The 57671-nt window shown below is 31.3% G+C and carries 57 protein-coding genes (1 of these 57 running past the window's edge); 27 read left to right on the forward strand and 30 right to left on the reverse strand.

Features of this window, described 5'->3' with window-relative positions:
• The 3 genes from ACN0WY_RS10765 to ACN0WY_RS10775 form a co-directional block, all read right to left on the reverse strand.
• Positions 1-3021: hypothetical protein (locus tag ACN0WY_RS10765; protein ID WP_417800355.1), on the reverse strand; the 3021-nt coding region annotated here is incomplete at its 3' end.
• A 376-nt stretch (positions 3022-3397) separates the two neighbouring features.
• Positions 3398-4531: a cysteine desulfurase family protein gene (locus ACN0WY_RS10770; RefSeq protein ID WP_330487131.1), complete on the reverse strand. Its 1134-nt coding sequence runs from the start codon at positions 4529-4531 to the stop codon at positions 3398-3400.
• Positions 4532-4590: 59 nt separating this feature from the next.
• On the reverse strand, positions 4591-5136 hold the full coding sequence (locus tag ACN0WY_RS10775) for a Smr/MutS family protein (protein ID WP_330487132.1): 546 nt from the start codon (positions 5134-5136) through the stop codon (positions 4591-4593).
• Between the two features lie 83 nt (positions 5137-5219).
• Here ACN0WY_RS10775 and ACN0WY_RS10780 point away from each other — a divergent pair, with 83 nt between their 5' ends.
• On the forward strand, positions 5220-5855 hold the full coding sequence (locus tag ACN0WY_RS10780) for a hypothetical protein (RefSeq protein ID WP_330487133.1): 636 nt from the start codon (positions 5220-5222) through the stop codon (positions 5853-5855).
• On the opposite strand, the gene ppk2 (ACN0WY_RS10785) is transcribed toward ACN0WY_RS10780, so the two are convergent.
• Both ppk2 (ACN0WY_RS10785) and ppk2 (ACN0WY_RS10790) read right to left on the reverse strand, forming a co-directional pair.
• Positions 5856-6635, reverse strand: a complete 780-nt coding sequence (gene ppk2 / locus ACN0WY_RS10785) for a polyphosphate kinase 2 (protein WP_330487134.1) — start codon at positions 6633-6635, stop codon at positions 5856-5858. It lies immediately after the preceding gene.
• A gap of 2 nt (positions 6636-6637) precedes the next feature.
• The gene (gene ppk2 / locus ACN0WY_RS10790) at positions 6638-7495 is read right to left on the reverse strand and encodes a polyphosphate kinase 2 (protein WP_330487135.1); all 858 of its coding nucleotides are present in this window, start codon (positions 7493-7495) and stop codon (positions 6638-6640) included.
• Positions 7496-7563: 68 nt separating this feature from the next.
• On the opposite strand from ppk2 (ACN0WY_RS10790), the gene ACN0WY_RS10795 reads away from it, so the two are divergent.
• The 10 genes from ACN0WY_RS10795 to ACN0WY_RS10840 all read left to right on the forward strand — a co-directional run bounded on the left by ACN0WY_RS10795 (position 7564) and on the right by ACN0WY_RS10840 (position 16260).
• Positions 7564-8508, forward strand: coding sequence for a lipid A deacylase LpxR family protein (locus tag ACN0WY_RS10795; RefSeq protein WP_417800356.1), 945 nt, complete (start codon positions 7564-7566; stop codon positions 8506-8508).
• Between the two features lie 86 nt (positions 8509-8594).
• Positions 8595-9713 carry a DNA polymerase III subunit beta gene (gene dnaN / locus ACN0WY_RS10800; RefSeq protein WP_125067899.1) on the forward strand — a complete coding sequence of 373 codons (1119 nt, stop codon included), beginning with the start codon at positions 8595-8597 and terminating at the stop codon, positions 9711-9713.
• 136 nt (positions 9714-9849) lie between these two features.
• The gene (locus ACN0WY_RS10805; protein ID WP_330487137.1) at positions 9850-10614 is read left to right on the forward strand and encodes an AAA family ATPase; all 765 of its coding nucleotides are present in this window, start codon (positions 9850-9852) and stop codon (positions 10612-10614) included.
• A 9-nt stretch (positions 10615-10623) separates the two neighbouring features.
• Positions 10624-11511: a ParB/RepB/Spo0J family partition protein gene (locus ACN0WY_RS10810; RefSeq protein ID WP_417800357.1), complete on the forward strand. Its 888-nt coding sequence runs from the start codon at positions 10624-10626 to the stop codon at positions 11509-11511.
• Positions 11512-12090, forward strand: a complete 579-nt coding sequence (locus ACN0WY_RS10815; RefSeq protein ID WP_330487139.1) for a DUF5683 domain-containing protein — start codon at positions 11512-11514, stop codon at positions 12088-12090.
• Between the two features lies 1 nt (position 12091).
• Positions 12092-12793: a 4-hydroxy-tetrahydrodipicolinate reductase gene (dapB, locus tag ACN0WY_RS10820; RefSeq protein ID WP_417800358.1), complete on the forward strand. Its 702-nt coding sequence runs from the start codon at positions 12092-12094 to the stop codon at positions 12791-12793.
• A gap of 79 nt (positions 12794-12872) precedes the next feature.
• Positions 12873-14459, forward strand: a complete 1587-nt coding sequence (gene lepB, locus ACN0WY_RS10825) for a signal peptidase I (RefSeq protein WP_417800359.1) — start codon at positions 12873-12875, stop codon at positions 14457-14459.
• Entirely contained in the window at positions 14459-15079 is a 621-nt protein-coding gene (locus ACN0WY_RS10830) for a WbqC family protein (RefSeq protein ID WP_417800360.1), read from the forward strand. The genes lepB and ACN0WY_RS10830 overlap by 1 nt, the downstream gene beginning before the upstream one ends.
• A gap of 36 nt (positions 15080-15115) precedes the next feature.
• Positions 15116-15688: a Crp/Fnr family transcriptional regulator gene (locus tag ACN0WY_RS10835; protein WP_330487143.1), complete on the forward strand. Its 573-nt coding sequence runs from the start codon at positions 15116-15118 to the stop codon at positions 15686-15688.
• Positions 15689-15876: 188 nt separating this feature from the next.
• Positions 15877-16260 (forward strand): Crp/Fnr family transcriptional regulator, encoded by a 384-nt coding sequence (locus tag ACN0WY_RS10840; RefSeq protein WP_417800361.1) that lies wholly within the window; start codon positions 15877-15879, stop codon positions 16258-16260.
• A 320-nt stretch (positions 16261-16580) separates the two neighbouring features.
• Here the strand turns inward: ACN0WY_RS10840 and ACN0WY_RS10845 are convergent, their stop codons facing one another.
• The 4 genes from ACN0WY_RS10845 to ACN0WY_RS10860 form a co-directional block, all read right to left on the reverse strand.
• Entirely contained in the window at positions 16581-18086 is a 1506-nt protein-coding gene (locus ACN0WY_RS10845) for a lipopolysaccharide biosynthesis protein (protein ID WP_417800362.1), read from the reverse strand.
• A gap of 205 nt (positions 18087-18291) precedes the next feature.
• Positions 18292-19548, reverse strand: a complete 1257-nt coding sequence (locus ACN0WY_RS10850) for a glycosyltransferase (RefSeq protein ID WP_417800363.1) — start codon at positions 19546-19548, stop codon at positions 18292-18294.
• Positions 19545-20732, reverse strand: coding sequence for a glycosyltransferase family 4 protein (locus ACN0WY_RS10855; RefSeq protein ID WP_417800364.1), 1188 nt, complete (start codon positions 20730-20732; stop codon positions 19545-19547). The genes ACN0WY_RS10850 and ACN0WY_RS10855 overlap by 4 nt, the downstream gene beginning before the upstream one ends.
• Positions 20729-21256, reverse strand: coding sequence for a methyltransferase (locus ACN0WY_RS10860; protein WP_417800365.1), 528 nt, complete (start codon positions 21254-21256; stop codon positions 20729-20731). The genes ACN0WY_RS10855 and ACN0WY_RS10860 overlap by 4 nt, the downstream gene beginning before the upstream one ends.
• Before the next feature lie 311 nt (positions 21257-21567).
• Between ACN0WY_RS10860 and ACN0WY_RS10865 the strand changes: the two genes are divergently transcribed.
• A complete protein-coding gene (locus tag ACN0WY_RS10865) occupies positions 21568-23256 on the forward strand; it encodes a helix-turn-helix domain-containing protein (RefSeq protein ID WP_417800366.1) in 1689 nt (562 codons plus the stop codon).
• On the opposite strand, the gene ACN0WY_RS10870 is transcribed toward ACN0WY_RS10865, so the two are convergent.
• A complete protein-coding gene (locus ACN0WY_RS10870) occupies positions 23253-25646 on the reverse strand; it encodes a YfhO family protein (RefSeq protein WP_417800367.1) in 2394 nt (797 codons plus the stop codon). The two genes, ACN0WY_RS10865 and ACN0WY_RS10870, sit on opposite strands and share 4 nt — an antisense overlap.
• A gap of 2 nt (positions 25647-25648) precedes the next feature.
• Positions 25649-25930, reverse strand: a complete 282-nt coding sequence (locus ACN0WY_RS10875; RefSeq protein WP_330487151.1) for a DUF4834 family protein — start codon at positions 25928-25930, stop codon at positions 25649-25651.
• Between the two features lie 139 nt (positions 25931-26069).
• On the opposite strand from ACN0WY_RS10875, the gene ACN0WY_RS10880 reads away from it, so the two are divergent.
• From ACN0WY_RS10880 to ACN0WY_RS10910, 7 genes are all read left to right on the forward strand, one after another.
• Positions 26070-27401, forward strand: a complete 1332-nt coding sequence (locus ACN0WY_RS10880) for a transporter (protein ID WP_417800368.1) — start codon at positions 26070-26072, stop codon at positions 27399-27401.
• An 18-nt stretch (positions 27402-27419) separates the two neighbouring features.
• Positions 27420-28538 (forward strand): GTP cyclohydrolase, encoded by a 1119-nt coding sequence (locus ACN0WY_RS10885; RefSeq protein WP_330487153.1) that lies wholly within the window; start codon positions 27420-27422, stop codon positions 28536-28538.
• The gene (locus tag ACN0WY_RS10890; RefSeq protein ID WP_417800369.1) at positions 28538-29248 is read left to right on the forward strand and encodes a 16S rRNA (uracil(1498)-N(3))-methyltransferase; all 711 of its coding nucleotides are present in this window, start codon (positions 28538-28540) and stop codon (positions 29246-29248) included. The genes ACN0WY_RS10885 and ACN0WY_RS10890 overlap by 1 nt, the downstream gene beginning before the upstream one ends.
• 41 nt (positions 29249-29289) lie before the next feature.
• Complete coding sequence (locus ACN0WY_RS10895) at positions 29290-30459, forward strand: AraC family transcriptional regulator (RefSeq protein ID WP_330487155.1); 1170 nt, start codon at positions 29290-29292, stop codon at positions 30457-30459.
• A 522-nt stretch (positions 30460-30981) separates the two neighbouring features.
• On the forward strand, positions 30982-31623 hold the full coding sequence (locus ACN0WY_RS10900) for a DUF4159 domain-containing protein (RefSeq protein ID WP_417800370.1): 642 nt from the start codon (positions 30982-30984) through the stop codon (positions 31621-31623).
• Entirely contained in the window at positions 31607-32518 is a 912-nt protein-coding gene (locus ACN0WY_RS10905) for a bile acid:sodium symporter family protein (protein ID WP_330487157.1), read from the forward strand. The genes ACN0WY_RS10900 and ACN0WY_RS10905 overlap by 17 nt, the downstream gene beginning before the upstream one ends.
• 3 nt (positions 32519-32521) lie before the next feature.
• Positions 32522-33568: a lysophospholipid acyltransferase family protein gene (locus ACN0WY_RS10910; protein WP_417800371.1), complete on the forward strand. Its 1047-nt coding sequence runs from the start codon at positions 32522-32524 to the stop codon at positions 33566-33568.
• Here ACN0WY_RS10910 and ACN0WY_RS10915 read toward each other — a convergent pair.
• The 4 genes from ACN0WY_RS10915 to ACN0WY_RS10930 all read right to left on the reverse strand — a co-directional run bounded on the left by ACN0WY_RS10915 (position 33549) and on the right by ACN0WY_RS10930 (position 38869).
• Positions 33549-36479: a glycoside hydrolase family 3 N-terminal domain-containing protein gene (locus ACN0WY_RS10915; protein WP_417800372.1), complete on the reverse strand. Its 2931-nt coding sequence runs from the start codon at positions 36477-36479 to the stop codon at positions 33549-33551. The genes ACN0WY_RS10910 and ACN0WY_RS10915 overlap by 20 nt on opposite strands.
• A gap of 71 nt (positions 36480-36550) precedes the next feature.
• On the reverse strand, positions 36551-37036 hold the full coding sequence (locus tag ACN0WY_RS10920) for an ABC transporter ATPase (RefSeq protein WP_417800373.1): 486 nt from the start codon (positions 37034-37036) through the stop codon (positions 36551-36553).
• Between the two features lie 76 nt (positions 37037-37112).
• The gene (locus tag ACN0WY_RS10925) at positions 37113-37940 is read right to left on the reverse strand and encodes an exonuclease domain-containing protein (protein WP_330487161.1); all 828 of its coding nucleotides are present in this window, start codon (positions 37938-37940) and stop codon (positions 37113-37115) included.
• 74 nt (positions 37941-38014) lie between these two features.
• On the reverse strand, positions 38015-38869 hold the full coding sequence (locus tag ACN0WY_RS10930) for a PPK2 family polyphosphate kinase (protein WP_417800374.1): 855 nt from the start codon (positions 38867-38869) through the stop codon (positions 38015-38017).
• 139 nt (positions 38870-39008) lie between these two features.
• Here ACN0WY_RS10930 and ACN0WY_RS10935 point away from each other — a divergent pair, with 139 nt between their 5' ends.
• The 3 genes from ACN0WY_RS10935 (at position 39009) to ACN0WY_RS10945 (ending at position 40705) form a co-directional block, all read left to right on the forward strand.
• Complete coding sequence (locus tag ACN0WY_RS10935; RefSeq protein ID WP_417800375.1) at positions 39009-39551, forward strand: flavodoxin family protein; 543 nt, start codon at positions 39009-39011, stop codon at positions 39549-39551.
• Positions 39552-39629: 78 nt separating this feature from the next.
• A complete protein-coding gene (locus ACN0WY_RS10940) occupies positions 39630-39908 on the forward strand; it encodes a putative quinol monooxygenase (RefSeq protein ID WP_417800376.1) in 279 nt (92 codons plus the stop codon).
• 5 nt (positions 39909-39913) lie between these two features.
• Positions 39914-40705: an AraC family transcriptional regulator gene (locus tag ACN0WY_RS10945; protein ID WP_330487165.1), complete on the forward strand. Its 792-nt coding sequence runs from the start codon at positions 39914-39916 to the stop codon at positions 40703-40705.
• Here the strand turns inward: ACN0WY_RS10945 and ACN0WY_RS10950 are convergent.
• The 7 genes from ACN0WY_RS10950 to ACN0WY_RS10980 are packed head-to-tail and all read right to left on the reverse strand — an operon-like array spanning position 40702 to position 44505.
• Positions 40702-41457: a LytR/AlgR family response regulator transcription factor gene (locus ACN0WY_RS10950; protein ID WP_417800377.1), complete on the reverse strand. Its 756-nt coding sequence runs from the start codon at positions 41455-41457 to the stop codon at positions 40702-40704. The two genes, ACN0WY_RS10945 and ACN0WY_RS10950, sit on opposite strands and share 4 nt — an antisense overlap.
• Before the next feature lie 21 nt (positions 41458-41478).
• Positions 41479-41787 (reverse strand): 2TM domain-containing protein, encoded by a 309-nt coding sequence (locus ACN0WY_RS10955; protein ID WP_330487167.1) that lies wholly within the window; start codon positions 41785-41787, stop codon positions 41479-41481.
• The gene (locus ACN0WY_RS10960; protein WP_330487168.1) at positions 41771-42112 is read right to left on the reverse strand and encodes a 2TM domain-containing protein; all 342 of its coding nucleotides are present in this window, start codon (positions 42110-42112) and stop codon (positions 41771-41773) included. The genes ACN0WY_RS10955 and ACN0WY_RS10960 overlap by 17 nt, the downstream gene beginning before the upstream one ends.
• A gap of 1 nt (position 42113) precedes the next feature.
• Entirely contained in the window at positions 42114-42401 is a 288-nt protein-coding gene (locus ACN0WY_RS10965) for a 2TM domain-containing protein (protein ID WP_124590864.1), read from the reverse strand.
• Positions 42391-42687, reverse strand: a complete 297-nt coding sequence (locus ACN0WY_RS10970) for a 2TM domain-containing protein (protein ID WP_330487169.1) — start codon at positions 42685-42687, stop codon at positions 42391-42393. The genes ACN0WY_RS10965 and ACN0WY_RS10970 overlap by 11 nt, the downstream gene beginning before the upstream one ends.
• Before the next feature lies 1 nt (position 42688).
• A complete protein-coding gene (locus tag ACN0WY_RS10975; RefSeq protein WP_417800378.1) occupies positions 42689-44044 on the reverse strand; it encodes a 2TM domain-containing protein in 1356 nt (451 codons plus the stop codon).
• 44 nt (positions 44045-44088) lie between these two features.
• Positions 44089-44505: a DUF2141 domain-containing protein gene (locus ACN0WY_RS10980; protein WP_330487171.1), complete on the reverse strand. Its 417-nt coding sequence runs from the start codon at positions 44503-44505 to the stop codon at positions 44089-44091.
• Positions 44506-44656: 151 nt separating this feature from the next.
• Between ACN0WY_RS10980 and ACN0WY_RS10985 the strand changes: the two genes are divergently transcribed.
• On the forward strand, positions 44657-45151 hold the full coding sequence (locus ACN0WY_RS10985; RefSeq protein ID WP_330487172.1) for an RNA polymerase sigma factor: 495 nt from the start codon (positions 44657-44659) through the stop codon (positions 45149-45151).
• Between the two features lie 6 nt (positions 45152-45157).
• Positions 45158-45814 (forward strand): hypothetical protein, encoded by a 657-nt coding sequence (locus ACN0WY_RS10990; RefSeq protein WP_330487173.1) that lies wholly within the window; start codon positions 45158-45160, stop codon positions 45812-45814.
• Positions 45815-45850: 36 nt separating this feature from the next.
• On the opposite strand, the gene ACN0WY_RS10995 is transcribed toward ACN0WY_RS10990, so the two are convergent.
• The gene (locus tag ACN0WY_RS10995; RefSeq protein WP_417800379.1) at positions 45851-46870 is read right to left on the reverse strand and encodes a threonine aldolase family protein; all 1020 of its coding nucleotides are present in this window, start codon (positions 46868-46870) and stop codon (positions 45851-45853) included.
• Positions 46871-46906: 36 nt separating this feature from the next.
• On the opposite strand from ACN0WY_RS10995, the gene prfB reads away from it, so the two are divergent.
• The 3 genes from prfB to ACN0WY_RS11010 all read left to right on the forward strand — a co-directional run bounded on the left by prfB (position 46907) and on the right by ACN0WY_RS11010 (position 51465).
• Positions 46907-48001, forward strand: coding sequence for a peptide chain release factor 2 (gene prfB / locus ACN0WY_RS11000; RefSeq protein ID WP_417800380.1), 1095 nt, complete (start codon positions 46907-46909; stop codon positions 47999-48001).
• A 175-nt stretch (positions 48002-48176) separates the two neighbouring features.
• Positions 48177-48518, forward strand: coding sequence for an arsenate reductase (glutaredoxin) (gene arsC, locus ACN0WY_RS11005; protein ID WP_330487176.1), 342 nt, complete (start codon positions 48177-48179; stop codon positions 48516-48518).
• A 118-nt stretch (positions 48519-48636) separates the two neighbouring features.
• Entirely contained in the window at positions 48637-51465 is a 2829-nt protein-coding gene (locus ACN0WY_RS11010; protein WP_417800381.1) for a M16 family metallopeptidase, read from the forward strand.
• A 49-nt stretch (positions 51466-51514) separates the two neighbouring features.
• Here ACN0WY_RS11010 and ACN0WY_RS11015 read toward each other — a convergent pair whose 3' ends face one another.
• The 7 genes from ACN0WY_RS11015 to coaBC all read right to left on the reverse strand — a co-directional run.
• Positions 51515-52468, reverse strand: coding sequence for a glycosyltransferase (locus tag ACN0WY_RS11015; RefSeq protein ID WP_417800382.1), 954 nt, complete (start codon positions 52466-52468; stop codon positions 51515-51517).
• A gap of 6 nt (positions 52469-52474) precedes the next feature.
• Entirely contained in the window at positions 52475-53248 is a 774-nt protein-coding gene (locus ACN0WY_RS11020) for a DUF3050 domain-containing protein (RefSeq protein WP_417800383.1), read from the reverse strand.
• A gap of 71 nt (positions 53249-53319) precedes the next feature.
• A complete protein-coding gene (locus tag ACN0WY_RS11025) occupies positions 53320-54132 on the reverse strand; it encodes an enoyl-ACP reductase FabI (protein ID WP_099216418.1) in 813 nt (270 codons plus the stop codon).
• Between the two features lie 58 nt (positions 54133-54190).
• Positions 54191-54415, reverse strand: a complete 225-nt coding sequence (locus ACN0WY_RS11030; RefSeq protein ID WP_417800384.1) for a hypothetical protein — start codon at positions 54413-54415, stop codon at positions 54191-54193.
• A gap of 15 nt (positions 54416-54430) precedes the next feature.
• The gene (gene recN / locus ACN0WY_RS11035) at positions 54431-56086 is read right to left on the reverse strand and encodes a DNA repair protein RecN (RefSeq protein ID WP_417800385.1); all 1656 of its coding nucleotides are present in this window, start codon (positions 56084-56086) and stop codon (positions 54431-54433) included.
• A 127-nt stretch (positions 56087-56213) separates the two neighbouring features.
• Entirely contained in the window at positions 56214-57104 is an 891-nt protein-coding gene (locus ACN0WY_RS11040) for a DUF4835 family protein (RefSeq protein ID WP_417800386.1), read from the reverse strand.
• On the reverse strand, positions 57097-57671 hold the final stretch of the coding sequence (coaBC, locus tag ACN0WY_RS11045; RefSeq protein ID WP_330487182.1) for a bifunctional phosphopantothenoylcysteine decarboxylase/phosphopantothenate--cysteine ligase CoaBC. 637 nt of this gene lie beyond the right edge of the window; 575 of the gene's 1212 nt are visible here — the last part of the coding sequence; its start codon lies off the right edge, out of view; its stop codon occupies positions 57097-57099. Before coaBC ends, ACN0WY_RS11040 begins: the two co-directional genes overlap by 8 nt.

Genomic DNA, 57671 nt, shown 5'->3' on the forward strand with positions numbered 1-57671 from the left:
CGCTTGGTAAGCGCCTCCAATACTGTATTCTACTCCTGCTTGAGTGTCAAATACTATCGTTCCGCTTGGTACTGCACAGGTAGGTTGAGTAGTACTGGCTACCGTTGGTACACTTGGAGAAGTAGTTGTCGTTACTACAACTGGTTCTATCTCATAACAACCGCTAACTGAAGTTAATTTTATATAATAAGTTCCACTAGTAGCTATTGAGTTAGGAGACGCTAAGGTATTAGTCGCAGCTGCATCTGTCCAATAGGTTAATGTGCCCGCAGAACTACTTCCGTTGACACCGTCTGTTACTGTGCTTGCCGTTAAATCAACAGTTGACGGGCTACATACTGATGCTGGATTCGTTATTATTAAAGTTGGTACAGCATCTGCGTTTGCTGTAGCACTTGTACCTACACCTTGCCCTTGTGTATTATTAGTTCCGTCAGCAGAACCACCAGAATTAACTATATTAGGAACACCATCACTATCTACTCCTCCTGTTATTCTACCGCTTGATAAGTCTGATATATCCACATCTTCATTCCCTTCTATAGCATCAAAACAACCATCTCCATCTGAATCGGTATCTAAATAATCTGGAATATTATCATTATCCGTATCAACACAAGATGAATACACTTTTACTGCTCCACCAATTCTATCTGGCCCTGAACCATCTTGATTTATGACATTGAAATTATTTATTCCTGCTAAAAAAGAAATAGTATTAAAAGAAGAACCATCTCTGGGTTGCATTAACTCTAAAGATGTAGAACTCGTTGATCGAGAACCATATACTGTAATATTTCCAGAAAAATCAATTTCGACCTTTAATCTTGGTATACCGTTAGTGTTTGCTAACCATGGTGAACTCATTAAAGAATTATCCGAAGTAAATTCCATAATTACTTCTCCTGAATTGACAATATTCTCTAATTGTAATACATTATTTGTATTTAATCCTCCGCCATTTATTTCTATCGCTACAGAGTTATCTACATAATAAAAATCAAATACCGCTGAAGAAACTGCTGATTGTGAAAAACTAGTGGTACTTCCTCCATCACCTCCAAAAACAGCAAAATAATTAGTTGTACAGGCTCCTTCCGAAGAATCAAGAATACCATCGTTATCATCATCTAAGTCACAAACATCATTTATACCATCTGAATCTGCATCATTTGTATCAACTATTACTGTCACCACCGCTGTTGGAGAACTCTCACATGCCACTCCATTTTGCGTAGATATTGTAATCCTCCTAAACTGTGTTGTAACTGTTAAAGCAGCTGGATCATAAATCGATGATGTTTCTCCAGAAATAGTACTCCAATTAGTTCCATCTTCACTCATTTCCCATCGGTAACTTATTGTACCACTTCCACTACCATCTACATCGCTTGTAAATGCTACAGGGTTTCCTCCACTGCAAATTACTTGATCTCCTGCAATGGTTCCTTCGGTAACTTCATCTTGAATTGTTACTACAACTGGCTCTATTTCATAACAACCACTAGCTGATGTTAATTTTATATAATAAGTTCCACTGGTAGCAACCGCTGCAGGAGTTGCCAATGTATTAGTAGCCGCAGCATCTGTCCAATATGTTAATGTCCCTACTGTACTACTTCCATTAGTCCCGTTAGTTATATTACTTGCAGTTAAGTCTACCGTGTTTGAGAAGCACACCGTAGGTGGTGGTGTAATGATTAAGTTTGGACTTGCATCAGCACTAAACACTAATTTTGAACCAACTCCTTGTCCTTCATCTCCTCCAGCATCTGCTGCTCCACCAGAATTTACCAAGTTTGGCACACCGAAATTAGTAATCCCCCCCGTTGAAGAGTAATCTATTCTATCATTTCCATCTAAATTAGAAGGTAAAACACTTTCATCTCCTTCCACTGCATCTGGACAACCATCAGCATCAGAATCATTATCTAATCTATCAACAATTGTATCTCCATCTGTATCAATATCAATACATTCTGTAGAACTAAAAGCTGGGTAAGAAAAAGAATCTACGTATATTCGCCTGCTTGAATTTGTCTGAAAGTTTGTTCCTCTAACTCTAATATACCTTGCAGCTGTACTTAAAACATATGCGATATTCTTATATGAATTGCTAGCTGAGTATGTATCTGTTAATGTATTTTCAAATGCAGAACCGTTTATAGATTGATCAATTAAAACACTTACACGATTATGAGCATTAGTCTGTGTTCTAATAGTAATGGTAGTGCCTTGTGGAACGACTTGACCTAAATCTACCGTTAAGAATTCTCCTGGATAATCTATATAAGCATCAACATTATCACTTACACCTAACGCCTCGTTTCTATTATGCCCATTACTTGAAAAAACAGCTGAGGCATTTCCAGCAGGTGTATTAGTTGTTGTACAATTTTGTTCATCAGTATCTAAAATACCATCATTATCATCATCTAAGTCGTATACGTCAGCTACATTATCTCCATCTGTATCGGTAGCACAATCTGTTGTTGCTGTACTGCCTCCATCTGCCAAAGTGATATTTGTTGCTTGACCTGAGTAATTCGTAACTAACAAAGCATAATATTTACCAGAAATTACTGTTGGTATATTAAAAGTAAAAAATGACTCGGGTTCATAATCGCAATCTAGTGGTGTTGAAAAAGAACCACATTGCCCTATCATATCTGAGATAGAATTAAATGGCCCCCATATAGCCCCATCTACATCTACAGATGTTGTACCATTGGTATTAGTCTGATTAATTATTAAGCTTCCCCCTGTACTTACTTGAAAGAAAAACCATTTAGAATTTGGAGTTGACCCTAAACAACCATAATCATTACCAGGATTTATAGTTTCTGCTGAGCCACCAGATGTTTCTGCTGCATACACCTGAGTAGTACCTATACAAACAGGGGTGTAATCCTCAATAACACTACAATCTTGTCCATAAGATCTAACTGAAAATAAGAGAATTAATACTAAAAAGAAAATCTTTTTATATGTACCGATTTTAGCAATGTAGTTTTCCCCCATAATAATACATTTTTATATATACAATGTTATGCCTCATTTTTTTAAGGCTCTTATTTTTTCAATAAACAATACGGTGAGATATAAAAAACCCCACACAAAAAAATGTTAAGTTGCTCTTTTACAACTTATTTCTTGTGGGGGGCTCCTAAAATTTTGAGTATGCAAAAGTAAACATTTTTTACTTTCACTAAAATATTAGATGTAAAATTAACAGTTTAAGTCACATTATAGTTAAAAAAAATAAGTTTTATTTACCAAATCAATAAAAACTATACAAAACAATCTTTTAAAACTACTTTTAAAGAATTTAATCTTCTAACTTAAACACATATACAAATAACTAAAAAAAATGCTTTAAAACAAATAAAACAGCCTATTATTTTTTTAACACTCTTTTTAACTGCATCAATACATAGTTGACCTCTTCAATTGTATTTAGCTTACTAAAGGAAAACCGTACAGATGTTTTCTTTTCATCTTCTCCTCTCAAAAACTCCTGTAACACATGAGATCCTTTACTACTTCCACTTTGACAGGCACTTCCACCAGAAACTACTACTCCTATCAAATCTAAATTAAACAGCAGCATCTTATCTTCAATTGGAAATCGTAAATTCAATATCGTATAACTTGTTTTTTCTATCAATTCTCCATTAACCTCTATCTTCGGGATTAGCTCTTGTATTTTTTTTGCAAAATATTTTTTTAGTCCTCTGATATACTCTTTATCTTTTTCTAAGTTTTCACAAGCAATGACCAGCGCTTTTTCCATACCAACAATAGAATGTACATTTTCAGTACCAGACCTTATTCCCTTTTCTTGCTCACCTCCGTGCAACATCGGTAGTATTCCTATCCCTTTTTTAAAGTAAGCAAATCCTACCCCTTTAGGTCCATGAAATTTATGTGCACTAGCAGCAATAAAATCTATTGGTGTTTTTTGTAAATCTATAGCATAATGTCCTATAGCTTGTACGGTATCTGAATGCAAATACGCATTATACTCTTTACATAATGCAATAACCTCTTCAATAGGCAATAGGTTACCAATTTCGTTATTCACATACATCAAACTCACCAAAGTTTTTTTCTTTGATTTATTTAGCAAGTCCCCCAGACTCTCCACTGAAACAGTTCCAGTTTCATTTACCCTAACGTAGTCTACAGTTATTTTATACTTTTTTTCTAAAAATTGTACCGTATTTAAAACTGCATGGTGTTCAATTTTTGAGGTAATAATTCTTTCTACTCCTAAATTTAAAACCGCATTGAATAAAATTAGGTTATCTGCCTCTGTTCCACCAGCCGTGAATATAATTTCACTTGAAGACACATTAAGTTGTTTAGCTATATTTTTCCTAGCTGTTTCAACCGCTGCTTTGGCTTTTCTACCATATTGATGTGTAGAAGAAGGATTCCCAAAATTAGTTTGCATTGACTGCCAAACAGCCTCAATAACTTCAGGCAACATAGGTGTTGTTGCTGCATTGTCTAAATAAACAGAATTCATAACACAAAAATAAGGTTTTCTAATAGACCGATGCATCTATTAGCTTTTCAAATAGTAAATTATTGATTTTGATAAATATACACTTCTGTCGCTCCTTGTCCGTATTTTTGATAAGAAGCATCGTAATATTTAACAGCATAGTTGTTTAATAAATATTGCAACTCTGTTTTTAAAACTCCATCTCCTACTCCATGAATAAAAACCAGCTTAGAAATTTTTTTTGACATGCAGTATTCTAACTTGTGCTTTGCTGTATTAATTTGTAATGATAAAATATCGAAATTATCCATTCCTCTTGTAGATTTTACCAATTTTTCAACATGTAAATCCACCTCCATTACTACTTCTTTTTTATCCTTTACAAAAGAGGTTTTCTTCTTTTTTTCTTTCGATTGAATTTTAGCTTTCAACATCGGGTTATTGATATCAGAATACTTACTTAACTCACTTTGATCTAATTCTATTCTTACGAGCTCTTTCTTAGCAAAACAGTACTCCATACCATCCGAATCTAATATAAAAACATCGTTTCCAATTAATTTGACAACCACCCCATTAATATTGGCATCTATAACAGCTACTTTATTTCCTATTTCTAAACACATCCTTAACCTTTATTTAATTAACTAAAAGAGTATTAGCTTGTATTTTTGCAAATAATTTTACGCTGCAAAAGAACTGCAAATAAATGATAAACACTAAGAATATCGATACAAAAATTTTCTTTGAAGAAGCAAGAAAAGAGTTAATTCTTTCTGAAGATCGAAAAGAATTGTTACTTGAAATTGCCGATACCATTTTTGATGAATTTAAAGATAGAGAAAAAATAAATTTAAACTTTATTTGCACTCATAATTCTCGCAGGAGTCAGTTTGCACAGGTATGGAGTTTTTTTGCTATTGAATATTTCAATTTAAAAAACATATTCACTTATTCAGGAGGTACTGAAACAACTTCTTTCCACAGGAATACAGTTAAATGTTTACAAAAAACTGGTTTTATCTTTAGTGTCGTTGATTTTTCTCATCAAAATCCCAGATATTTAGTTTCTTTTAATGACACTAAAAAATCTATTTTAGGGTTTTCAAAACTATACGATCATCCTCAAAATAGTTATCCTTTTATTGCTATTACTACTTGTGACAATGCGGATCAAAACTGCCCATACATTCCCGATGCTATTGAACGTTTTCACTTACCGTATAGCGACCCAAAAGAATCAGACAATACAGAGCTTACCGAAGAAACATACCTAAAAACAAGCAAACAAATAGCTGGAGAATTCTTTTTTATTTTCAACGAAATTAAACAACAGTTATCTTAGTTACACTTCTATACTTTTATCGTAAGGAATGCTTTTTAATATGTGATTAATTACACTTATTCTCGCCATTGTTTTTCTATTAGCCCTAATAACTTTCCAAGGAGATGTTTCTGTGTTGGTTTTTGAAAACATTGCTTTTTTATACTCTGTATAGTCATCCCAAAGCTCTTGCGCCTTTTCATCTACAGGTGTCATCTTCCATTGTTTTAATGGATTATTTTTTATGTCGTTAAAGCGTTTCGCTTGTTCTTTCTTATTAATAGACATGTAAATTTTCACCAAACGAATACCCGATTCTAAGATCATGCGTTCAAAATCATTTACTTGATTCATGAAGATTTCATACTCTTCTTGCGTACAAAAGCCATTAACGGGTTCCACCACAGCTCGATTATACCAACTTCTATCAAAAAAAACGATTTCTCCTGCTTTAGGAAACTGCTCTACATATCGTTGAAAATACCATTGTGTTTTTTGATCTTCATTCGGCTTCGGAAGTGCTACAATTCTCATATGACGAGGATTGATACGCTCTGTAATTCTACGTATTGCTCCTCCTTTTCCCGCTGCATCTCTACCTTCAAAAATTACAATTATTCGTTCATTCTCCTTAATTGCCCATGCTTGCAAACGAATTATTTCAACTTGTAATTTTTTTAACTTTCTTTCATAATCAACATATCGAACTGCTCTTTCTAAATTAAAAGATTTCGACAATAAAGCTTTTAAGCCTCTAGTTGTATTTAATTTATTTACATCTCTTTGAGTTAAATTCCCCATACTTAATCTAAATGTTTTACTGAACGATAATAGCGCATTACTATATTTGGATCTGGTGTTAGAACTGTTTGAGCCTCTTCTCTTCCCTCATAATCAAACTGCGATAATACATGACGCATGCATTCTACCCTAGCCTCCTTTTTGTTATTTGTCTTTACAACTATCCATGGACTATAAGCTGTATGAGTTTTACTAAACATCTCGTTCTTGTAATAACTATATTTATCCCATAACTCTTGTCCTCTTTTATCTACAGGACTAAACTTCCAACGCTTTAAAGGATTGTTATTTCGAGAATTAAAACGACGTAATTGTTCATCTTTAGATATTGATAACCAAAATTTTATAACCACCACGCCATCTTCGTATAACATATGCTCAAATTCTGGTACCTGAACCAAAAAATTATTATACTGGTCATCTGTACAAAACCCCATTACGGGTTCTACCACAGCTCGATTATACCAACTACGATCAAAAAACACGATTTCTCCAGGGTTCGGCAATTCTTTAATATATCGCTGAAAATACCACTGCCCTTTTTCTACTTCTGTAGGCTTATTTAAAGCTACCAAACGAGTGGAACGCGGATTCATATGTTCCATAAAGCGTCGAATACTTCCACCTTTACCAGCGGCATCCCTTCCTTCAAAAATAACAGCCACCCGTTTTTTATTTTTTGCTATCCATTGTTGAAGTTTCACTAATTCTATTTGCAACTTCCTTAACTCTTCTTCATAATTTAGCTTCACCTGAACCTTCGTGATAGATATTCCTTTTTCTTTAATAATAGCCAACAATTCTTCATTTGTTGATACACTTTCAAAATCTTCAATTGTTAATACAGGTTCTTCTTTCATAAGTATATTAATTATTCTTGTTGATAATTTAATCAAGGTTGTGCTAAAATAATACGATATTTACAGCTATGAAAAAAAATGTACTACTTTTATTTACCTTACTTTCTCTTCCTTCTTTCTCTCAACACAAATATGCAAAAGAGTTTAGTTTTATAAATGATAATGACTTATATATATCTACCCACCAAGATCGATATTATACCAATGGAGCTTTTTTAACATACCGTTTCTTAAGTAAGAATCAAAATAAAAATGTTGATAAAAAAATATATGAGATTCAATTAGGACACCATATGTATACACCTTACAAAGCTATTGTAGAAACGGTTGAAGAACACGACCGTCCGTTTGCTGGTTATCTGTTTGGTAGTTTTGGTGTTAATAAGTTTTATACAAACGAGTCTATTTTAAAAACAGCTATACAAATAGGCGCTATAGGCTCATCATCATTTGGTGAAGAACTACAGGGCATTATACATAAAATATATGGTTTTAAAGAAGCTACAGGTTGGAACTATCAAATAAAAGATGCAGTTACTCTTAATTTAAAAGCCGATTACATAAAAAAGATAACTAGAGACAATCTCTTCGATCTTACTTGGGTTAGTTCTGCCAGACTAGGTACTGTATATACTGATTTTTCAACTGGTTTATACTCTCGTATTGGGTTCAAACCTTTAGAAAACATTATTAATTCTATCGCTTTCCATGGAAACTTGAACAATCAAAATACCAATTTTAATAATAAAGCCGAGGTGTTTCTATACCTAAAACCAATGCTACATTATATTGCCTATGATGCCACTATAGAAGGTAGCTTTTTAAACAATGGAAGTCCAGTTACATTTGATATAAAACCTTTTACGTTTACTACAGAGATCGGAATTCGTTTTACCAGTAATCGTTTTAATTTTGGATATGTTGTAAATTACCACACAAAAAAACTCAAAAGTTCACGTGTTCCCAAAGGAAATTTTTACGGTTCAATACAGTTAAATTATCAGTTTAATTAAGCTTCTTGCATACTTACAAAAAAATAATTTTTAAAATCATCAAATTAAGATATATTTGTAAGTCTAATAAATAGAAAAATTACTAAATGAAATTTATCGTATCTAGCTCACAATTATTAAAACAACTACAAGTTTTAGGTGGGGTTATAAATAGCAATAACACGTTACCAATTTTAGATAACTTTTTATTTGAACTATCTGAAAACGAATTAAAAATATCAGCTTCCGACCTTGAAACGACAATGTCGTCTGTTATTGAAGTTGAAAGTACTGATACCGGAGCTATTGCTATAAATGCTCGTTTATTATTAGATACTTTAAAAACATTTCCTGAACAACCACTTACTTTTAAAGTTGAAGGAGACAACACTATTGAAATTATTTCTGAGCAAGGAAAGTATGATATGGCATACTTTAGTGGCGATGAGTTCCCTAAAGCAGTAGAATTACCTTCTCCTAGCAGTACAGAAATTCCATCTCATATTTTGGCTACGGCAATATCTAAAACCATTTTTGCGGCTGGTAATGATGATTTACGTCCAGTTATGAGTGGTGTATTTTTCCAGTTCAATTCAAAAGAATTAACTTTTGTAGCTACCGACGCTCACAAATTAGTAAAATACACTCGTACTGATATTACTGCTGATAAATCAGCTGAATTTATTATGCCTAAAAAACCTTTAAACTTATTGAAAGGAATTTTAGGGGGTTCAGAAAACAACGTTACGATTGAATACAACGACACTAATGCTAAATTCACTTTTGACAATGTGGTATTAATTTGTCGTTTAATTGACGGAAAATACCCCAATTACGAAGCTGTTATTCCAAAAGAGAATCCAAACAAATTAACTGTTGATCGAGCTTCTTTCTTAAACTCTGTTCGTCGTGTATCTATTTTCTCTAGCAAAACAACACATCAAATTCGCTTGAAGATGGCAGGTACTGAGTTAAATATTTCTGCTGAAGATTTAGATTACTCAAACAAAGCCGACGAACGATTAAACTGTGATTATCAAGGAGATGATATGCAAATAGGGTTTAACTCTCGTTTTTTAAGCGAAATGTTAAACAATTTAAACTCTAACGATGTTTTAATTGAAATGAGTTTACCAAATAGAGCTGGAATTTTAACTCCAATTGACGGAACTGAAGAAGGAGAATTAGTAACGATGTTAGTAATGCCTGTGATGTTAAACGGATAATAAAATCCTTTATACATAAAAATTACAAAAGCCACAGAATCAAAACTCTGTGGCTTTTGTAATTTTATTAACGTCTTTCTCTTTCAAAAATGATAAATAATTGTAAATTTACCTCTTTCAAACTTTATAAATTATAATGGGTAGAATTATTGCAATTGCAAATCAAAAAGGTGGCGTAGGTAAGACTACTACATCTGTAAACTTAGCTGCGGCTTTAGGTGTTTTAGAAAAAAAAGTATTGTTAATTGATGCCGATCCCCAAGCAAATGCTACTTCTGGTTTAGGTTTAGACGTTGAAAGTGTAGAAATTGGAACATATCAGGTTTTAGAACATACAATTCCTGCAAAGGACACTGTTTTAAAAACAGACTCTCCTAACGTTGACTTAATCCCTGCTCATATTGATTTAGTAGCTATTGAAATTGAATTGGTAGACAAACAACAACGCGAGTACATGTTAAAAAAAGCGTTAGAAGAGATTAAAGATGATTACGATTTTATTTTAATTGATTGTGCTCCATCTTTAGGTTTAATAACCTTAAACTCTCTAGTAGCAGCTGATTCTGTTGTTATTCCGATTCAATGTGAATACTTTGCTTTAGAAGGTTTAGGAAAATTATTAAACACCATTAAGAGTGTTCAGAAAATACACAATCAAGAATTAGAAATTGAAGGTTTGTTATTAACTATGTTCGATTCTCGTTTACGTTTATCAAATCAAGTTGTAGATGAAGTACGCAAACACTTCAGTTCTATGGTTTTTGAAACAATAGTGCATAGAAATATCCGTTTAAGTGAAGCACCAAGTTATGGCGAAAGTATAATTTCATACGATGCAACGAGTAAAGGTGCTGTAAATTACTTAAATTTGGCAAACGAAATTTTAACTAAAAACGCATAATTACTGTAAATGGCAAAAGCAACAAAAAAACAAGCTTTAGGTAGAGGTTTATCAGCATTATTAAAAGAAACTGCAGAAGTAAATTCGGCAGAAGACAAAAATGCCGATAAGTTAGTGGGAAACATTATTGAGATTGATATTAATTCGATTGATGTAAATCCGTACCAACCTAGAACTTATTTTGATGAAGAAGCGTTGCGCGAATTGGCTAGTTCTATCAAAGAGTTAGGTGTTATTCAGCCTATTACTGTACGCAAACTATCTAGTAATAAGTTTCAATTAGTTTCTGGTGAGCGTCGTTTTAGAGCCTCTAAACTTATTGGTAACAAAACAGTTCCTGCTTACATTCGTTTGGCAAACGATCAGGAAATGTTGGAAATGGCATTGGTAGAGAATATTCAACGTAAAAACTTAGATCCAATTGAAGTTGCCCTTTCTTACCAACGCTTAATTGATGAAATTCAACTTACACAAGAAGAGTTAAGTACTCGTGTAGGTAAAAAACGCTCTACGGTTACCAACTATTTACGCTTACTTAAGCTAGATCCTATTATTCAAACAGGAATGCGTGATGGCTTTATTTCAATGGGTCACGGTCGTGCATTGATTAATGTTGATAGTAACTCTGATCAATTAAATATTTATGAGAAAATTGTTCGTGATAAACTATCAGTACGTCAAACTGAAGAGCTCGTAAAAAACTTAAAAGCGGGTAAGGTTGCTAAAACAACCAAAAAGAAGGTTTTACCAAATTATATTTCTGATAGTGTAAAAGATATTAGTGATTATTTTGGGCATAAGATTGATGTGACTGTTAATAATCGTGGAAAGGGTAAAATTTCTATTCCTTTTCATTCGGAAGAAGACTTTAACCGTATTAAAAACTTACTAAAGTAATTGAACGTACGTGTAATCATATTCGCTTTTTGTAGTCTTTTTTTGTTTCAAAATACTTTTGCTCAAAAAGATTCTATTGCTGTTAGGGCTAAACAACTTCAGTTAACAAGCGACAAATACAATCCTTTGTCGCCTTCTAAAGCAGCCTTTTATTCGGCTATTTTTCCTGGAGGCGGACAAATTTATAATGGAAAATACTGGAAAGCTCCTATAGTATGGGCAGCAATGGGTGCCAGTGCTTATTTTTATATTGATAATAGCGATCAGTACGATCGCTACCGAACTGCCTTTAAACTTCGTAAACAAGGATTAAAAGACGAATTTACTAGAGATGATGGAACCGTTCTTATTTCTACAACGGGCTTAGAAAGCGCCCAAAAAACCTTACGTAAAAATAGAGATTTATCTTTGTTAACAGGGGTGCTTTTATATGTTTTACAAATTGTTGAAGCCAGTGTTAATGCACATTTGTTACAATTTGACACAGATGATAGCTTATCTGTAAAACCAGTAATCACTCCAGATCCTTTATTTATCGAAGCACCGAAAGTTGGTTTAACACTAAAATATTCTTTTTAAGATGAAAATAGCCTTACTTGGTTATGGTAGAATGGGTAAAGAAATTGAAAAAATTGCTTTACAAAGAGGACATGAAATTGTTATAAAAACTTCTGGAAAAGAAGAGTATGATATTACAAAAGCTGATGTAGCCATTGATTTTAGTATTCCTTCTTCTGCATATAACAATATTAGCAACTGTATTAACAATAATGTACCAGTTATTTCTGGAACTACTGGCTGGTTAGATAAATACAACGATATTGTTGATTTATGTAATGACAAGAAAGGTGCATTTATTTATGCCTCTAACTTTAGCTTGGGAGTTAATGTTTTCTTTGAATTAAACAAACAGCTTGCAAAAATGATGAGCACTTTAGAGCAGTACAATGTTTCTATTGAAGAGATTCATCATACTAAAAAGTTAGATGCTCCAAGTGGTACTGCAATTACATTGGCAGAAGGTGTTATTGAAAATACTAACCAAAAAGCTTGGGAATTAGACAAAAAAACATCTGAAGAAAATATTCCTATTACAGCTATCAGAACTCCGGATGTTCCGGGTACTCACACCGTGACTTATAATTCTGAAATAGATACTATTGATATTAAACACACTGCTCATAATCGTCAAGGCTTTGCTTTAGGTGCTGTAATTGCTGCTGAGTGGTTACATAATAAAACAGGTGTTTTTACCATGCGAGATGTGTTAAACTTAGGTTAATAACGTAACAAACAACTCAAAAAACACACAAATAAAATTGAATTTTATTCCTTACAAGGAACTACAAAATATATAGATTATGACATTTACTGAATGGTTTTTATTCTTTTTATTCATACAAGTTGTTCATTTTTTAGGTACTTGGAAATTATATACCAAAGCTGGTAAAAAAGCTTGGGAAGCTGCTGTACCTATTTATAATGCCATCGTATTGATGCAAATAATAAATCGTCCAAAATGGTGGGTGATTTTATTATTTATTCCTATTGTAAACCTATTAATGTTCCCTATAATTTGGGTTGAGACTTGTAGAAGTTTTGGTTTTAACAAAAGACCTGACACTATTTTGGCGATTCTAACTTTAGGCCTATATATCTATTATATCAACTACTTTACAAATGCAGAGTATATAGAAAACAGAAGTTTAAAACCTAGATCTCCTTTAGGTGAATGGGTTAGCTCTATTGCTTTTGCTATTATAGCTGCTACTTTAGTGCATACTTATTTTATGCAGCCATATACCATTCCTACATCTTCTTTAGAAAAAACCTTATTGGTTGGTGATTACTTGTTTGTAAGTAAATTTCATTATGGCGCTCGTGTTCCTATGACTACAATCGCAGCACCTATGGCACATGATACAATTCCTGGGTTGGGTGTAAAATCATTTTTATCTGATGATAAGAACAAGGAAGGTTTATTAAACAAGCTTTCTTTACCATATATGCGCGTTCCTGGTTTTCAAAAAATTAAGCGTAACGATATAGTTGTTTTTAGCTGGCCTTCAGATTCCTTAGCAACAATGTGGGGAGATAATTCTGGGAAATTTACTTATAAGCCTATTGACAAACGTACCAACTATGTAAAACGCGCTGTAGGTACTCCTGGTGATAGCTTAGAAGTACGTGATGGTTATGTATTTATCAACGGAAAAAAAACGGTATTACCTGATAGAGCAAAGCCACAATGGTACTTTTTTATTGACACCAATGGAGAAAACTTACCTCAGAATGTTATCAGCGAGTTTAATAAAAATAAAGAAGGTCAAATGACTAATGATGGCAGATATGCTCTAAACTTGACAGATGATGAAGCTGCTTTAATAGCTAAAAACCCTATTGTAAAAAGTATAGAAAAGCACATAACTCCAAAAGGGACTTACGATAAATCTGTTTTTCCTCACGACCCAAGATATGCTTGGTCTACTGATAACTTTGGACCAATATATATTCCTAAAAAAGGAGTTACTGTTGAATTAAACTCTAAAACCATTCCTTTTTATGAGCAGATTATTCGCAGATATGAGAATAACAACTTAACAACCTTTGGAGACGACATTTATATCAATGGTAAGAAAGCAAAAGAATATACTTTTAAGCAAGATTACTACTGGATGATGGGAGACAATCGTCAACGCTCATTAGACGCTAGAAATTGGGGATATGTACCTTTTGACCATGTGGTTGGTAAACCTGTAATGATTTGGTTAAGTTGGGATGCCAACGCGCCTAGTTTTATTGCTAAATTAAATTCTATTCGTTGGGATAGAATGTTCACTACTGTTGGCGGTAGTGGTAAACCTGTTTCTTATCTTTGGTTAGTTTTACTATTAATTGGAGGTTATACTGTATATAGTTTTAGAAAAAGTAAAAAGAAGAAAGCGTAATGTCACTTTTTATCCCTACTTACTTTGCTCCTATTTCACAGTATGCAGCAATCTATCAATCGGATGCTATTACTTTTGAAATAGAAGATAACTATCAAAAACAGACCTATCGAAATCGTTGTTATATTTATGGAGCAAACGGTAAATTAGCTCTGAATATTCCTGTTAAACACAAGATAAGTGAAGGTAGAAAGAAAACAAAAGACACCTTAGTTGAAAATGATTTTCCATGGCAACAACAGCATTTTAAATCGTTACAATCTGCTTATCGCTCTTCTCCCTTTTTTGAGTTTTTTGAAGAAGATTTACTGAAAATTTTCAATAAAAAATATACCTATTTGCAAGATTTAACTATCGACACTCACTTATTTGTATGTGATGCCTTGGAAATAGAACAACAATTTAACAAAACGACTAGTTACGAGCTCCTCCCTAAAAATACTGATTTTAGAGCCCTAGCTATTGCTAAAAAAGGAATTGAAATAGAAATGGATACTTACATTCAAATGTTCGATGATAAGTATGGCTTCATCCCTAATTTATCAATTTTAGATCTTCTATTTATGGAAGGTGCTAACACTATTAGCTTTTTAGAAAAAATTAATGTAAATTTGAGATAGTCCCCTCTAATTATTTCATCCTTATATTATTTACTTATGGAGTTTTTTAGAGAGTTTTCCCAAAATTTCCATCCTTTATCTGAAGGTGCTTTAAATAAAATTTTTAAGATTTTATCCCTACAAAAATTTTCTAAAAACTATAAACTAGTTTCTTTAGGTCAGAAGCCTACAAATATATATATCTTAAAAAAAGGTATTATAAGGTCATATAACATAGATATCAAAGGAAAAGAGCACACCAAAACTCTTTACACACCAGTAATTACATCTGGTAACCTCGGTGCTTTGATTAAAAATGAGCCTTCTGAGTTAATTTACGAGTGCTTAACAGACTGTGAAGTTTTAGAATGCAATTATCATGATTTTTATAAGCTTTCTTTACAGCATCATGAAATTTCTATTTTCCACTACAAAATACTACAAAACATATATATTAGAGAAGAATCTAAAATTTTAGAATTACAAATGTTAGATGCTACTCAAAGGTATAAAAAGCTACAAGAAAACCACCCTAATATTGGCAACCTTATTAATCAATATCACATAGCCTCTTACCTTAATATCACTCCAGTTCAGCTGAGTAGAATAAGAAGTAATTATATTTATTAACATATGTTAACGGTGGTATTATAAAACTGTCTTACATTTGTCTCTGTAATTAACAAGTTACATACCCCTTAAAATATTTCAGACCTAATTTCCCCTTAAAGTTAGGTCTGTCTTTTAACTTCTACAACTGAAAGTTTTTTATTAACTTAGTGTTTTTACCCTCACTATTATCATATAACTTGTTAATTATGAATGATGATATAAAAAACTTTGTTCATCACTTTATTGATTTACCTGACGATTTAGTTTCTCTCTTTGAAGGCATTGTTACTTATGTAGAGTTGAAACCCTATGAATTTTTCACAAAAGAAGGTGAATACTCAAATCATTTTTTTATAATCAAAACAGGAATCATGCGGTCCTACTTATTAAACGAAAAAGGGTCGGAAACAACTAGAGCTTTTTTTATTTCTGGCGATATTTCTGGTGCTAATTCTGCTATGATGCAAAAAACTGCTTCCGAAGTAAACTATCAAGCTTTAACAAAAGTAACAGGTTATAAAGGAAATTACGATAAACTTATAGAGCTAACATTGCGGTATAAAGAGTTTATTTTATATAAAAACTCTTGAAAATGCTTATTTAAAAGCAGAAAAATTACTTTTAGATATCTCTACACTTAGCTCCACAGAAAGATATATTACTTTAAAAAAAAGGATTCCAGATGTTGATAAACTAATTACACAGCGACACATAGCATCCTATTTAAATATTTCTCCTGTGCAACTTAGTAGAATTAAAAAAAAACTAAATAATCTATAATTTTAAGGATATAAAAGAAGGGTGTTTACTTATTTTTTATATATTTGTCGGCGAAGCATTTCCCCCTTTTTAATGTTTCATTCCCCCTTATTATTAAGAAAAGACTTGTTCCCTTTGTGTGCAGGTCTTTTTATTTTATAAACCTTTTTACCAAGTTATTTATCTGTTCTGAAATAGATAACTTTACTACTACAAAAACATAAACTACAATAATTAATACACTTTTTAAAATAATATTTATTATTGGGTGAATTGGAAAATCAAAAAGATAAAGCTCAGGTATGGAGAAATTCCAAAAATTAAACCCCATAAACATCGTTAAGACAATAAGAATCATTAAAAATGTTTTATTTGTAAAAGGAGTCATATTAAACTTTTCTTTTACAAACCATAATTTAAAAGTGTTAGACACTATAACAGTAATTAAAGTAGCTAAAGCCAATCCTTCAGTTCCCATACCTAAAGCATTGTAAAAATAATCGTTTAAAAAGTATACTGAAAGGGCCATCCCCACTCCTACGGGTAATGTAATGCGATAAAATTTAGAATTACTAATAATAGCTCCATTGCTTCCTAAAGACATTAAAAACAATTTTGCTGATGAAATTAGCAATACAACTAATGCTCCTCCTTCTGCATAATTTTTATTAGGCATTAACTTGAATAACTCAGCTACATTGCAATTAACTAATATATAAAACAAGCCTCCGATTAATAATAAATTAATAGAGCTTTTTTTATACAAGCTTTCTGTTTCTTTTGGGTTATTTTCATTAATAGCCTTAGAAGTTAATGGTTGTAAAATTTGCCCCATTGCTCTACTCGGCGCTTCTATAAAGGTTCCTATAAACACCGCTACTGTATAATATGCTGCTTTAGCAAAACCTTCTTTACCTGGTATCATTACTTTATCTATATCTAGTATAATAGCTCCTGCACTTCCTGCTAAAATGATGTAAAAAGTATATCGTATGACTTCTTTAAAATTGTTTGGTAAACTAAATGTAAATGTTGGCGTGTACAAACGAAAAGCATATATCATCATTAACAATACTCGAAAAATGTATGCTCCTGTCATGTAGACTAAAAACTCTTCTTTGCTTATCAAATTAAAGTACACAGCAAAAAGCAAAACCATTACTGCCACTCTATTATATAATTCTTTTAAAATATTTCCAAAAACAGATTGCATTTGTACTCTAGACCAAGAATAAAACACTTCAAAATAAGCACAAGCAACTGCTATTATATAAATATAAATAGTATAGTCTTCAATAATCAAATTCTCTTTGGAACCACTCTCTACAACATAAGTCATTATCCAATTATGAAAAAAATCCCAAAAGTATCCAATTGGAATTGCTATAAATAGCGGTAGAAATATTACAGAGCTTAAAAACTTATCTTTTTCTATTTTTGAAGTATACCCGGAAAAAAACTTGATGATGGTAAAATGAACTCCAAAAGCTGTTATAGGCATGATTAAGTTTGAAGCTGAAAAAACATAAGTCGCCAATCCGTAATATTCATCTCCTAAAAATCTCGTATACAACACCAAAGTGTTAATACCCCCTATTAAAAAACCTAAATAGATTATTAACGTGTTTCTGAACGATTGTTTAAATACAATTCCCAATTTTTTCTTTTGTTAATTTTAAATAGTAATGATATCCTTTTCGACTACATTGTTACACTTACGCTGCATTTTAAAACTCATCTGCATATATTCAAACAAGTGTTCTCCAGTATTTTCTCAAATTATCATTACACTTATTTTATAATTATAGTAGTTAAATCTTCTTATACCTAGCACTCAATTTACAGTACCTACTTATTTCAAATTACGAGTTAATCATTTGTTTAAGTAGGCTTGCTAATTGCGACGTTAATTCTCTTCTATGGTATTGTTTAATATTATTAGAAATTGTAGTGAGTTTTTTGGTTTTATACTCAATATACAACTTTTTTATTTCTTCCTTCATTTTTTCTTTATCACCAAAATCAATAATAGTTCCAGAGTTTGTTTTTGTTAATATCTCTGCTAAATCACCATCTTCAGGCCCCACTGCTAAGATAGGACGTTTTGCTTTTAAATATTCAAAAACTTTGCCTGTTATTATCCCTTTTGCTCCTCTAGTCTTTGGTATTAACAACAATAAAACTTGTGCGCTTCTTTGCAGTTTTACCGACTCACTATGAGACACATAACCAACTAATTTTAAATTCTCTTCTAATTGATTTTTTTTTATGCAAGAAATTGCTTCATTACATATACTACCTACCAATACAATTTCTAAATCGTTTTTAAACTGTTGCTCTTCATCTTTTAATTCTCTTAATACTTCCCATAACGAGTCTGAATTACTTTGCTTAGGCAGTAATCCTATGTATGAAATTGAAAATTTTTCACTTAACAAAACTTCGTCTTCAACAAACTCATCATCATATCCGTTTGTTATAACTTTTACAGGCTTATTCGTTTTTAAAGATAGCTCTTGTTTTAAAAAATTACTAACTGTTACTATAGTATCGGCATTAGTTAAAACTTCTAATTCTAATTTTTTGTTTTTTTTTCTTGAATACTTATTCAACTTAAAATCGTTTAAGTAGTATAAATTCGTCCAAGGGTCTCTAAAATCTGCTACCCACTTTAAAGCAAACTTCTTTTTTAATTCATTAGCTATTAAATGTACACTATGAGGAGGCCCTGTTGATATTACGATATCAACATCATTATTTTTAAGATAGTTGGTTAAGTATTTTACCGATGGTTTTACCCATAAAATTTTAGAGTCTGGGATAAAGAAGTTTCCACGAATCCAAGATAAAACACCTCCTGAACTCACATTAGCGTCTCCTCCTTTTTTTTTCTTTACTCGCGTAAATTTCTGTACATCTAAAAAGGACTGTGAAATTACTTCAACTCCTTTTGTTTCAGTAATCAATTCATCATCTATAACTGAATAATCTACATTTCTTGGAACAAACACAATTGGTGTAATTCCATGATAGGGTAGATACTTCACAAATTTTAACCATCGTTGTACTCCTGACCCCCCTGCTGGTGGCCAATAATATGTAATAATTAGGGCCTTCAATTTAAGCTATTGTATAGATTGATTAATTCTTTTGAAGTTTTATCCCATGTAAACTCATTTCTAACAAAAGCTTTCCCATTCTTCCCCAGTCTTTCTCTTAACTCTTCTTCTTTGTACAGAAGTAAAACTTTCTTAGCAAAATCCGCTGCATTTTTTTCTTCGTGTACCAATCCTGCTTTTACTTTTTCTATTAATTTCTTCTGCGCTGTTGCATTACTTACCAATAAAGGTTTTCCTAAACTCATATATTGGAATAATTTATTTGCATAGGCCACATCATGTTGAACATTTCTATTAAGAGGAGAAATACAAATATCACTTGTTTCAATATATGATGGAAATAATGATACATCTTGCCAACCTTCAAAATCAACATTTTCTTCCAACTTCAATTCTTTAACTTTAGCTTTTAAAATAGTATCAGTTGTATTTTTACCTACAATTACTAGCTTTATGTTTGCTATTTTGTCTTTAATTTCTTTAACTCCTTCAATAGCAGTTAGCAATCCCCGCCTAGTATGTGTGTCTCCTAAATATAATATCACAAACTTGTGATCATACTTTTTCTTAATTCTTTCACTGACGGCATATTTTTCATAGAATGTTTTTCTAATTGTATTAGGCACCAAAACTATTTTATCTTCAGAGACTTTTATTCTGCTTTTCAACTCATTTACAAACTCTTGAGAAACTGTTATTACTTTATCTGACTGTTTAACAAACGCCTCTTCTTTTTTCTTCCATCTTTTTAGTGAGATAATATATTTACCAGGAAATTTTTGCATATGTGGGTAAAACTTCATTACTTCTGGCATATTATCATGTAAATCTAAAACAATTGGTAATCGAAATTTTTTATTTGCAAAAAAAACCGCTTCCGCAATTCTAATATCATGAATATGTATCGCTTCAATGGCATTTCGGCGTAAAAAATTGACTACTTTTCTTTTCATTATTAAAGAATAAAAAGGAAGTGTGTAAGCTAATGCAGATAATTTATACTCTAGCTTATTTGATTGATATCTCTTTACCTTTATCTCATTAATAAGTTCTTCTGAAGATTCGTTTCCGTAGGTCAAACAAAATAAAAAAACCTCATGACCTGATTTTATTAACTCTATCGCTTCATTTTCAACACGTGGATCAGGTGGAAAGTTCTTATCCAAAATCATCCCTATCCTCATTTCTCTATACTTTTTTCTGCATACACAGCGTAGTATCTAGGTGTATATGTTCTTAAAACAGGTCTAAATCCTATTTTTCTAACCGGGCTAGTCCACTTTTCTCTATCAATAATTTTCCAACCTGATTTTTCTAACAACCAATCATATTGCCAATCTTCAAACTCGTGATAGTGTCTATCCCACATATCTGTTTTACTTCTGTAAGCACTTTTAAACCACAACCTTAAAGGAATAGTGGTGATGATTTTTGAAGTGTTTATTTCTCTCAACACATTAAAAGGAGCGATTAAATGCTCTAAAATTTCAAAAGCTGTTACAGCATCAACATTATAATCTTTAACTATTTGAGGCAATAAATCTAAGTCTTCTCCATTGGTATTATATACCGTATAACCGTGTTGTTCCATGATTTCAGAGAACGAATTACGGACTCCTAAATCTAATATGGTTGCTGGGGCAGGAAGGTGCTTCTGTAAAAATTCAAGGGTATGTTTAAATCTTTTTTGAGGTAGTTTAGAATACATGAACATTATTTTAACAACAAATGTATTACTATTTTATCATTTCAAACAACAATGCCTTAAATTGAATTGCGTAAATATTCTAGAATAAAAAAAAGCGAAAGTTACCTTTCGCTCTAAACCTTTTAATTTTCCATAGCAATTCGCACTTAACTATAAGTGCATTTTTTGTACAACAAACATACCATTGTTCTCTCCATAAAAAAAGCATTATACTCCGTATTTTATAAAAAGCATTAACAAAAATGTTATCTTTGGTTTCTAAAAATTACTTTTTGTAAAAAGCATAGATTCCCATTTTGACTTTTATATAAATGACCAAGTACTTACTTTTTATATCTATTATCTTTTCTTTTTCAAAGAAAGTTGTTTCGCAAACAACGTATTTGGATTCTATCCATGCAAGTAAAATTTATTATTATAAAAACTTAAATAATGATAGCTTATTTTATTATGCTAAAAGGTTAAGTGAATCAAATAATATCTGTAAAAAATTAGAAGGGGCTAACAGTGTGGCATATAGTTATTACAGGTTGCGAAATTTTGAAAAATCAGAAAAAACTGCTATTCAAGTAATTAAACTAATAGATTCTTTAAACACAAAAGAAAATACCGCCTGCCTTTTAGAAAAAAAAATAGTCTCCCTAAATAGACTTTTTTGGATTAGAAAGAATCAGGAAAACTATAACGATGCTTATCGGTATTTAACATTAATGCAAAGTACCAATGAAAAAATATCAAAGATATCGGGCAGACACCTTAGGTATAAACTTACTATTAAATCTGCTAAAGCAATTGTAAATAGAGCTTTAAAAATGGAGTTGGCAGCAAAGAATATTCTTCTCAGTGCTTATAATGACTCTAAGCAAGAAGTTTATAAAACCCTAAATGACAATCCATTATTCTTAGAACAAAAAGCAAATATTATTAATAGTTTAGGGAATATTTATATGGATTTAAGTATCAAGAACAACAATCCTATTTTTATAGATTCTGCTTCTTTTTATTATGACAAAGCTTTTGAAGTAACTAAACTTTTCAACCCTCCTCATGAAGACTCTGAAATTATTTATAATTTTAGAAAAACTGAAGTATTAATTGCTAGAAAAGATTTTTCAAAAGCAATTAATTTAGTTAACAATTACAAAAACATAAGTAATGGTTCTCCTTATCTCGATAGAGAGTATTTTCAAAAGGCTATTTGTTTTCACAACTTACAAGAGTCTGATTCTGCCATTTATTATTCAAACAAGCTTATAAAAAATTATAAAAATTGTGAAACAAGTAAACTCATTACTATATACGATATACTTTCTAAAGAGTACAACAACATTAATAAATTAGATAGTGCCTACAAATACTCTAAACTTACATTAGATCAATACAATTTGGCAAAAAAAACTAAGGATGAAACCTTTAATCTTTTTTACAATAACAACTTTCAACAAGCGCAAGAACTCAATAAAACTATCGAAAAAAGAGAAGCTAAAAAACACCGCAATCTTATAGTCTCTTTTATCATTTTACTACTAACTTTTTTCATTATTACTTTTTACCTCATTAGAAAAGAAAAAGAAAAGAAAAAAGAACTTATTCTAATAATGAGTAAGAACAAACCCGTAGAAACAGAAAAAAAAGAATACAATATAGATGAGGCTTTAGAAGCTAAAATTCTTGACGAGTTTACCCACATAACCAAAAATTTAGATTTTTTAAAATCTAATTTTTCAATTAATTATATTGCTGATAAACTAGATACTAATACTACCTATATTTCTTTTGTTTTTAACAAGCATCATGAAGAATCTTTCAAACAGTATTGTACAAGGCTTAAAATTAATTACGTGGTGGAAAAGTTAAAAACAGATAAAAATTTTAGAAAATACTCTATACAAGCCATCGCTGAAGAAATAGGTTATACCAATGCTTCTGCTTTTACAAGGGCATTTAAAAAACACATTGGTATAACTCCTTCTATTTTTTTAAAAAATATCGAAAACTAATCTTTCTTCCTGTTTATTACCAACCAACCTATAGGTATTATAAGTAATAAAGCATAACAAAATAATGATAATAAACGTCCTTTTTTAATTACTCTAGGCTCATATTTAAAAGTAATCGTATGCTTTCCTTCGGGAACTTCCATCCCTCTTAAAACATAGTCTACTCTATAATATGGTACACTTTCTCCATCAATATAAGCATTCCATCCATCTTTATAATAGATTTCAGAAAACACCGCAAATTGATTTGAGCTTGTTTTTGCTTCGTATATCAATTCAGTAACATCTTTCTTCACAAGATTAATGGTAGCAATTGAATCTTTTTGAAATACATCAGTTTTTACATTAAACTCGCTTGAGTTTATAACCGCTTCTGATTTGGTATTCAAACTATCTAATGCTATGATTTCTTCATTTGCAGAAGTTACTTTTTTCAACGAATTTACAAACCATGCATTTCCATTCGCTGCCGGGTTTTCTTGGAACTTCTCATTACTAACAATAAAATACTTCGTATTTAACATATTGAGTACTTCCATGTTATTTTTTACTATTTGATAATCAAATAATTCTTGATAACGTTTCATTTTGGCAGCATGGTACCCTCCTATCGAATTGTGGAAGTAAGAAGTTCTACCATCTTGCATAGGACTTACGCTAAAATTAACAACTCTGTAATGTCCTTTATCTTTTAAAATTTCTGTATCAGCCTTTGTTGCTGTAAATGGTTTTTGCACTCTTCTAGCTGAAGTAAAATCTTCCTTATTAACATAATTCGCATCTATTGAGACTAAATCAAAAATTATCAATCCTCCCAGTACAATTAACACAGGTACTTGCTTCAGTTTTCCTTTCAAATAAAACCACAACATTCCTGCAACAGCTAAAACCAGTAAAAGAGAACGTAAACTATCGTTAAATAACATTGATTTTCTATCTGCAATTAAAGCATCGATCAATTCTGGAAGTTGCTGATATTGTGCATCACGTAATCCTTCAAAGGCAAACAAACTAGATCCAAACAATAAGAACAATAAAGAAATCCCTCCTACTATATAAAAAGCTTTCTTTACTGCATTTTCTTTTTCTTCGGAAGAATTCTCAGAAGAGAAAAATTCTTTTAATCCTAGAATTCCTAACAAAGGAACACATAATTCTGCAATTACTTGAATAGACGAAACTGCTCTAAATTTGTTGTATAGAGGCACATAGTCAATAAAGAAATCAGTTATTATAAAGAAGTTTTTACCCCAACTTAATACGATAGAAAAAATGGTAGCCGCAACCAACCAATATTTTAATCGTCCTTTTACTAAGAAAATTCCTAAAAAGAATAAGAAAAAAACTATTGCGCCTATATAAGCTGGCGCTTCAACAATAGGTTGCTTTCCCCAATAGGTTAATACTTGACTAGAATAGTCTTTTGCTACACTTTTACCTGCATTTTGTTCTAAAACTTGATAAAAATTAGAGTTCTCTCCTAACTCTTCAACTGTTCCTCCTCCCATAAAACGAGGAATCATCAAATTAAACGTCTCGGCTATTCCGTAGCTATATTCAGTTATATATTCTTTATCCAACCCAGTAGACTTCTCTTTTGGAGTTCCATCAGGTTTTATTGTCAGTTCAGATTTTCCTCTCGTACTATAATCAGCATATTCCTTCATTGCCAACAATCGAGTAGAGTTAGCTCCAATACCAATTAACATTGCTGCAACCAAAATAGCCGATTGTTTAAAAAACACAGGTAATGTCCTCGATTTGAAAGCTTCAACACCTTCAAGAATTGCCAAAATCAACAAACAAAATCCTAAATAATAAGTCATTTGCGGATGATTTGAATAAATTTCTAAAGCCATTGCCAAGGCCGTTAGAATAAATCCGAGTACATATCGTTTTCTAAATATATAAATTACTCCTGCAATCACCATTGGCATGTAGCCTATAGCATGCGCTTTCGCATTGTGTCCTGCTCCAAAAATAATTATCAGATAGGTAGAAAACCCAAAGGACAAACTTCCCAAAACCGCTAGCTTCCAATCTACTTTTAAGGCAGTTAATAATAGGAAAAAACTTAAAAAATATAAGAAAAGATAATCTGCAGGTCTAGGTAAAAAGCGAACAACTTTATCAATATAACGCACAAAGTCATTCGGATAATAAGCACTTACCTGATATGCTGGCATTCCACTAAAAGCATTATCTAGCCAATAAGGCTCTTCTCCTTTTTCAGCTCTATATTCTTTTACATCCTTAGACATTCCTATAAACTGGGTAATGTCACTTTGTTTAAGTTGTTTTCCGCTTAAAATCGGATTAAAATACAATACAGATGCTATTGCAAAAACAATAATTGCTATTGCAAATGGTAAAAATTTCTTTAAGTTCATGCTTAGTCTATTTCTTCATAGTCAACGTACTCGCCAACAGAATTATTACTTTCTTTTGATTTATTTGGCTTCTTATCAATAACAGTTTTCCCTACTTCAACATCGGTTGCTTGTTGTTGGTTTCTATACTGTTGCTCCGCTTTCTTTTGTACTTTGTCTACTGCTTTCTTTATTAAATAAGGTGCAAAAAGTTTTGCTAAAAACTTTATAACGTAATAAACTAACAGAATAATTAATATGGTCTTTATAAAATTCACAGGTCCAGCTTCATTTAAATATGTCATCTTTATCTTAAAATAAAAAAATCAATCAAAAATAACAATTTGAAGCAAAAGGAAGCGTTAAGAGTTTACAAAACTTATATTATATAGGTAATTGTATTTTTACGTATGTTTGTACAACCAGAAAATTTGGATTTATTATATGATTAAGAAACTTCTTATCTTTTTTGTTTTTTGCTCTATTTTAACTGTAAACGCGCAATATACACCTGTTATAAATTCGAATAAACCAGGTTTTTCTGAGAGTCCTTATAGTGTTGGTTCGGGTGTTTATCAATTTGAAACAAATGTTTTTTACAGAAAAATGAATGCTACACCAACTTTTAGCAATCCCGAAGCCTTAGGATTAAACTTGTTTTTTAGAACCAGCTTTATTTCTGAAAAATTAGAAGTAAACTTTAATACTTCTTTACAAAGAGACAAAATAGCATTTAAAAATATTTTTGAATCATCCTATAATAAAACTGGGTTAAGTCAATTTAGCCTAGGAGCAAAATATATGATATACGCTCCAAAATATGACGATAAAAGTAAAGAAATAAGAAGTTGGAAAGAAAGGCATTCTTTTGACTGGAAAAGATGGATACCTCACATTGGTGTCTCAGCCGGTATAAATATTGGTAGCTTTTTAACCGATTACCATGAAAGAGGTGGCTTTAGCCCTAAAGTTGGTATTTTATTACAAAATGAATTTTCAGATAAGTTAAATGTTATCACCAACCTTCATTATGATTATATTGGAACTGATTTTTCTCAATTTTCTTACATCGTAACTGGTACCTATAACTTTAATGATTATTGGTCTGGTTTTGCTGAAATACAAGGTGTTTTTGAAGAGTACGAGCGAAAAACTAACATAGGTGCAGGTGCCGCCTATCTTTTTAGTGAAAATTTACAGTTTAATGCTTCTTTAAGAGCAAACTTACAGCAAGATGAAATTGGTATCTATAGTTCTTTAGGAGTGTCGTACAGACTTAATAGACATAAAGACGATTTTGTTGAAATAGATGAATTTGGAAACAAGATTGAAGAAGAAAAGCCTGTAAAATACGACGAGAATAGAAATTTCTTTGGTCGAATGTTTAGTAAAGTAGGAAAACTATTTTCTAAAAAAGAAAAAAGAAAAGTTGATTTAGATAATGGCTCAGGTGATAGTGAGCTTTTAAACGAAAAGCCTAAGAGAACGCGTCAAGGGTCTTTAGTTGATATGATTGTTAAAGAAGATAAGAAACAAAAGAAAAAAACAGCTAAAGAAGAAAGAAAGGCTGCTAAAAAAGCGAAGAAAAAAGCCGAAAAAGAAGCGAAACGCAAAGAGAAAGAGCGTTTAAAACTTGAAAAGCAACTAAAAAAGGAAGAAGAAAAAGAAGCGAAACGTAAAGAAAAAGAGCGTTTAAAACTTGAAAAAGAAATCAAAAAACTAGAAGAAGATATTCAAAAAGAAGAACAAAAAGAGAAAGAAAAGGAGGACAATTAAAAGTCTTAAATTTACAAAATGATTCAACTTAAAGAAATAACTACCAAAAAGGGAATGAAACAATTTGTTAAGTTTCCTTTTTCTCTTTATAAAAACAATAAATATTGGGTTCCTCCTATTATTAATGATGAAATTGAAAGCTTTGACAAACATAAAAACCCAGTTTTTGAATATGCCAATGCTCGTTTTTTCTTAGCTCTAAGGGAGCATAAAATAGTTGGTAGAATTGTTGCCATTATTAACTCTTATGAAGTAGAAAAACAGCAGATAAAAAAAATACGATTTGGTTGGTTTGATGTTATTGACGATATAGAAGTGTCCAAAGTCTTATTGAATAAAGTTGCAGAAATAGGTCGTGAAAACAACCTTGAATACATGGAAGGCCCTGTCGGTTTTAACAACTTAGACAAAACAGGAGTGCTTATTGAAGGATTTGACCACATTGGTACGATGATTACTTGGTACAATCATCCGTATTATGCTAAGCATCTAGAACAATTAGGGTTTACAAAAGAAAAAGAATATATTGAAAGTATATTTTCTTTCAGTAATGTAGATATAAAAAAATACGGAAAGGCAAGTAATATAATTCAAAGAAGGTACAACTTAAGTCCCTTGAACTTTACTTCTACAAACAAAATCATGCCTTATGTAGACGAAATGTTTAACTTGTTCAGTAAAACTTATTCGAAGCTATCAACTTATGTTCCTATTTCAAATGCTCAAATAGCTTATTTTAAAAAGAAATATATCAGTTTTATAAATCCGGAATATATAAAGTTTGTTGTTGATGAAAATCATAAACTAGTAGCCTTTGCTATAGTTATGCCTTCTTTTTCTGAAGCTTTACAAAAAGCAAAAGGAAAACTTTTTCCTTTCGGGATTTTCCACTTATTAAAGGCAAGAAAAAACGCTAAAGATGTTACTTTTTACCTAATTGGTGTTGATCCAGAATACCAAAACAAAGGAGTTACAGCCATTATTTTTGAGCAATTTCACTCTATATTTTTTGCTAAAGGAATTCAAAACTGTATTAGGACGCCAGAACTTGAAGACAACCATGCAATTCATCAAATTTGGAAAGATTTTGACCCAAAAATTCACAAAAGAAGAAGAACTTACAAACTCGATTTATAATGCAACTTTTTTATAATCCAGATTTATTAACTACTTCAAAAGAAATTACTTTCAGCAAGGATGAGAGTCGTCATATAATTCGTGTTTTACGAAAAAGAGAAGGGGATATTTTACATATTACTAACGGAAAAGGAATTCTTTTTTCTGCTGAGATACTTATAGGAAATGACAAAAAGTGTATTGCTAAGATTCTGAAGTCTGAAGAAAAGCCTCGTACGAGAGATTATTATTTGCATGTAGCCATAGCCCCTACAAAAAACAATGATCGCTTAGAATGGTTTTTAGAAAAAGCTACAGAAATAGGCATTGATGAAATAACGCCTATTATTTGTAAAAATGCTGAAAGAAAAGTTGTAAAGGTCGATCGTTTACAGAAAATAATTCAATCTGCTATGAAACAATCTCTTCAGTTTACACTCCCCAAACTTAACGAACCGATAAGTTTTTCTGATTTTATAGATAATGATTTTTCAGAAGAAATTTTCATTGCACATTGCGAAGAACACTCTGAAAAAAAGTTTTTAAAAAACATCGCTTCTCCTAAATCTAAATATACAATTCTTATTGGTCCTGAAGGAGACTTTTCTTTCGATGAAATTCAACAATCTTTGCATAAAAAATTTGTTCCAATTTCTTTAGGCACTAATAGGCTCAGAACCGAGACAGCTGGGTTATATGTAGTACAAAGTATCGCTTATTTACATCAATAGTTCATTTTTTGTATATTTAGATACTCTTAAATGTTTTTATTTTGACTACAGCAGATTTTTTTAATCTCTTTTTATTAATTAGTGCCGTTCATGGTTTTGCCTTTAGTATCATACTTTTCTGTTCTAAAAACGGACGAGAAAAAAGTATGATATACTTGAACCTATTAATACTAGCCATCTCTTTAAACAATGTACAATCTTGGGCCTTAGAAAAAGAGTTGTTTCAACATAAATTTGCTTTGGATTATGTTCAAGTTCCTTGGCATTTTTTAGCAATGCCTTTTCTGTACATGTTTTTAATCCACTATTTAAACCTTGCTGAAAAATCGTACAAATTACTAAAGCTAATAATTCCTCTCTTTTTAATTCTTGTTATAGGTCAAATTAGTTTTGTTCTTTACTATAGCGATTCCGCATCTAGAGAATATTTGAATTTTATTTATGAACGATACACTTCTATAGAAGAAATTTTCAGCTTAGCTACATCATTAAGCATTTTTGTGTACTCCTTTTACATCTTATACAAAAAAGAAAAACTATTTCCTAAAATCTTATCATTTGACAATCTTAAGTGGATTTATACATTTTTCATATTGACTTCAATTGGCTATGCTCTTTGGATTTTGGCCTTAATTGTTAAAGTAAAAATGAATTTTACTGGATTTTTATTCTCTTATTATCCTTTAAGAGTTTATACTACCATTTTAATTTACTGGTTGGGATACCAAGGATTAAAACAAATTCGTGTATTAAAAGAACGTGAAAGAATTAGAGAGTCTCTTTTAATTGATTTAAATGGTAATTTTAGTGTTGACACCATAAATTTGAATACCGAAAAAAACTTTTCTCAAAATCAAGTAGAGAAACAAAAAGAACAATTTATTGCAATAGATAAATTTATCAGGTCTAAAAAGAAGTATTTATTAAACAAATACACACTACAAGACCTGTCAAAAGACACAGAACTGAGTTCTAGCACACTTTCTCTTATTATTAATAATATTGCCAAAAAATCCTTTACTGATTACTTAAATGAAATGAGAATAGATTTAGCTAAAGTACTCTTATTAGATCCCGATTATACGAACTATACAATAACCTCTATAGGGCTAGAGTCTGGATTCAATTCTAAGTCTACATTTTATACCGTTTTTAAAAAACACACAGGACATACCCCTGTTCAATATAAAAGCTTATCATTAGCCATTTAAAATTAATTTACTTTCATTTTATAAAAAAGCAGTTCGAAAACATCCAAAATGGATGTTTTCGAACTGCTACTTTTTCTTTCTAACGTATATTAGCTTAGTGAAATTAAAAAATTAGTAATTGAAAATAGTTGAAGGGGTTTTCAATTTATAATTAAGATTTCTAATAAAATTATTGAGAACGCTTATTTCTCAATGCGAAGAAGAGAAAGCTATAGCTTAAAAACATCAATCTTAGTATTGATGTTTTTTACTTTCTCACGCTAAAAAACACTAAAAACAGCCCGTATAATTTATGCTTTTTATAAAATGTTGGTTTTAAAACACCTTTTTGGATGTTATAGAACTATACATTTAAAAGCTTATCCTATTTTTATTGCATAGAATAAATGCTTTTTTTTGAAGAATTGTAATTTTTCAAGATAAAAGCCAAATTTATTTTTTTAAGGGGAAAAAAAACACCAACAAGTTTGTTGGTGTTTTTTATTGTTGTTTTACTATATTGCTTTAAATTCAAGCCTATTCATGAAAAAATTCATCCTGCTTTTTATCTTGCTTTTAAATCAAAATATTTTTTCTCAAGAAATAGCAGTTATCCAATATAAAGGAGGTGGTGATTGGTATGCAAATCCTACTGCCCTACCAAACCTTATAACATTTACCAACCAAAACACCAAAACACAAATAGATAAAGACATACAAAGTATTACTCTTGATGATGAGTCTATCTTTAATTATCCAATAACTTTTATTACTGGGCACGGTAACATTTTGTTTACTAATAATGAAATTTCAATACTAAGGAGCTATCTTATTTCTGGAGGTTTTTTACACATTTCCGATAATTACGGCCTAGATAAATACATACGAAGAGAGTTAAAAAAGGTGTTTCCTGAGCTACAACTTCAAGAAATCCCTAACAACCATCCTATTTATCATCAAACCTTTTCTTTTCCTAAAGGAATGCCCAAAATTCATGAGCATGATAAAAAACCACCACAGGGATTCGGTCTATTTTACGAAGGAAGACTAATTGTTTTTTATGATTATGAAAGTGATTTAAGTGATGGATGGGAGGATGCTACTGTACATAACAATCCCGAAGAAATTAGAACAAAAGCTCTCCAAATGGGAGCTAACATAATAGAGTATGCTTTTAAACATTAACACTTTACAAATTGACAAGATTAAAATTAATTTTGATACTGAGGCTTTATGGATGCTTAATATTGCTTTGGCTATCATTATGTTTGGAATTGCTTTAGACATTAAAATAAACGACTTTAAAAGGCTTATTAACAATCCTAAAATACTATTTGTTGGGTTATTAGCTCAGTTTATTCTACTTCCTTTTTTAACCTTTGTACTTATTACTATTATCAACCCATACCCTAGTTTTGCATTGGGAATGATTATGATTGCTGCTTGCCCTGGAGGGAATGTTTCTAACTTTTTTAGTAAAATGGCTAAAGGTAATGCTGCTTTATCTGTTAGTTTAACCGCTTTTTCTACTCTAATTTGCTTAATAATGACGCCATTAAACCTACAATTATGGGGTAGTTTATATGAACCGACTAACGAAATTTTAAAAAGTATTTCTTTAAACCCTTTTGAACTTTTTAAACTTGTACTTCTTATTTTGGGAATTCCAATAGTTTTAGGAATGCTCGTTAATCATTACCATCATGAGATGGCAAAAAAAATAAATAAGTTATTACGTCCTTTTTCTATTTTCTTTTTCCTTTTATTAATTATAATCGCTCTTTATGATAATGCTGATGTTTTTAAAAACTACATACATCTTGTGCTATTTCTCGTAATATTTCATAACATTTATGCGTTTATTATTGGTTATGCCACAGCAAAATCTTTTAATTTAAATACAAAAGACTGTAAAACCATTTCTATGGAAACGGGTATACAAAATGGTGGTTTAGGATTGCTCCTTATTTTTAGCTTTTTTGACGGGTTGGGTGGAATGGCTCTTCTCGCTGCTTTTTGGGGGGTTTGGGATATTTTTTCAGGAATGATGTTAGCTACTTACTGGGGAAGAAATAAATAATATATGAAAACACTGTTGTACTATTTTTTTAAACTCGTTGTAAAAACTGGTTTGTTCTTTTATTCTAAAAAAATAACGGTGGTTGGTAGTGAGCGTATTCCTAAAAATGAAGCCATAATTTTCACTGCCAATCATCCAAATGGTTTAATTGATCCTTTGCTTATAGCTACCCACTTAAAAAGAAGGACAAACTTTTTGGTACGTGCAGCAGTTTTTAACCATCCTTTCATGGCTAAATTTTTTAACTTACTTGGAATGATGCCTATATACCGTATTAGAGACGGGGTACAACAGCTTGGTAAAAATGAAGAGATTTTTAACAAATGCCAACTACTTTTAAAAAGCAACAAAACTTTACTGATATTTCCAGAAGGAACTCATAAAAAAAACAGAACTGTTCGACCTCTTAGCAAAGGCTTTACAAGAATTATTTTTAAAACTTTAGATAATTTTCCTGACACTCAAATCAATATTGTTCCAGTAGGAATTACATATCAAAACGTATCTAGCTACCCTTCAAAATCAGCTATCCATTTCGGAACTCCTATTTTAGCTAACAATTATTACGACAAACAAAACATTAATAAATCAGTAACAAACATAAAAAAACTTGTTTCTAATCAACTAGAAGAGTTAAGTGTACATATAAAACAAGATGAAAACTATGAGACTACTTTATTGAACTTAAACAATGCTCAAGTAGATTTTACTGAAGTTGATAAAATAAACCTTCTTCTAAAAAGGAATGAAGAGCTTACACAAAAAAAACGCAGTGTTAACTACGCTTTTCCTTTATCTTTATTGATTATTTTAAATAGTTTAATTCCATATTTTATTTGGAAAATTTTAAGTAGAAAGATTGATGAAGTAGAATTTGTAGATACTTTTAGGTTTGGTGTAAATACAGTTTTATTTCCTTTCTTTTATTGCATACAAAGTTTGGTTATGTATGTATTTTTAGGTTGGAAACTTGCTTTAGTCTATTTTTTTACATCGTTACTACTTATTCTTTTATATACCAAACTATCACCTACTCCGCCATCAAAATAGCATCTTGTATATCTTGTTGAATTTTGGTTCGTATGTTGCTTTTCACCAAACCATAATTTCTCATTGTAGGATAAATTCTGTTCGACAAGAACACATACACCACACCAGTGGCTGGGTCTGCCCAAGTATAAGTTCCTGTAAAACCACTATGCCCAAAACTTATGTCTGACACACAACCACAAGTGGCTTTAATTTTAGGGTTTAATTGTGGTTTATCAAAACCTAAACCTCTGCGTACTTTTTTATTTTCATAATAACGTTTGTTAAATTTATGCACCGTTGCTGCTTCCAAATATTTCTTCCCTCCATAAGACCCATCTTGTAAAAACATTTGCATAATTTTAGCTACATCATTGGCATTTGCAAACAAACCTGCATGACCGCCAACTCCACCTAGCATTGCGGCTCCCATATCATGAACATAGCCATGAACCAACTGATGTCTAAAATAGTTATCCCTTTCTGTAGGAACTATTTCATTTTTATCAAACTTATTCAAAGGTAAGTAAGTCATTCTATCGGCTCCTAATGGTTGGTAAAACTGCTCGTCTACTAATTTATCTAAAGGTCTTTTGTACTTTCTCTCTAAGATTTCTTTAAAAATATAATACCCTAAATCACTGTACTTATATCCTATTCTTTTACGCTGCTCAGAATCTACTATTTGCTTATAAATTGAGTCTTTATACTCTTTAGCTAAGTATAGGTTTTTGGCCACTTTAATACTAAATTTTGGTGTGCGTTTTTTTCTATAAAATTTTGTAGAGTTTTCTCCAGTTATACTATCTTTTGTATGCAAATAAAATGGAATCCAAGAACGCAAACGCCCATAATGAGACAATACCTCTTTTAGCAATAAAGTATCTTTATTGGACTTACTATATCTTGGTAAAATATCGCCTAAACTTGAAAACAAACTAATTTTCCTCTCCTCTTCAGCTTTCATTATCATAGGTAACGAAGCTAGTATCTTGGTTAACGAGGCTAAGTCATAAATATCAGAATTTTTAACCGGAAGTTTTTTTTCTAGGGTATGATAACCAAAGCTTTTGTTGTAGATTACTTTACCATCTTTAGCGACTAAGATTTGCCCCCCTGGAGACATTTTTTCTTGCAAAATCGTATCGATTCTTTTATCTATAATTGAGAGTTTTTCTGATGAAACCCCTGCTTCTTCAGGAATTGTGTATTGTAATACATCCAACTTATCTACTAAAAGTCCATGTCCCACCTTAAACTCGTTTTTTATAGATACTGGTAATTTCCCTTTTAAATTAAAAGCTCCAAAAAGAGCTTGCGCAGAAAGCTCTTGGGCTAACTTGCTATTTTGGTATGACATTACAATCCCTTCAATAGTAGTAAAAGAAGGTACTTGAAGTAAGCTATATGGACTGGCAAACACATCTAAAACAGTTTTATGTTTTCTTGATATTTCTTGTAACCATACAAGGTCTTTGTTAGAAAATTTGTGGCTTTTCCAAGGGTTTTTATTTGACTTATGAAAACCTACAACCACAAGATTGTACTTTTCTAACTTCTTTATTAATACACTCAAATGCTTGTCAGTAACCTTATCGACCTTTGTGTAATTTTTAAGCATCTCATAAAAGTCAGATCCACTATCACTCCCTAAAGAAACATAGGCAATTTTTTTATCTTCAAGGTTTTTAATTGGCAAAATCGCTTCGTCATTTTTCAAAACTGTAATAGCATTTTTTATCAATTTACGATGTAAAACCTCATCATAAGGACTGTTTACATCTTTCACTACATTTTCAGTTACAATAGGTCTGTACTTATTTAGTCCTACTAAATATTTTGCTTTTAATATCTTTTTTACAGAATGATTTAAACGTACTTCTGTTAATTTCCCGTCTGCAAGAGCTTTCTTTATCAATTTAATTGAACCCGGTACATCTTGAGGAATTAATAACATATCATTCCCTGCTAAAATAGCCGCCAAATCAATTTCTGCCGGTGTAGAATAATTTGCGGCTCCTTTCATATTCAAACCATCAGTAATAATCAACCCTTTAAAACCTAAACTACGCTGTAATAAATCTGTTACCACACTTTTTGATAAGGATGATGGTAGTTTCGGGTTTGCTTCTAAAGCCGGAATACTTAAATGCGCCGTCATAACACTCCCCACTCCTGCTTCAAATATTTTTTTAAATGGATATAACTCTACTGAATCTAGGCGTTGTTTGCTAAAATTAATTGTTGGTAATGTATGGTGCGAATCTGCTTCAGTATCACCGTGTCCTGGGAAATGTTTTGCATTAGCCAATACACCTACTCCCTGCATTCCTTTAGTAAATGCTATTGCTTTTTCTGCTACATTTTCTTTACTTTCTCCAAAAGAACGATTTCCTATAATAGGGTTATTAGGATTTGTATTTACATCTACTACTGGAGCGAAGTTCATATGAATTCCTACTCGCTTGCAATGCTCTCCTATTCTTTTTCCTAGTTCTTGAAGTAAAATCGTGTCTTGAACAGCTCCTAAGGTCATATTCCAAGGAAAACGATACGTGTCTTTCAAACGCATATCCAAGCCCCATTCACCATCAAAACCAACCATTAAAGGAACTTTTGCTAATTCTTGGTATTTGTTATTTAAAACAACTTGTTTATCGGGGGTGCCTTGCATAAAAATAATATTTCCAACATGGTATGTTGTTACCATGTTGGAAATAAAATCTTCGTGCTTTTTATCTTTATTTGAATATGCCTGTATCATAAATAACTGTCCAATTTTTTCATCAATAGACATGGTTTTCATAATACTATCTACCCATACATTTTGTGCTATGGAATCTTTTGCCAATAAAGGGCTTGCTTTTTGGACTTGGGCTTGAGTTACTTGTATAAAAACAATTGCTAGTAACGTAACTATTTTTCTCTTCATATATCTTACTTCTTAAGAAACTTTACATGCTTTTGTAAAGTAATACCTTCCTTTTTAATAAAAATTAATAGTTATACCAAAAATCGTGCATGCCAACTATCATTTGCTGGTACTTCCCATTTTTTTTCAAATTCTTCCTTGGTATTTACCATATTGTTAAACACAACTGTTTGAGCAGTTATTTTTTGCTCTTTGGCAAAATTTTGAAATTCTGGAAGCTTTACAATATTAATATTATCTCCATCTTTAAAAGATATATTCATCTTATCCATTAAATCCAATTCAAGCTCTTTTTCTAACTCTTGTATAAAACGTACAGAAGCATCTATTGAACACCCAGAAACATTGTTAAAGCCTTCATCTACTGCCAAGACTAAAAACTGGTTATACTTAATGGCAAACGAGCCTTTTAAATCATCTCCATGGCGTGTCCAATTATCTATAAAAAGTAATGCTTTTGCGCTGATAAACTCTATTTCTTCTTGTGTAAATTCTCTATCTGATTGATATACCCAAACTCTTGAGTTTTGAGGTAGTTTTTTATATTCTGTAAACATTTTTATTGTGTTTTGTCTTTCGTAATATCTAAATTAAAGAACAACTGAGATAATTACTAAAAATAAATGTTAAAGATTACCTTAAATTAAACTTCTGTTGTAAAGCTTGTAGCTTTTCTTCATCGGTCATAGTATTTTTTGGTGCCGACATTCTTTCTTTTATTTCGCGTAATACTTTTTTGGTATACAATGGAAAATCTGCATTTTGAATCCATGCGTTGTACCCAGGATTTTCCTGAAGCACCTCTTCAACTGTTCTTCCTTTATACTTTCCAAAAGAAAAAATTTCTTGGTCTTTGTCATTAAACAAGATAAACCCAGCAAAATCTGCTCTTTTTCCATGTGTAGAAAATTCACTCAATGCTGCTACAGAGTTTTCTAAATCTTCATACTTTTCAACTTGTGCTAATAAGATTTCATACGTTGCGTTTGTATCTGCTTCAGCTCCATGTGCTCCTACTAACTCTTTCCCGCAATAAAATTGATATCCAGCACTAAGTGTTCGCTGTTCTTTCTTATGAAAAATAGTTTGCACATCAACTGCTTTTCTATCATTCATATTGAAATCTATCCCTGCTCTTAACAACTCTTCTGCTAATAAAGGAATGTCAAATCGATTGGAGTTAAATCCTGCTAAATCTGCATCGTCAATCAATTCGTTTATTTTGGGTGCTAATTCTTTAAAAGTTGGTTCTGTAACCACTTTTTCGTTAGTGATTCCGTGAATCTCAGACGCTTCTTTTGGTATTTCTATTTCTGGGTTTACCAACCATGTTTTACTTTCTTTATTACCATTAGGAAACACTTTTAAAATAGATATTTCTACTACTCTATCTTTTGCAATGTTTACTCCTGTTGTTTCTAAATCAAAAAATACGATTGGTTTTGTTAAATTTAAATTCATTTCTAGTGGTGCTTAAAGACAATATGTTTTATTTTACTTACTTTACTTAATAGCTTTACTGTCTTTTCTATATATTATTCGTTCGTTAATTCTTTTTTAAATTCATCTATTTGATCTATCACTTTTTGAGGAAGTGTAGGTTCTTTAAAGTTATATTTTTCCAATTCTTCTTCTAGTACTTTTGCTACAATATAACGTGCTGTTGGTTTATCATCAGCAGGCACTACATACCAAGGTGCATGGTTTGTTGATGTTTTTTGCAACAGGTCTTCATAACACTCTTGGTACTTATCCCATAATTTTCGTTCCTCTAAATCACCCGCAGAAAACTTCCAATTTTTTTCTGGAATGTTTAACCTGCGTAACAACCTGTTTTTTTGCTCTTCTTTAGACACGTTTAAAAAGAACTTTAAGATAATAGTTCCGTTTTCTGATATGTGCTTTTCAAACTGATTGATGCGTTCCATTCTGTCATGATAAAAGGCATCGTTTAAGTCGTCAAGACTCGTTACCGTAGGAATATTTTCAGCAAATACATACTCTGGGTGCACTCTTGTTACCAAGACATTCTCATAATGTGTTCGATTAAAAACCCCTATTTTTCCCTTTGCTGGTAGGGCAATGTAATGACGCCATAAAAAATCGTGTTTTAATTCCAACTCTGTTGGCACTTTAAAACTATGTACTACCACCCCACGTGCATTTACATCTTTAAAAACCTCACGAATTAAACTGTCTTTACCCGCTGTATCCATTCCTTGCAAACACAATAAAACACTATACATACCTTCTGCATACATTGTGTCTTGTAAATCGCTAATCTTTTTTCTTGCTTTTTTTAGCTTTTTCTTAGCATTATCAACAACTTCTTTTGTTGAAAACTGATCTAACTTCCTTTTTTCAGAAAATATGTAGGTATTTGTATTCATCCGCTTTTTTTATAGCATAAAAGTACAAAAATATAGCCTTTTTCTATTGATTTTTTCTTGGTTATTATCAATTATTACAATTAAATCTAAAATCTTTTTTTATATTTTTTTTTGAGTTTTACTTCCAAATAAACAACAGATGAATAAAACAATTATTATACAAGCGAGTTCTAAAAGTACAGGAAATACCAACAAAGTGATTAATTACCTTAACAATAACAAGTCTTTTGACTTTGTTGACTTAAAAAAGAAAAACATTGGTGTATTTGAATACGATTTTACCAATGCTAATGATGATTTTATTCCGCTAATAGAAGATATTATTCATAAATATGATACACTAGTATTTGCGACTCCTGTGTATTGGTATAGTATGAGTGCTACCTTGAAAATATTTTTTGATAGATTATCAGACTTATTGCATTATAAAAAAGATTTAGGTAGACAGTTGCGAGGCAAAAACATGGCTATGATTAGTAATTCTGGTGCTAATGACCTTATAGATGGTTTTGAAATGCCTTTTATTGAAAGCGCTAAATACCTGGGTATGAACTATCTTGGCACTACTCATGCTTGGTTTACTGAAGACGGATATGATATACATCCTGATGCAAAAGGTAAAATTAATGAATTTAGAGATATTTTAACTACTGAAAACTTTAAGGATATTTTAGCTCGATAAAATTTTAAGATGTCGTTTTTTTACAATTTATAAGAAACCTTTGATCGTATTTTTGAGTTTTAATTTTAATTCATCACAATGCACAAAGTAATTATAGCTCAACTAGCTATTCAACAGGGAAAAGAAAACTATTTTTTGAAATTGGCTGTAGAAATGGTAAAAATGAGTAATGCTGAAAAAGGATGTATTACCTATCAATTACATAAAGACTTATTTAATGAAGGTAATTATTTATTTTATGAAGAGTATATTGATAAAACAGCTGTAGAGGCACATAATAACTCTGCACACTTTCATCAATTTATAAAAGATATTACTCCTTTAATTACCAGAGAGCCTATTATAAATATTTATTAATTTAAATGAGTATAAAACACTATAAGCCATCAAAATACCTATCTCCTTATATTGATAGGTATTTTGTTTGTTCTCAAACTAAAAGTCTTCCTTTAATTTTACCAGGCACTGGTTTAGAAGTACTTTTTCATATAGACACTCCCTTATCCATCAATAATGAAAAATTGGATATTGCTCATGTTATTTGTCCGAGAGAAAAATTAATTTTTGATTCAACTAACCATGTACATTATATTTCTGTACGTTTTCATAGTGGTGGTTTTAGACATTTTGCTTCTATTCCGCATACACAAATTGTTAATCAATATTTATCTGTAGAAGAAATATGGCAAAATGAAGGCAGAGAGTTTTTAGAAATTCTTTATTCATTACCTAGTGTAGACGAAAAAATTAAACTAATTGATTTCTTTCTATGCAATCAATTAAAAAAACATCATTTTTCTACTATAGTTAATTGGGATTTGATAATTAAAACGCTATACAAAAACTTCAATTCAATACCTCTCCATGAATTGGCTTCTCAAAGTAATCTAAGTTTCCGTCAATTTGAACGTATTTTTAAACAAAAATTCGGAATCCCTCCTAAGAAATTTCAACGAATCACTAGATTACAAAAAACTGTGAAACAAGTATTACTTTCGAGTAACAAACATTATTTGTCTACTGCTTTAGATAATGGTTATTATGATCAGAGTCATTTTATACGAGAATTTCAAAGCTTCACAAATCTTAAACCTTCAGAGTATTTTGTAACTAACAACTTTAAAAACCATTTTTATTACAAACCTTTAAGCTAGTCTATCCAGTTTTTAAAATCTTTAACTCGTTCTCTACTCACAATTAGTTCTGAATCATTATAAGATTGCAACTTTAATTGTAAGCGTGAGTTGGTATAAGAAACAATATCTTTAATAGCATTTATATGTACCATAAATGTTCTATTTACCCTAAAAAATTGCTCAGGATCTAACTCTTCTTGCCAATACTCTAAAGAGTTATCTATTAAATAGTTTCTATTCGTATTTGTATGAATATAAGTGGCTTTATTTTCTGAGTAAAAACATTCAATATCTTCTGCATTGATAATTTTTAAATGTTGTCCGACCTTTATCGTAAATCGCTTTTTGTATTTTCTATCAACAGGGTTAATTAATAACTTCCGAATATCATCTATATTAACTTGTATATTACTTTGTAAAGGTTGTTGTTCTTTAAACTTATCTACTGCTATTGTTAGCTCATCTTCATCTATTGGTTTCAAGAGATAATCAATAGAGTTTAACTTGAATGCTTTTAATGCATACTCGTCATAGGCGGTTGTAAAAATGATGGCTGATTTTACAGTTACTTCTTCAAAAATTTCGAATGATAATCCGTCTGAAAGTTGAATATCTAAAAATATTAAATCGGGATGAGCATTATTTTGAAACCAGTTAATCGATTCTTCTACCGAGTGCAACATTTGCTGAACCTTTATACCTAGCTCGGCCAACATTCTACTTAATCTTCTTGCAGCTGGTTTTTCATCTTCAATAATTATTACATACATAGTTTGGTTTATTTTTAGCAATTATTTATTCATGTATTCTTTAATCTTTCGCTCTTCCCATTTTTTAGAAAAAAGTTTTCCTTTTGAAAAAACATTAAATCCGTGTAAAAATACTATAACTCCCCACCAAAAAAACAAATTATAGTTGTTTATATCTAAGAAAGCTTCCATTACTGACTCGTCTCTATAAACAATATCTTTATATATTCTTCTTCCTATAAAAACTAAGTTTATGAATATATAAACCACTAAATGGTTATAGAACTTTTTTATTTCATCTACTCTTTTTTGAGCTCTTATATATTGTTGTTCTCTATTTAAAGTTTTCATTTTCTTTCTTTTTTAATTCATCTAGATACTCTTGTATTTTACGTTGTTCCCAATCTTTATTAAAAAACATATTGGTTCCAAATACTCCTAACCAATGAAAAAAAACTCCTATACCCCAAAAAATCCAGGTAGCATACACACCAAAATTACTTATTGCTTTGGTAAAAGTTAGTTTATCCTCACTCATCAACCCCACAATAATTACCACCGAAATAAATATATTCACAATTATATAGGCTGCCAAATGCCAGTAAAATCCTTTTATTTTTTCTACTCTTTTTTTGGCTAATAAGTATGTATGTTCTTTTGTATAATTATTTTCCATACTAATCCTTTTTATTTAGGTATTCGTTTATCTTTTTCTCCTCCCAATCTTTACCAAAACCTAACACATTAACTCCAAAAACTAGCATCCAATGAATAAAAGTAACTAGTACTATTCCTATAACTGGAAACCAGAACCAATGATAATATGGTGAGAATTTCAAATTCACTAAAACAATAATAATTACTGAAATTATATTTACTAAAACATGAGCATAAAACCCTTTAACTTGTTTTACTTTCTTTTTTGCTTCTAAATACTTTTTTTCTTCTGTATAATTATTTTCCATTGTTATTATTTTCTAAAAATTCTTTAATTTTTCGTTCTTCCCACTCTTTCCCTAACCCTATTTTTTCTATTCCGAAAACTCCTAACCAGTGAAAAAACACACCGATTAACATTCCTATTATTGGATAGTAAAACCAATGGTAACTTGGCACAAATTTTAAGTTTATAAAAACCAAAACGGGTATAATTAATACAGTTACTATGAGATGAATGTAAAATCCTTTTATTTTTTCTACTCTCTTTTTTGCTTTTGCATATTTGTAGGCTGTTGCATATTCTTTTTCCATTTTATTTATAGTTTTTATCATCATCCATTAATTCCTTAATCTTACGCTCCTCCCAGTTTTTTCCTAAGAATAAGTTGTAATTATTTACTTCCAAGTAATGAAAAACTAATCCCATTCCCCAACCTATCATTGGAAACCAAAACCACTGGAATTTTGAATATGTTTTGAGGTTTATAAAAATTAAAAAAGGAATAACTATACAATACGAAACTAAGTTTTGATAAAATTCTTTTAGTTTCTCTACCTTTTCTACTGCTTTAACATAATTACTATTTTCTAAATTTTTTGTATTCATGATACTATTTTTTATATGAGTTAACAGTGGTAAACACACTGTAAATGTTTTGTTATTATTAATTATTTGAATGCTTCTATCGGTTATTAAGCCATAACGATCTGCTATATTTCTCAATCCTACTTTTGTGCTTTTACCTATGGCTTCTTTAGGATTAACATTGTTTTGAATTTTTAAAAAGCCGTCTTCTTCAAAAATTTCTATCTCCAAAGGTTTAGTAGATGACACTACATTATGCTTTACTGCATTTTCTAATAATAATTGAAGAGATAGTGGAACTATTTTTAAATCTGGGTTGCTGACTTCTTCGGGTATCTTAAACTGTACTGCCTCTTCAAAACGCATTTGTAATAATTCCATATAGGTGATTGCAAACTGCAATTCTTCTTGTATGGGCACTAACTCTTTATTTCGCTGCTCTAGTACATATCTATATACTTTTGATAGTTTTGTAGTGAACTTTTCTGCTTGCTTTGGGTTTTCACTAATTAAAGAAGTTAATACATTTAAACTATTGAACAAAAAGTGTGGATCTATCTGACTTTTTAAGGTTTCAAACTTTGCCGTTTCTGTTTTCGCAACTATTTCATGCTGTGTAGTTTCTTGTTTTACCGATGCTTTCCAATTAACCATGAAGTCTTTCGCATGAAAAAACACAGCGATAGCTAACGATAGTAAAATTGCAAATAAATGCATCCATAAAAACTGACCCTTAAAAAAATTATCAATATTATTATTAAAAATCACAAAATACTGCACGTAATGAATTAACAAAACAGCCACTACTGTATAGCTTATTGTTGCTATGATACCTGCCCAAACTCGCTGACTTGTTTGTGAAACCCAATCCCATCTCTTACTTAAGTAAGTATTTACAACTCCATTTCCCATTCCTAAAACAAAAGAATACATTGCAGAAAACAAAAACACCCCCCCTGCTTCTTTTATCGTAAATGCTTGATTTACTAAGGTAAAAACAATTCCGAAAATGATAGTGAGCTTTGTACAAATCCAAATATCACTTTTTAGGTTTGTAACTATTTTTTTTGATGATGCTTTCATTTGTATTACTAGTTTACTCTTAGGAGGAAGTATATATTTTGCTATTAAAATTTAATATCGAAAGATACATCTTTCTCCTTAACTAAAAACTTTGCGGCTTCATATTGAGGAGGGCCAAAACGTGACAATTTATTGTTTGATGCTCCATAGTCTTCCAATGGCATTCCATTAGGCTCAAAATCCATTCTATTATTATTGTTAGCATCGTGAAAACAAATGATGGCATATTCTCCAACTGGTATTTCTTTAAAAACTACAGTACTTATTCCTTCGTTTATTACCGACTCTTTTGCTTGTAACGGTTCTTTTCTAAAATTATCTTTAGTGTATAAGGCAAACTTTACCTTTCCTTTGTTTGAAGTAACATTTACAACTGTTACTGTAATTGTTTTACCTTGTGCTGAAACTGTTTCAATAGTAAACAAAACGACTATGACTAAAATGTGTGTTAAGAATTTCATTATCTTTATTTTTAGAGTTAATTACAATACAAATATTCACCAGTAGTGCCGTTTTTTAAATAAAAACAAACTGAACTGTATTATTTTTAGGATGAGTTGTAACAATTTGTATTTTTGAGCTACTTATAACACATCAACTCTACTTTACTTAGTGAAAAAAGAATTAGAAAATAAATTTTTAACTGATTTCGAAGCCAATCAAAACATTGTGCATAAAGTGTGTAGGATTTATACTACTAACCAAGATGCACATAACGATTTGTTTCAAGAAATAACCATTCAGTTGTGGAAAAATTATGATAAGTTTAGAGGAGACGCAAAGTTTAGTACTTGGATGTATCGAGTAGCATTAAATACTGCTATTTCTTTATATAGAAAGTCTACAAGGAATATAAAAACACAAGATTTTACAGACTATTCTTTTAAGATCAAAGCTGAAGAATACGACGATACTGAAGAAGTACAGCTAAGAGCTTTATATGATGCTATTCGTAAATTAAATGATATTGACAAAGCTCTTATTTTTTTGTACTTAGAGGATAAACCCTATAAAGAAATTTCTGAAACTTTAGGTATTAGTGAAGTAAATGCTCGTGTGAAAATGAACAGAGCTAAAGATAAATTAAAAAAGATATTAAACCCATAGTTGTTAATGGATTTAGATTTAGATAAATATAAAAAAGCTTGGGAAAATCAACCAGAAGAAAGTAATAAAGTTTCTAAGGTAGATATTTATAAAATGGCACATTCCAAGTCATCATCAATAGTAAAATGGATTTTTATTATTGGAATTTTAGAGCTTCTTTTTTGGACTGCTTTAAACATTTTCTTTGTTGGTTCTTCCTATACTGAAGTATATGAAGAACTCCATTTAAACCTCTTGGTAAAAATTAGCACTTACCTTCATTATATTGTAATAATTTTGTTTTTAGTTCTTTTTTACAAAAACTATAAATCTATTTCAATTTCAGATAGTACTAAAAATCTTATCAGTAAAATTTTAAAAACTCGAAAAACTGTTAAATACTACGTATACTTCAACCTCTTTTACATGGTATTAGCCAATGTTGTTATAATGTGTTTTATTTTTAATGATTTAGATGGACTTATAAAGTATTATAACAATCATGGAATGCCTACACCTACAAATAAAGAACAATTACTTGTATCATTAATCATTGCTATGGTTATTTTACTTGGATTTATGTTTTTAATCTTATGGTTATTCTATAAAATAATATATGGAACATTACTGCGAAAACTTAACAAAAATTATAAAGAATTGGCCAAACTTGAAGAGTTAGGCTAAAAAAAAGAGGTTGTAAAACAACCTCTTTTTTTATTTTTAAAACGCCTTCAACTCTTCAAGTAATTTTTCATGCATCTCATTCGTATAATCTAAATGTGTTACCATACGAATTTTTCCTTCACCCATTGAAATTAGTAATACACCTCTTTCTGCCATCTTTTTCATAAAGTCATCTGGATTTATTGAATTTTCTACATAAAAAATAACAATATTCGTTTCTATAGGTTCTACCTTTTTTACATACGAACAATTTTCTAGTATCTCTCCTATCTCTTTTGCTTTCTGGTGGTCTTCAGCTAAACGCTCTACTTGATTATCCAATGCATAAATTCCTGCTGCTGCTAAAAATCCTGCTTGCCTCATTCCTCCGCCAAATAATTTACGTACGCGTAATGCTTTTTCTATATGTGCTTTACTCCCTATCAAAACAGATCCAACAGGAGCTCCTAAACCTTTTGACAAACAAATTGAAATGGTATCAAATAATTCTCCATACTGCTTAGGAGTTTCACTTTTAGCCACTAATGCATTGAACAAGCGTGCTCCATCTAAATGATATGCTAAATCATTGATTTTAGCTACTTGTTGAATCTTTTGCAATTCTTCAAAATCCCAACAAGCCCCTCCTCCTTTATTGGTCGTATTTTCAACACAAACCAACCTGCTATAAGGTGTATGAATATCGTTTCTACCGCCTACTACATTTTCTAATTGTTCAGCAGTAAACATTCCTCTATCGCCATCAATTAAACAAGAAGTTACTCCTGCATTAAAAGCTGCTCCTCCTCCTTCATAATTATATACATGTGCCCATTTATCACAAAACATTCTATCACCAGGTTGTGTGTGGATTTTAATTGCAGTTTGATTTGCCATCGTTCCAGAAGGAAAAAACAACGCATCTTCCATTCCAAACATGTCTGCAACTTTATCTTGGAGTAAATTTACTGTTGGGTCTGCTTTAAAAACATCGTCGCCTACTTTAGCACGCATCATTACTTCCAACATTCCTTGAGTTGGCTTTGTTACGGTATCACTTATTAAGTTTATTTCCATTTCTAACTACGATTTATAAAATGTATTTTTGCATTTATGATTACACACGAACAGCTTAAAAATATCGCTGAACGAATTGGCAAGTTAAAAGGATATTTAGAAATTGACAAGAAGTTAATTGAAATTTCAAATGAAGAAGAAAAAACTGCAAATCCTGACTTTTGGAACAATCCAAAAGAGGCTGAAGCCGTTATGAAGTCACTTCGATTTAAAAAGAAATGGGTAGAAGATTATACTACTGTTGTAGCAATGAACGACGATTTAGTTGTCTTGTACGACTTTTATAAAGAAGGTGATATTGAAGGAAGTGAAATTGAAGAGCAATTTGAAAACACTGCTACTTTTTTAGAAGATATTGAATTCAAAAATATGCTTTCTGAAGAAGGTGATAGTTTAAGTGCTACCATACAAATAACTGCAGGTGCAGGAGGAACAGAAAGTTGTGATTGGGCTGAAATGCTTACTCGTATGTATACGATGTGGGCAGAAAAACAAGGCTTTAAAGTCAAAACACTAAATTATCAAGAAGGAGATGTTGCTGGTATAAAAACAGTTACTTTAGAATTTGAAGGCGATTATGCCTTTGGATGGTTAAAAGGTGAAAACGGTGTACACCGTTTGGTGCGTATCTCTCCTTTTGATAGCAATGCTAAACGTCATACTTCTTTTGCTTCTGTTTATGTATATCCGGTAGCTGATGACTCGATTGAAATTGAAGTAAACCCAGCTGATATTGAAATTACTACAGCACGTTCGAGTGGTGCTGGTGGACAAAATGTAAACAAAGTAGAAACTAAGGTTCAGCTACTACATAAACCAACAGGAATTCAAATTCAGTGTTCTAACTCACGTTCACAACACGATAATAGAGCTACGGCAATGCAAATGCTGAAATCGCAATTGTACGAAATTGAATTACAAAAACGTTTAGCTGCTCGGGATGAAATTGAAGCTAACAAAATGAAAAATGAATGGGGAAGCCAGATTCGTAACTACGTAATGCACCCATATAAATTAGTAAAAGATGTCCGTACAACCCATGAAACAGGAAATGTAGATGCTGTAATGGACGGAAACATCAATCCGTTTTTAAAAGCCTATTTAATGATGATGGGTCAAAAAGAGGACTAGGAGTTAGGAGTTAGGAGTTAGGAGTTAGGAGTTAAAATAATTTTACTAGCAATACAAAAAACTTTATATTTTTTAACTTTATAAGTTCCTTCTTCTTTTTAATAATTAAGCGACTAAACCTATGAACATAAACTACTCTACTTTTACCTCTATAAACTTTTAAACTCAAAAAAAAATGATAAAAATTTACCACAATCCTCGTTGTTCTAAATCAAGACAAGGTTTAGAAATTTTAGAAAACTCTGAAAAAGAATTTGAAGTTGTAAAATATTTAGAAACTATTCCTTCTACTGAAGAGCTCAAAGAAATTATTCGTTTATTGAATATTTCTCCAATAGATTTGGTTCGTAAAAATGAAAAAATTTGGAAAGAGGAATATAAAGGAAAAGAATTATCGGATTCTGAAATTATTAACGCCATGATTGAAAATCCAAAGTTAATTGAACGACCTATAGTTGTTAACAATAACAAAGCTGTGGTGGGTAGGCCACCAGAAAGCATCAAAGAAATTATTTAATTTTTTTAAGCTCTCAAGAAATTGGGAGCTTTTTTTATTTTAACACAATTTAAATAACTAATTTTTTAGTTATTAAATAATTCAATGTAAATTGCTTACAAATTAAAATTCATATACTATGAAAAAAATGTTATTAGGACTATCCCTGGCCTTCTTTATATCTACAGGGCATAGTCAAGTTTTAAAAGATTCACAACAAGAGCACTTAAAAAAAGGAAAAGCAAGTGCTATGAAAATTCCAACCGACCCTTCTGTTAAGATAGGAAAACTATCAAATGGGATGACTTACTACATCAAACAAAACCCTAAGCCTGCCAACAAAGTAGAATTACGATTGGTTGTAAATGCAGGTTCAATTTTAGAAGATGATGATCAATTAGGATTGGCTCACTTCATGGAACACATGAACTTTAATGGTACCAAAAACTTTAAAAAGAACGAACTAGTAGATTATCTACAATCTATCGGGGTTAAATTTGGCGCCCACTTAAATGCATACACTGGTTTTGATGAAACCGTATACATTTTACCTATTCCAAGTGATGATAAAGAGAAACTTGAAAAAGGTTTTCAAATTCTTGAAGATTGGGCACACGGTGCTTTGTTAGAAGGAAAAGACATTGATGAAGAACGTGGTGTAGTTTTAGAGGAATACCGTTCTCGTAGAGGAGCAGATAGCCGTATGTTAGAAAAGTATTTACCTAAGGTGATGCACGGTTCTAAATACGCGCAAAGGTTACCTATTGGTACTAAAGAGAACTTAGAAAACTTTAAACACGAAAGCATTCGTCGTTTTCATAAAGATTGGTATCGTCCTGACTTAATGGCTGTAGTGGCTGTTGGTGATGTGAGTGTTGATGTGTTAGAAGAAAAAATCAAATCACACTTTAATAAAATACCTGCTGTGAACAACCCTCGCAAAAGAGAAGTTGCTCCTTTAAAAAATCACAAAGAAACTTTCATTGCAATTGAAGCGGATAAAGAAGCTCCTTTTTCTAGTGTCCAGTTAATGTACAAAGATTATGGTGAGGCTACTCCAGATGTTACCATTACTGATTATAGAAACTCAATTGTTAAATCATTATTTGCTCAGATGATTAACAATCGTTTGGATGAATTACGCAATAGTGAAAATCCACCTTTTGTTTACGGATTTAGCTACCATGGTGGTACTTGGGCTCGTGGTAAAGAAGCGTACCAATCAAGAGCGGGTGTAAGCGCTGATGGGCAATTAAAAGGTTTACAAGCTTTATTAGACGAAAGTGAACGTGTAAAAAGATACGGTTTCCAACAAGGGGAATTAGACCGAGCAAAAATGAATGTATCTGCTCGTATGGAAAAAGCGTTTAAAGACAAAGACAAAAGAGAATCTAGAAGAATTGTTAGTGAGTATGTAAACAATTTCTTAGAGCAAGAACCAATTCCAAGCATTGAATGGGAGTACAAAGCCAATCAAATGCTATTACCTTCAGTAAAACTGGAAGAAATAAATAAGCTTATTCAAAGTTATTTACATGATGATAACCGCGTGGTGGTCATTACAGGACCTAAAAAAGTAGTGACTGAACAACAAGTTATTGAAGCTTTAAATAATGTTAAAACAAAAGAGTTAAAACCATATGAAGATAAAGCAGTCGCTGCTTCATTAATAACAAAACAACCAACACCTGGATCTATAGTAAACCTTACTGAAAATAAAAGTTTAGGTACAAAAACCATGACTTTAAGCAACGGAGCAAAAGTAACTTATAAGAAAACTGATTTTAAAAACGATGAAGTATTGTTTGAAGCATTCAGCTTTGGAGGGACTTCTTTGTATTCTGATGAGGAAGTAAAAGCCACTTCCTTTGCCAATAGTGGACTTTCAGAAGCTGGAATTAATGGATTTTCTAAAACAGATTTATCTAAAATGATGTCGGGTAAAATTGTTCGTGTTTCTCCTTATATTTCTGGATTAAGTGAAGGGTTTAGAGGTTCTGCAACTCCTAAAGACCTAGAAGAACTGTTCCAAATGGTACATTTATACTTTACTTCTTTAAATAAAGATGAAAAAGCGTTTAACTCCTATGTAAATAAGCAAAAAAGCTTCTTAGGAAACCTATTAGCTAGTCCTAATTTCTTCTTCCAAAAAGAAATGAGTGAATTTGTTTACGGAAAAGACCCTCGCTATACCGGGTTTCCTTCTCCTGAAAAATATGAGAATGCTGATTACAACTTAGCGTATAAAAAATACCAAGAGCGTTTTGCTGACGCGGGTGATTTTAACTTCTATTTTGTTGGTAATGTTGACGAAAAGAAACTTGCTGAGTACGCAACTAAATACATTGCAGGTTTACCAGGTAAAAATTCTAATGAAACATATAAGGTTTTAGATTTCAGACCTTTATCTGGCTCTCATTCTAAAACAGTTACTAAAGGTAAAGACCCTAAAAGTAATGTTCGTATTACCTATCAAGGAAAAGCTAAATACAACAAAAAGGATGCGTTAGCTTTTAAAATCTTAGGTGAAGTTGTTGGAATTAAATTAACAGAAAAGTTACGTGAGCAAGAAGGTGGTGTATATTCTTCAAGAACTCGTGGTAGCATTTCTAAAATGCCTTACGGATGGTACAACTTTACAATTTCATACCCTTGTGCTCCTGAAAATGTTGAAAAACTAAAAAACATTTCTGTAGCTGAAGTTGCTTCTGTAGTTAAAAATGGGCCGACGAAAGAAGACTTGATGAAAGCTCAAAAAGGGATGATTTCCGACTACAAGGAAGACCTAAAAAAGAATCGTTTTTGGTTAAATACTATTAAAAATGTTGACTATCAAAACAACGATGTTTCGGATATAACATCTTTTGAAGACAGAATAAACTCTTTAACAGAAAAAGATATTCAGAAAGTAGCTAAGAAATACTTAACTAACGGATATATTTTAGGCGTTTTAAACCCTGAGAAATAATTCTCAATAGCACAACAACATACAAAAGCTCTCAAAGAATTGGGAGCTTTTATTTTTTTAGAAACCTTGATTCTAAAAAGCCAAGCCCATAACCATAAAACTGAGTAATGGTTGTAACCACACTTAACAAAGCTACTTGTAGATTTTTATTTTGAAATAAAGAATCTAAAAAAACACAAGTAAAGTAAAATACATAAAAAGTTAATAATTGCCAATACCCGAAAAAAGTCGCTATAATGGCAATATCAATTCCAATAATAAACAAGCTCGGAAACCAATAGGTTAATTTTGCTGTTTCAGGATATTTTTCATTTAAAATAGGTCTTGCTGTTCCAAAAGCAAAGGTTTGTTTAAAAAACTGCTGAATGGTGCTCCTGCGCTTATGATACACAAAAGCCTTTTCTATTAATTGTGTTTCAAAACCGTTTTCCCACAATCGAAACGTTAAATCGATATCTTCTCCTGCTTTCATTTTAGAAAAACCATTTGTTTTTTCAAAAGCAACTTTTGACAAGCCAAGATTGAAGCTTCTGGGTTGAAATTTTCCTACAGCCTTTTTCTTTCCTCTAATGCCCCCAGTTGTTAGTACTGAAGTCATTGAATAATTTATCGCTTTTTGTAAAGCTGTAAAACTGGGATGTGCAGCATCTGGCCCCCCAAAAGCATCCGTATAATTATATTCTAATGCTTTTTTTACTTCGGAAAGATACTGTGGCGGAACAATAACATCAGAATCTAAAATAATAAAATAGTTTCCTGATGCTCTTTCCATTCCATAATTACGGCTTGCTCCTGCTCCACTATTATCTTTATAAAAGTAATTTAGATTAAGTTTTGAAGTATATTTTTTTATTACTTCTTCGGATGAGTTTTCTGAACCATCTTCAATAATAAGCACCTCAAAGTCGTCTTGAAAATCTTGTTTTGTTAAGCTTTCTAACAACTCATCAATCTCTTGTGGTCGATTATAAACAGGTACTATTATTGAAAACTTCAAGTCCATTATAATTTAAACTCTTTGTTTAATTTGTTGAGCTATCCCATCCCAAAGTTGTATTCTTTTCTGTAAAGATTGCTTAGCATAAAACAACACATCATCCCATTTTTGTTGATCCTCTGCACACAACTCTTCTATCATTTGTAACGACAATGGTCCATGTTCATCACCATCGAGTTCTATATGCCTGTTTAAGTAATAGGTAAGTTTACTATAAGAATTTCCTTCTTTCTCTTCAGTATTTTTAACTATCTCTAAAAACATATCTGGTATTACATCTTCTCTACCGAAGGTAAAGCTTGATGCAATAATATGTGGCTCTCCTGTTTTTATAACCTCAAAAGAAAAGTTTACAAAATCTTTTACTTCTGCAATAATTGAACAGTTTTGAATTGCTTCCTCAACAGATTTTCCATCAATAATTTCTGAAATAAAACTTGAAATTTGAGCAGTACCAGCTCCAGCTTGACGCATCGCATCAATATACATTTCAAAGTGACTTTTAGGCTCTCCGAATTCATTAACATCAGTTTCTTCACCTAAAACAATTTCATTGATAAATCGAGCTGTTTTGGTATTCACAGCTGGTAACCAAGGTAAATTCACACAAGTAAGTTCTCGTTGTAACGCTTTTAATAACGACATAAAATCCCACACTGCAAACACATGCGATTCCATAAATAATTTTACATCATTTATATCATTCAACGAATTGTATAATTCATGTTCTTTTAACTGCTGTCTTAACGGTGCTAACTCTTTTTCTATGTGTAAAATATTGCTCATTTTATAACTATCAATAAAAAATGCAAATCTAACGATTTGCATTTTATCTATATTCTATTTCACTAAAGATCTTACTCTTCAGTAAACCTTTCCATTACTGCATCACTTACTCCCATATTAGAGAAACCTCCATCGTGGAATAAGTTTTGTAAGGTTACTTTCTTTGTTAAATCAGAGAATAATGAAATTGTATAATCAGCACATTCTAATGCTGTTGCATTTCCTAATGGTGACATCTTTTCAGCATACGAAATAAACCCATCAAATCCTTTTACTCCTTGTCCTGCAGTCGTTGGAGTTGGAGATTGAGATATAGTGTTTACACGTACTTTGTGATCTCTTCCGAAGAAATATCCAAAACTACGTGCAATACTCTCTAAATACGCTTTGTTATCAGCCATATCATTGTAATCTGGGAATACACGTTGTGCTGCCATATACGTTAATGCAACAATACTTCCCCACTCATTCATGGCTTGTTTGTTATATAAAACGTTCATTACCTTATGAAAAGATACTGCTGAAACGTCCCATCCTTTCGTTGTAAAATCGTATTTAGAATCTGTATAATGACGTCCTTTACGTACATTAACTGACATACCAATTGAGTGTAAAACGAAATCAATTTTACCTCCTAAAATTTCCATAGACTTTTCAACCAAATTGTTTAAATCATCCATAGAAGTTGCGTCAGCTGGAATAATTTCTGATCCTGTCTTCGCTGCTAAATCTTTAATACCTCCCATACGCATTGCTATTGGTGCGTTGGTTAATACAAACTCTGCTCCTTCTTCGTGAGCACGTTCAGCTACTTTCCATGCAATAGAGTTTTCATCTAATGCTCCAAAAATAATTCCTTTTTTTCCTTTTAATAAATTATACATATTTAAAATATTTTTAGTCTATCGTTGTTTGTTCTGAAAACAAATATATTATTAATTGTTAATTCTTATCTTTCTTTTTATCTTTTTCTCCCTTATCCATAGCCCATCTTTTTATTATATCATTTAACGCATTAAAGCCTAAACCTCCAAATAACATTCCAATTGGCATACCTATTATTGTTCTTTTAAACTCTTTAGGTTCTCTTTTATAATCAGGCAAGTAAGCCCAATACAGAAAGGCTAAAAAAAGTATTATTATAACAGAAACAATTAAATATTTCATTTGTTACTTATATAGTTATAATGCTAATAATTCTTTTGCATGGGTCAATGCACTTTCAGAAACATCTTTTCCACTTAACATTTCCGCTATTTCTCTAATACGTTCGTCTTCTGACAATAACTTTAAATTAGAAGTTGTTACTCCTTTTTCTTCTCCTTTAAATACTTTATAGTGCTGCACTCCTTTTGAAGCTATTTGAGGTAAGTGTGTTATGGTAATTACCTGCATATGAGCGCTCATATCTTGCATTATTTTTGCAATTTTATTAGACACCTCTCCTGAAACTCCGGTATCAATCTCATCAAAAATGATGGTTGGTAATTGTATGTTTTCTGATAATATTTTTTTGATAGATAACATGATACGAGATAACTCTCCTCCTGATGCTACCTTTTTCAATTCTCCAAAGTTACCTCCTTTATTTGCTGAGAATAAAAATTGTAAATTGTCTTTTCCGTTAGATAAGTATTCTTCTGAAGAAAGCAATTCTATAGCAAAACGAGCATTCGGCATTCCTAATTCTGACAAAAGATATTCTAACTCTTTTTTCAACTTCGGAATTACTTTATTTCTAGATGTCGTAATCATGTTTGCTACGTCATCTAACTTCTTAGCCACCTCTTTAATTTCTGCTTCTTTTTGAGCTACTACTCCTCCAGCATCTTCTACTTGTGCTACTTTTTCTGCTAGCGATACATGAATTTCTTGCAATTCACTTATAGTTGACACTGAATGCTTTTTTTGAAGATTGTAAATAAGCTGCAACCTATCATTTAGTTCTTCAATTTCATTCGGGTTGAATTCAACTTCTTCATTTGCGTTTTCTAACTCAGTAACTACATCATCTAACTCAATTTTCACGCTTGTTACGCGATTCGCTAACTCTTCATATTGCTTAGAAAAAGAACTAATTTTTTGCAATTTACCTTCTAAAGAATTTAGCAACGTTTGAATACCAATTTCTTCATTAATCGAAACACCTAAAGCTTCAGATAAATTCAACTTTATCTCTTCAATATTGTTTAATTTATCTAACTTTTCTTCTAAAACTTCTTGTTCTCCTTCTTTTAAATTAGCTTCTTCAAACTCATGAAACAAGTGTAAATTGTACTCGTACTGCTCTTTCGATTTCTCAGTTTCTTCTTGAAGTACTTTCAGCTCTTTTCGTAATTTGTTATACGTACGCAAGCCTCTTTTATACGATGCTATTTTAGCCTGATTTTTTGCTAAGGCATCAATCACAGAAAACTGAAAAGACACATCTGACAATTGCATGGTTTGATGTTGCGAATGAATGTCAATGAGCTTTGTTTTTAAAGCATTTAATACCGATAAGGTAACTGGTGTGTCGTTCACAAAAGCTCTCGACTTACCTGAGGGTAAAATTTCTCTTCGAATTATGGTTTCTTGTTCATAATCGAGATCTAATTCTTCAAACAATTCTTGTAAAGTATATCCTTCTATCGAAAATTGTGCTTCAATAACACATTTTTTTTCAGTGTCTTTTAAAGCAGCTAAATCGGCACGATTACCCATTACTAGTCCTAAAGCTCCTAATAAAATGGATTTCCCTGCTCCAGTTTCACCTGTTATGATAGATAAACCGTTCGTAAAATCAATCGTTAACTGATTGATTAATGCGTAATTATGTATAGATAAATGTGTAAGCAAATTCTATTCTTTTGTAAAGAATAAAAGTAAGGATTTTGAATGAATTAAATCAAGCTAAAACAAAGGAAGTCTATTGATTTTTCAACAGCTTATAAACCTTGCATTTTGGTCTTTAACAAGCCTGATTTTACTGTAAATTCTTCCACTTATCTTTATAAGTAGGAGCAACTTTATTTAAAACAGTTATCATTTGTGATTGATTTCTCGAGGTAACTCCATCAGAAAAAACATTCACAATTTCATCTCCTTTAGCGTCTAAGAAAACACGAATCATATAATTACCTATGGTAATATTATGCATCTTATCTAAATCTAAAACACTTTTTTCAATTGCTTCTTTAGCTGAATTTTTGTTATCAGCAAAGTTATCAAAACCGTTACGGTGATAATTGTAGTAGATACTTCGTAAAGTATTAAATTTAGAAGAAAGTAAGTTGTCTATCAAAGCAAAACGGTTTTGTTTCCCTACTTGATTTTGCCAACCAGATTCTCCGTTAGATTGTGCTAATAGCATAATATTTTCTGCCTGCTTTAAGTAGGTCTCACCTCCTTTTAAGGCAAAAGTATCTGCATCAACACCTAGGATTGTATACACATAGAAAGCAATTGTGGAAATTAAATTAGATTCGTAAATAGTTGGATTGTAAATTAATGGATCAAACTCATTATAACGAAAGTTAAAGTTTGTATCATTAATATTTAAAACAGGGGTAGCGTAGGTTGAATTATATACAGGTCGAGTTGACTGTACTTGTAAAGTTCCTGAAAAATTACTTCCGTTTTGTTCGTTTATAATAATATTGAATGCACAGTTAATTCGCTCTTGTTGCTTAAAGTTTCTATTGGTCCATTGTTTATCATTAATAAACTCTGTTAACGCTTTTTGTAACGTTTGGTAAACTTGCTTGTTACTACTTTGTACTTTATCTGAATTGATAATTACAGTAGCATTCAGCTCTTGCGAATAAGAAGAAAAAGCAACTGAAAGAAGAAAAACTATAAAGAAAAACTTACGCATTTAATTTTTGTATTATTTCGTTAACGATATCTTTTGATACTGCTTTTTTCGACTTTAAATCAAATGATTTTTCATTAAAATCAGCATCAATAATTGTAATTTTATTGGTGTCGGTTGCAAAACCAGCACCTTTATCACGTAACGAATTTAATACAATAAAATCTAAATTTTTGCGTGTAAGCTTACTTTTTGCGTTTTGTACCTCATCGTTCGTTTCTAATGCAAACCCAACTAACAACTGTTTTTTCTTAATTTCTCCTAGAGATTTTAAGATATCTTTAGTAGGTTCTAACTCAATACTTAACGCTGCTTCTTTCTTTTTTATTTTTTGAGTAGCTACATTTTTTGGTCGATAGTCTGAAACTGCCGCCGATAATACAGCTATATCAACCTCAGCAAAATACTTATGACACGCTTCATACATATCTTGTGCTGATTTCACATCTATTCTATGAATAAAAGAATGATGTACTTGTTGATGAGAAGGACCTGCTACTAAAAATACCTCAGCTCCTAAATTAGCTGCTGTTTTAGCAATTTCAAATCCCATTTTACCTGAAGAATGAT

It is taken from the genome of Tenacibaculum sp. (assembly GCF_048269885.1).
Classification (GTDB): Bacteria; Bacteroidota; Bacteroidia; order Flavobacteriales; family Flavobacteriaceae; genus Polaribacter.

Bases quoted from the DNA above. Each gene is read 5' to 3' on its own strand.
- ACN0WY_RS10885 (WP_330487153.1), top strand. From the start codon at position 27,420: ATGATTCAACTTAAAGAAATAACTACCAAAAAGGGAATGAAACAATTT.
- ACN0WY_RS10905 (WP_330487157.1), top strand. From the start codon at position 31,607: ATGCTTTTAAACATTAACACTTTACAAATTGACAAGATTAAAATTAAT.
- ACN0WY_RS10860 (WP_417800365.1), bottom strand. From the start codon at position 21,256: ATGTATTCTAAACTACCTCAAAAAAGATTTAAACATACCCTTGAATTT.
- ppk2 (WP_330487134.1), bottom strand. From the start codon at position 6,635: ATGGGGAATTTAACTCAAAGAGATGTAAATAAATTAAATACAACTAGA.
- ACN0WY_RS10930 (WP_417800374.1), bottom strand. From the start codon at position 38,869: ATGAATACAAATACCTACATATTTTCTGAAAAAAGGAAGTTAGATCAG.
- ACN0WY_RS10995 (WP_417800379.1), bottom strand. From the start codon at position 46,870: ATGGAAATAAACTTAATAAGTGATACCGTAACAAAGCCAACTCAAGGA.
- dapB (WP_417800358.1), top strand. From the start codon at position 12,092: ATGAAAATAGCCTTACTTGGTTATGGTAGAATGGGTAAAGAAATTGAA.
- ACN0WY_RS10780 (WP_330487133.1), top strand. From the start codon at position 5,220: ATGATAAACACTAAGAATATCGATACAAAAATTTTCTTTGAAGAAGCA.
- ACN0WY_RS10865 (WP_417800366.1), top strand. From the start codon at position 21,568: ATGACCAAGTACTTACTTTTTATATCTATTATCTTTTCTTTTTCAAAG.
- dnaN (WP_125067899.1), top strand. From the start codon at position 8,595: ATGAAATTTATCGTATCTAGCTCACAATTATTAAAACAACTACAAGTT.
- ACN0WY_RS11020 (WP_417800383.1), bottom strand. From the start codon at position 53,248: ATGAGCAATATTTTACACATAGAAAAAGAGTTAGCACCGTTAAGACAG.
- ACN0WY_RS10795 (WP_417800356.1), top strand. From the start codon at position 7,564: ATGAAAAAAAATGTACTACTTTTATTTACCTTACTTTCTCTTCCTTCT.
- ACN0WY_RS10910 (WP_417800371.1), top strand. From the start codon at position 32,522: ATGAAAACACTGTTGTACTATTTTTTTAAACTCGTTGTAAAAACTGGT.
- ACN0WY_RS10920 (WP_417800373.1), bottom strand. From the start codon at position 37,036: ATGTTTACAGAATATAAAAAACTACCTCAAAACTCAAGAGTTTGGGTA.
- ACN0WY_RS10810 (WP_417800357.1), top strand. From the start codon at position 10,624: ATGGCAAAAGCAACAAAAAAACAAGCTTTAGGTAGAGGTTTATCAGCA.
- ACN0WY_RS10975 (WP_417800378.1), bottom strand. From the start codon at position 44,044: ATGAAAGCATCATCAAAAAAAATAGTTACAAACCTAAAAAGTGATATT.
- ACN0WY_RS10835 (WP_330487143.1), top strand. From the start codon at position 15,116: ATGGAGTTTTTTAGAGAGTTTTCCCAAAATTTCCATCCTTTATCTGAA.
- ACN0WY_RS10870 (WP_417800367.1), bottom strand. From the start codon at position 25,646: ATGAACTTAAAGAAATTTTTACCATTTGCAATAGCAATTATTGTTTTT.
- prfB (WP_417800380.1), top strand. From the start codon at position 46,907: ATGATTACACACGAACAGCTTAAAAATATCGCTGAACGAATTGGCAAG.
- ACN0WY_RS10880 (WP_417800368.1), top strand. From the start codon at position 26,070: ATGATTAAGAAACTTCTTATCTTTTTTGTTTTTTGCTCTATTTTAACT.
- ACN0WY_RS10900 (WP_417800370.1), top strand. From the start codon at position 30,982: ATGAAAAAATTCATCCTGCTTTTTATCTTGCTTTTAAATCAAAATATT.
- ACN0WY_RS10890 (WP_417800369.1), top strand. From the start codon at position 28,538: ATGCAACTTTTTTATAATCCAGATTTATTAACTACTTCAAAAGAAATT.
- ACN0WY_RS10875 (WP_330487151.1), bottom strand. From the start codon at position 25,930: ATGACATATTTAAATGAAGCTGGACCTGTGAATTTTATAAAGACCATA.
- ACN0WY_RS10960 (WP_330487168.1), bottom strand. From the start codon at position 42,112: ATGGAAAATAATTATACAAAAGAACATACATACTTATTAGCCAAAAAA.
- ACN0WY_RS11025 (WP_099216418.1), bottom strand. From the start codon at position 54,132: ATGTATAATTTATTAAAAGGAAAAAAAGGAATTATTTTTGGAGCATTA.
- ACN0WY_RS10955 (WP_330487167.1), bottom strand. From the start codon at position 41,787: ATGAAAACTTTAAATAGAGAACAACAATATATAAGAGCTCAAAAAAGA.
- ACN0WY_RS11040 (WP_417800386.1), bottom strand. From the start codon at position 57,104: ATGCGTAAGTTTTTCTTTATAGTTTTTCTTCTTTCAGTTGCTTTTTCT.
- ACN0WY_RS10855 (WP_417800364.1), bottom strand. From the start codon at position 20,732: ATGAGGATAGGGATGATTTTGGATAAGAACTTTCCACCTGATCCACGT.
- ACN0WY_RS10805 (WP_330487137.1), top strand. From the start codon at position 9,850: ATGGGTAGAATTATTGCAATTGCAAATCAAAAAGGTGGCGTAGGTAAG.
- ACN0WY_RS10950 (WP_417800377.1), bottom strand. From the start codon at position 41,457: ATGTATGTAATAATTATTGAAGATGAAAAACCAGCTGCAAGAAGATTA.
- ACN0WY_RS10990 (WP_330487173.1), top strand. From the start codon at position 45,158: ATGGATTTAGATTTAGATAAATATAAAAAAGCTTGGGAAAATCAACCA.
- ACN0WY_RS10840 (WP_417800361.1), top strand. From the start codon at position 15,877: ATGAATGATGATATAAAAAACTTTGTTCATCACTTTATTGATTTACCT.
- ACN0WY_RS10980 (WP_330487171.1), bottom strand. From the start codon at position 44,505: ATGAAATTCTTAACACACATTTTAGTCATAGTCGTTTTGTTTACTATT.
- ACN0WY_RS10915 (WP_417800372.1), bottom strand. From the start codon at position 36,479: ATGAAGAGAAAAATAGTTACGTTACTAGCAATTGTTTTTATACAAGTA.
- ACN0WY_RS10830 (WP_417800360.1), top strand. From the start codon at position 14,459: ATGTCACTTTTTATCCCTACTTACTTTGCTCCTATTTCACAGTATGCA.
- ACN0WY_RS10965 (WP_124590864.1), bottom strand. From the start codon at position 42,401: ATGGAAAATAATTATACAGAAGAAAAAAAGTATTTAGAAGCAAAAAAG.
- ACN0WY_RS11015 (WP_417800382.1), bottom strand. From the start codon at position 52,468: ATGGACTTGAAGTTTTCAATAATAGTACCTGTTTATAATCGACCACAA.
- lepB (WP_417800359.1), top strand. From the start codon at position 12,873: ATGACATTTACTGAATGGTTTTTATTCTTTTTATTCATACAAGTTGTT.
- arsC (WP_330487176.1), top strand. From the start codon at position 48,177: ATGATAAAAATTTACCACAATCCTCGTTGTTCTAAATCAAGACAAGGT.
- ACN0WY_RS10775 (WP_330487132.1), bottom strand. From the start codon at position 5,136: ATGTGTTTAGAAATAGGAAATAAAGTAGCTGTTATAGATGCCAATATT.
- ACN0WY_RS10925 (WP_330487161.1), bottom strand. From the start codon at position 37,940: ATGAATTTAAATTTAACAAAACCAATCGTATTTTTTGATTTAGAAACA.
- ACN0WY_RS10935 (WP_417800375.1), top strand. From the start codon at position 39,009: ATGAATAAAACAATTATTATACAAGCGAGTTCTAAAAGTACAGGAAAT.
- ACN0WY_RS11030 (WP_417800384.1), bottom strand. From the start codon at position 54,415: ATGAAATATTTAATTGTTTCTGTTATAATAATACTTTTTTTAGCCTTT.
- ACN0WY_RS10945 (WP_330487165.1), top strand. From the start codon at position 39,914: ATGAGTATAAAACACTATAAGCCATCAAAATACCTATCTCCTTATATT.
- ACN0WY_RS10970 (WP_330487169.1), bottom strand. From the start codon at position 42,687: ATGGAAAAAGAATATGCAACAGCCTACAAATATGCAAAAGCAAAAAAG.
- ppk2 (WP_330487135.1), bottom strand. From the start codon at position 7,495: ATGAAAGAAGAACCTGTATTAACAATTGAAGATTTTGAAAGTGTATCA.
- ACN0WY_RS10770 (WP_330487131.1), bottom strand. From the start codon at position 4,531: ATGAATTCTGTTTATTTAGACAATGCAGCAACAACACCTATGTTGCCT.
- ACN0WY_RS11010 (WP_417800381.1), top strand. From the start codon at position 48,637: ATGAAAAAAATGTTATTAGGACTATCCCTGGCCTTCTTTATATCTACA.
- ACN0WY_RS10940 (WP_417800376.1), top strand. From the start codon at position 39,630: ATGCACAAAGTAATTATAGCTCAACTAGCTATTCAACAGGGAAAAGAA.